Origin of the sequence: Stenotrophomonas sp. SPM, assembly GCF_003105135.1 — a bacterium.
In the GTDB taxonomy this organism is placed as follows: Bacteria; Pseudomonadota; Gammaproteobacteria; order Xanthomonadales; family Xanthomonadaceae; genus Stenotrophomonas.
Map to the genome: position 1 here is coordinate 1 of NZ_QETL01000008.1, position 57,671 is coordinate 57,671.

Consider the following 57,671-nt stretch of genomic DNA (forward strand, 5'->3'; position numbering starts at 1 on the left):
GTGAGCGGCATGGATGGCGCGACCGAGGCTACATGGACGTATTCACGCCGTCCCCTGCCACCGGACCCACCCCGCCAACTCACGGATAGCCGGCTTCTGACGTTGACGTTGCCTCTGCGGGTGCAGGGCTGCAAGCCCTGCAACAAAACCCTCCTTGACCGTAGCCCGTCCGCCCCCGGAGAATTACCGGATTAATTCTCATTTGCTGTTACGCAGGATGCGGGCGGCAGCCTCGACGGCCTCTCTCCCCGATGTTCAAGAACGTCCTGTTCCAACTGCACTGGCTGCTGGGCATCACGGCCGGCACCATTCTGGCCATCATGGGCCTCAGCGGCGCCACGTTGTCTTTCGAGGACGAGCTGCTGCGTGCCGCCAACCCTGGCTTCGCCGCCATCGCCGAACACTACGACGACGGTCAGCAGCCTCTCGCGCTGAGCGAACTGGTGCCGCTGCTGCAGGCCGGCAGCGAGCGCCCGCTGCAACGCCTGCGCGTGGACGCCACCGGCCAGCGCCCCTCGGTGGCGCGCTTTGCTGGCGGCAAGGACCACTGGGTCTACTTCAACCCCTACAACGGCGAACGCTTCAGCCACCTGCGGGGCCAGGCGTTATTCGATTTCGTCGAAGACCTGCACCGGCACCTCGCGGCCGGTGAACGCGGCAAGGTCGTGGTCGGCAGCTGCGCCATCGCCCTGCTGTTCTTCGCCCTGTCCGGCCTGTATCTGCGCTGGCCCCGCCGCTGGTGGCACTGGCGCAGCTGGCTGGCAGTGGAATGGAAGCGCAGCGGCCGCGGGTTCCTGTGGAGCCTGCACTCGGTGATCGGCACCTGGGTGCTGCTGATCTACCTGATGAGTGCGCTGACCGGCCTCTGGTGGTCGTTCGACTGGTACCGCAGTGCAGCCAATTCGGTGCTGGGCGTAACCCCGCCGGCCAAGCACAAGGTCGCGCCCGACGCCGTGCTCGACCTGCAGCATGTCGAGGACACGCTGTATGCGCAGCCCGGCGTGCGCAGCGGTTACATCGACCTGCGCCTGCCGGAAAAGCCGGGCCAGGTACTGAACGTGCGGGTGATGTCTGGCGACCCGGCCCTGCGCGGCGGCCACCACGACCGCGCGCATGACCTGCTGCAGCTGGACCCGGCCAGCGGCGCGCTGCTGGATGCGCGCCCCTACGAGCGCCAGGGCACCGGCGGCAAGCTGGCCACCAGCGTGTTCGCGCTGCATTCGGGCAGCTACTTCGGCCTGACCGGCCGCGTGGTGGTGATGCTCAGCAGCCTGGCGATGTGCCTGTTCTTCATCACCGGCTGGATGCTGTATCTGGACCGCCGGCGCAGCCAGCGCGCGGCACGTGCGCTGCGGCAGACCCTGCCTGCGGCGCAGGAAAGCGGCGGCGAAGGCACGCCTTGGCGGGTGATCCACGCCAGCCAGAGCGGCCTGGCCGAACAGCTGGCCTGGCGCGCGGCGGCACAGCTGCAGGCCGCCGGCCACCCGGTGCAGGTGCTGCCACTGGCGCGGGTAACGGCTGCGCTGCTGCAGGACAGCCCGCAGGTCCTGTTCGTGCTCAGCACCTTTGGCGATGGCGAGCCGCCGGACAACGCCCGTCGTGCCGCACGCCAGCTGCTCGCCCAGCGCATGGATCTTTCGAACCTGCGCCACGGCCTACTGGCGCTGGGCGATCGGCAGTATCCGCATTACTGCGCGTTCGGCGCCGCGGTCGACACGTGGCTGGCCGGCAACGGTGCGCAGCCGCTGTTCCCGCGCATCGACGTCGACGCCGCCTCGGTGGTGGCACTGCGCCAGTGGCAACGCGAGCTGGGTGCGCTGACCGGCATCGTCACCGATGACAGCGTGCTGCCGCCGGCCACGCAGATGCATGACTGGCAGCTGCTCGCACGCGAAGAACTGAACCCGGGCAGCCTGGGTGGCGCGATCTGGAAGATCCGCCTGGCGCCGCCGGCCGGCACGACCTGGCAGGCCGGCGACATCCTGCACATCGCACCGCGCAACAGCGCGCAGCACGCCGCGGCGGTGCTGCAGGCGTACGGGCTGGACCCGCTGCAGCCGCTGCTACTCGACGGCACCACCCGCACGCTGCTGGAACTGGCAGGCGAACGCGTGCTGCCCGACGAAGGGGCCGCGCTGCCGGTACAGGACGCCGCGCTGTGGCTGGCCGGGCTGCCGGAGCTGCCAGGGCGCGAATACTCCATCGCCTCCTGCGCCGCCGATGGTGCCGTGGAACTGGTGGTGCGCCTGGTGCACGACGCCGCAGGCCGCGCGGGCCGGGGCTCAGGCTGGCTGTCGCTGCATGCGCCGCTGGGCAGCCGCATCGCCGCGCGCGTGCACCGCAACCCGGGCTTCCACCGCCAGGCCGGCGCACCGATGGTGCTGGTCGGCAACGGCACCGGCATCGCCGGCCTGCGCAGTTTGCTGCGCGAAGCCGCGCAGCACGACCAGCATGGCCATTGGCTGCTGTTTGGCGAACGCCAACGTGCGCACGACCAGTTGTTCGCCGAGGAGATCGCGCAATGGCAGGCCGAGGGCCATCTGGCCCGCGTGGAGCTGGCCTTCTCGCGTGATGCCGACGGCGGTGGCTACGTGCAGCACCGCCTGCAGGCCGCTGCGGCGGAACTGCAGGCGTGGCTGGAGCGCGGCGCGGTCATCCACGTGTGTGGCTCGCTGCAGGGCATGGCCGAGGGTGTTGACCAGGTCCTGCGTGCTGCACTGGGCGATGACGAAGTGGAGACGCTGCTGGAGAACGGGCGCTACCGCCGCGACGTGTATTGAGTTCGCTCGCCGGGCATGGTCCGGCGAAGGCGATCAAGCCATCACGCGGCAACGCGCGGGCGCCGCTCCGGCTGCAGGCGGAACGCCGACACCGCTTCGGCCAGCGCCTGCACCTGGGCCTGCATGTGCGCAGTGGATGCACCGGCTTCCTCCACCAGGCTGGCATTGCGCTGCGTGCTCGATTCCATCTGCACGATGGTCTGGTTCACCTGCGCGATGCCGGCGTGCTGGTCCTGCGATGCACTGCGGATGGCGGTGAGCAGTTCCGCCAGCTGCTGCACGCTGCCAACGATCTCGCCCATGGTGGTGCCGGCCTGTTCGGCCTGCACATTGCCCTGGCCGACGCGGGTGACCGAATCCTCGATCAGCCCCTTGATCTGCTTGGCCGCCTCCGCGCTGCGCTGGGCCAGCAGGCGCACTTCGGACGCCACCACGGCGAAGCTGCGGCCCTGCTCGCCGGCACGCGCGGCTTCCACGGCAGCGTTCAGCGCCAGGATGTTGGTCTGGAAGGCGATGCCGTCGATCAGCTGGGTAATGTCGCCGATGCGGCGCGAGGCTTCGCTGATGCCATGCATGGTAGCCACCACCTGGCCCACGGCCTGGCCGCCACGCGCGGCCACCGCCGCCGCGCCCTGCACCAGCGCATCGGCACGGCCGGCGGCATCGGCGTTGCGGCCGACGGTGTCGGTCAGTTCGTGCATCGACGCGGCGGTCTCTTCGAGGTTGGCCGCCTGCTGTTCGGTACGCTGCGAGAGATCATGGTGGCCGGCGACGATCTCACCCACGCCCACATCCAGCCGCGACGTGGCCTGCTGGATGCGGGTGACGATGCGGCCGAGCTGGCCGACGGTGGCATTGGCATCGTCGCGCATGCGCGCGAACACGCCCTGCAGGTCGCCTTCCATGCGCACGCTCAGGTCACCGCGGGCCAGTGCCGCCAGCAGCGCCTGCAGATCGCCCAGATTGGTTTCGAACGTGGCCAGCAGATGGTTGATGCTGGTGGACAGCGTACGCACGAAGCCCTGCTTGCCTTCCAGCGCGATGCGACCCTGCAGTTCACCGTGTGCGGCCGCATCGACCAGCGCGGCCACTTCGGTTTCCAGCAGGGTTTCCAGCGCGCGGCTGCGCCATTCCACCGCCACGCCGAGGAAGTGGCTCTCATCGACGATCGCGTTGGCGATCAGCTGGTAGCGGACGCCGAGGTGATTGATCTCGCGCTCCTCGCGGCGGCGCACGCCGGCCAGGCTGGTCATGGCCGGGTGCAGGCGCACCGCATCGCTGCCAACCAGTGCGTCGGCCGGCATGCCCAGCAGCTGCAGCAGGGCGGGATTGGCGTAGGCCACCTGCCCTTCCGCATCGATCACCATCAGCCCGGTCTGTGCGCTGTCCAGCGCCTGGCGCACGCGGGTGTTGCCACGGGCCACCGCGCGTTCTTCCTCGATGCGCGCACGCAGGCGCTGCTGCATGTCGATCAGGCGCTGCGCCAGCTGGCCGATTTCATCGTTGGCGTTGTGCACGCGCAGGGTGGTGTCGAGGCGATCATCGGCGATGTCACTGGCGAAGCGCAGGGTGTCCTGGATCGGACGGCGTACCGCGCGCAGCACCAGCACCAGGCTGGTGATCAGCACACCGGCCACCAGCACGAGCGTGGCGGCGAACAGCACGCTCATGGTGCGTGCACCGGCCTGCTGGCGTGTCTGTGCCTGGGCCAGCGCCTGCACCTGGGCCTTCTGGAAGGCGGCCAGTGCAGGCGCCACGCCGGCGGCCGTATCCAGCAGCGACTGCGCTTCCACATCCAGGCCGACGCGGGCGGCGGTGTAGCCCAGCAGCGCGGCCTGGTAGGCATCCATGTCGGTGCGCAGGCTTTCCTGCGCCTCGATCGGCAACCCTGCCAGGGCCAGATCGAAGGGCAGCTTCTCTTCGCTGGCGCGGTCGGCATGGGTGGAGTCGCCATCGAGCAGCAGCAACGCCTCCTGCCGGCGCATCTTCTGCACATGCAGTTCCAGCACCGGACGCTGCAGCGCGGTCACGTTCGCCTGCAGCGTGTCGGCGGCCTGCTGCAGCTGCGCGGCCAGGCCCGCGTCGCCGCGACCCATCTCATCCACGCGCTCGAACAGCGCGGCGATGCCCTGCGAGAAGCCGTCAACCGCTTCGGCCAGGGACTGCAGCGTCTTGCGCCGGCCGGCATCCATCGGCATCGCGCGCAACGCCTGCAGATCCTGCTTCAGCTCCTGCTGGGTGGCCAGCAGCTGGCTGCGGTCGGCATCATCGAAACTGCGCGCATACTGTGTCTGCAGGCGCCGTGCTTCGGCCACGCGGGTGGCCAGCGCCGCCGCCAGATCGCTGCCGTGCTGGTAGCTGGCCTGGGTGCGGGCCGCCTGTGCGCTGGCGTGGCCGGTCCAGGCGTAGACGCCGGCGATGGCGACCAGGCCCAGGCCGCAGACCCACAAGGTGGCCTTCAGCTTGTCGGCCACGCTGAGCCGGTGCGGCTGCAGCCAGCGCAACAGGCCGGGAAACGCCGAGCGCAGCCCATCGAAGTGGGTGCGCAGGGACCGAAGGCGAACAACCGCGGTCGACATGACAGACTCCAGGCAAAAGGACGCACCTGTATCGACCTGGATCAGCGGGACTTTAGAATTGTTTTCGAGAACTGCCCCCCGGGGGCGCACTTACGGTCTTTGTACCGGCCGCAGGCGACGGGGCGATGACATCGGCGCCCTGCCCTTGACCTCAACCCCGGTTGCGGTTGCACAGTAGGTGTCCCTGCCCCGCCTGGTGCCGTCATGACCACGCTCGATATCCCCCGTTACCTGCAGCGCCTGCAGCTGCCGGCCGCGCCGCCGGCCACCCTGGCCGGGCTGACCCTGCTGCAGCAGCGCCACAACGCCCATGTGCCGTTCGAGACCCTCACCTGCCTGCTGCGCGATGCGGTGCCGATCGACCTGGACAGCGTGCAGCGCAAGCTGCTGGACGCGCAGCGCGGGGGCTACTGCTTCGAGCTCAATGGCGCCTTCCTCGTGCTGCTGCAGGCGCTGGGCTTCGATGCCCATGCACTGAGCGCGCGCGTGCTGCTGTCAGCCGCCGAAGGCGAACTGACCCCACGTACCCACCTGTTGATCCGGGTGCGGCTGGACGGCGAGGACTGGCTGGTGGATACCGGCTTCGGCAGCCTGACCCCGACCGTGCCGCTGCGCCTGCGGGAAACAGCCGCACAGGACACGCCGCATGAACGCTACCGGCTACAGTGCCTGGATGATGGCGATTACCTGCTGGCGGCCAGCAGCGGTGACGACTGGCGGTCGCTGTACCGGTTCGACCTGACGTCGCCGGCGGCGGCCGACAATGAGGTGGGCAACTGGTATGTGTGCACGCACCCGCACTCGAGTTTCCCCGGGGAACTGCGTGCTTCACTGACCTGGCCGGAGGGGCGGCGCACGCTGGGCAGTGGCAACTACACCGAATACCGCCCGGACCAGGCGCCGGAGAAGCGGGCGTTGCGCGATGTGGCGGATGTGCGGCAGGTGCTGCAGGAGGGCTTTGGCGTGCGGCTGCCGGACGATGCGCGGCTGGACCCGGCCATTGCCGGGTGGCTGCAGCGGTGGCAGGCGACAGCCGGGTAGAGTCGAGCAAGCTCGACTCTACGGGCCAACAGCAGCCGAGCGTGGGCTCGGCTCTACAGATGGGCGTCAGGCTGTTGTCGGGGCCTGCACGGCGATGCGGTTGCCTTCACTGTCGGCGATCTCCGCCACGCGCCAGGCCCCTGCCTCGGCGGGGCCGAATCGCAGCGCGGCACCCGCCTGCAGCGCACGGGCAAGGCTGGCATCGAGATCCTGCACACCGGCATAGATGCGCGTGCCCCGCTCGGACGGCAGGTAATCCGCGCCGTGGACCAGCGCCATGCTGGCACCGCCTGCATCGTCGTCGAACGGCAGTTACGCCATCGTGCAGTCGTGCACTTCCACCGGGGCATCGATCTCCACCTGCAGCCACCGCTGGTAGAACGCGATGGCGCGGGCCAGGTCGACCACCGGAATCTCGACGTGCATGACGGGGTTCATCGTCGCACCATACCGCTTCAGATGATGCGCAGGGTAATCGCCTTCAGCACCGCGCGGGTGCGGTCGCGGGTGCCCAGCTTGTCGAGGATGCTGGACACGTAGTTCTTCACCGTGCCTTCGGCCAGGAACAGGCTGCGCGCGATTTCCTTGTTGCTGTAGCCACCGGCCAGCAGGCGCAGGATGGCCACTTCGCGTTCGCCGAAGGTATCGCTTGGTGGCGCCTCGTCGTGGAAGCGGTAGCGAGAGCGCACCGGTTCGGTACTGACCGGCAGCAGCAGGGTTTCGCCGGCGGCGACGCGCTCGATGGCTTCGCGCAGGTCGGCCGGCGCTGCGTCCTTCAGCAGGAAGCCCTGCGCACCCGCTTCGCTGGCGCGCAGCAGCAGGTTGCTTTCATCGAAGGTGGTCAGCAGCAGGCAGGGCGTGGTGTCGCCACGCGCTCGCAGCTGGCGCAGTGCCTCGATGCCATCCAGGCCGGGCATGCGGATATCACTGAGCACCACGTCCACTTGCTGCGTGGCCAGTGCATCCAGCAGCGCCTGGCCATCCTCGGCTTCCAGCACCACCTGCACGCCCAGGCCCTGCAGCAGCGCGCGCAGGCCGGCGCGGACCAGGGCCTGGTCATCGGCCAGGGCGACGCGGATCGGTGCGCCGCTCATGCCGACAACCGCGCGATCAGGTGCATGCCGCCCTGCTCGGTACGGGCCAGCTCCAGGTGCCCCTGCACATCGGCCAAGCGCTCACGCATGCCGGAAATGCCATTGCCCTCGCGGATGCGCTCGGCGCGCTGGCCGTCATCGCGGATATCGATACGCAACCGGGAATCCTCTTCGCTCATCGTCAGCCATACGTTATCGGCTTCGCCATGCCGTGCGGCGTTGGTCAGGGCTTCCTGCACAAGGCGCAGCACCGTCTCGGCCGTGCGTGGATCGGTGACCCGCACGCCCTCGGCAATCCGCAGCTGCAGGCGCGGGCGCGGAAACGGCGCGGCCAGCGCATGCAGGGCGGTGTCCAGGTCCAGGCCGCGATCATCGCGCATGGACTGCACGACCTGGCGGATGTCGGCCAGCAGTTCGCCGGACAGCTGCTCTGCGGTCTGCAGGCCCTCGCGTCCGGCCAGCACCGGATCGGCGGCCAGCGCACGCAGGTTGAGGCGCATGGCGGTGAGCTTGTGCCCGGCCACGTCGTGCAGTTCGCGCGCCAGGCGCAGGCGCTCGGCATCGCGGGCGCTGTCGGCCAGCAGGGCACGGGTGGCCAGCAGATCGGCATTGACCCGCGCCAGCTCGTCGCGGGCCAGCGCCGTGCTGCGCGCGTAGTGCGCGGTCAGCGCGGCGAAGGCCTGGAAGCCGCCGTACAGCAGCACCACCAGCAGCGGCTGGGTGAAACCACTGTGGCGCAGCACGGCGTACTCGGCCAGGTTGGCCAGCAGCGCAACCACCAGCACGAAGCGCGGCGGCCAGTGCTCGGCCAGCTGCGCAACCAGCACCACCAGCAGCACCGGTGCCGTGCCGGTGCGTGGCTGCAGGGCGATGAGGGCGACCGCCAGCAGCGCCTGCAGCACGGCAACGACCGCGCGGAGGCGTGTCGGCAGCCCGACCCAGCCGTGCACCGTGAACAGCAGCAGGAAGGCGCCGAGCAGCAGCAGGCTTGATCCGGCCCCGCTGCGCTGCACGCCGAATGACAGGCCGACTACCAGCACGGTGATCACGCCGGCAAGGCTGAGGGGACGCAGGAGATGGCGGAGCAGGCTGGGCATGGCGGCATGCTGACCGGCCCGGGCCCCTGCCGGCAATGGGTCCAGCGCAGAAAGTGACTTCTGGCACGTCGGATCGATGACCACTGGCCCTGAACCCGGGCCAGGCCCCGGCGCAGACTGGCCCCACACCTCCAGACGGAACTGCCGCCATGATCCGCACCGCCCTGACCTGCTCCCTGCTCGCTGGCCTGCTGCTTGCCGGTGGCACCCATGCCGCCGAACTGACCGTGAACGTGCACGATGTCCGCGCCCAGACCGGCACCCTGCGCGCCGCTCTGGTGTCCTCCGACAATGCCTGGAACGGCAAGGCCGCACCGGTGCAGGCGCAGCATGCACACCCGCAGGGCGGCACCCTGCAGTTCACCTTCAAGGATCTGCCGGCCGGCAACTACGCCGTGCTGCTGACCCACGACGAGAATGACAACGGCAAGCTCGACACCAACCTGGTGGGCATGCCGATCGAAGGCTACGGCTTCAGCAACAACCCGCAGGTGATGCGCAAGCCGACCTTCGAGGAAGCACGCTTCGCGGTGCCCGCCGCCGGCACCGCCATCGACATCACCCTGCGCTGATTCTCCCTACCGCACCGAGGCCCGCCATGGATCGTCGCCGCTTCCTCCGCACCCTGATCAGCAGCACCGCTGGCCTGGCCCTGGGCGCCACCGCCCTGCGCAGCGCCCCGGCCTTCGCCAACGACCCGGCTCAGTTCGCCCAAGGCCTGCAGGAACATCCATGGCTGCTGGGCTGGCGCGGGGTGAGCAGCGAGACGCTGGGCCCGGCCACGGTGCAGCTGCAGGGCCGGCTGCCCGCCGGCCTGGCCGGCACGCTGTACCGCAACGGCCCGGCGTGGAGCGAGCGCGGCACCCTGCGCTACGACCACTGGTTCGATGGCGACGGCATGGTCCACGGCTGGCACTTCAACGGCGACGGTAGCCTGACCCACCGAGCACGCATGGTGGCCACGCCCAAGTTCACCCGCGAGCAGAAGGCCGGTCGCTTCCTCTACCCCGCCGCCGGTACCAGCGTCCCCAACGCACAGGCCGTGCGCAACAACGACGATGCCAACGTGGCCAACACGTCGGTGATGGCGCTCAATGGCCGCGTGTTCGCCCTGTGCGAATCCGGCTCGGCGTTCGAGGTGCATCCCGACTCGCTGGAGACGATCGGCCCGGTGACCTGGCGCCCCGACCTGGCGGCCCTGCCGTTCTCGGCGCACCCGCTGGTGGACCGCGATGGCAGCGTCTGGAACTTCGGCTCGATCAGCCTGATGGGCGGCGCCGGCCTGCTGGTGTGGCACATCGGCAAGGATGGCCAGCTGATCAGCGCCGATGTGATCGCCACGCCGGGCCGTGGCTACCTGCATGCCTTCACCATGACCGACCAGCACCTGGTCTTCGTGCTGGCGCCGTTCGACTTCAATGAGAGCGGCGGCAGCTTCTTCGAACGCATGCAGTTCGCCCCGCAGCGCGCGGCCACTATTGCGGTGGTATCCAAGGACGCGCCGGACAAGGCGCAGTTGTTTGAAGCACCGTTCGCGGCGATCTACCACTTCGGCGATGCACACCGCAGCAAGGACGGCATCGTGGTGCGCGCCGTGCGCCGCGACAACATGGAAGAAGCCCGTTCGCCGATGAAGGAAGCGATGGCCGGTGACGGCGCCCACGCCACCAACGGCCACAGCACCCTGGTGGAACTGCACCTGGACCTGCGCCGTGGCCAGGCGCGCTGGCAGGACACCGGCATCAGCACGGTGGAATTCCCGCTGTTCGACCCGCGCACGCCCGACAGCCGCGCGGCCCGCCTGTACGCACCGACCGTCGATGGCGCCAGCAGTACGCCCTATTTCAACGCGGTGGCCGCCTTCGACGTGGAGCGTGGCCGCCGCCAGGTGTGGCGCTATGGCAGCGACATCATGGCGGAGGAACATGTGTTCGTGCCCCGCCCCGGCAGCCGCAACCCGGATGATGGCTGGCTGGTCGGAACGCTGCTGGATCCGGTGAACAAGCGCAGCGGTATTGCCGTGCTGGATGCGCGCCATGTGCAGGACGGCCCGCTGGCGCAGGCCTGGCTGCCGTACGCGGTGCCGCTGGGCTTCCACGGTACGTTTGCCGCGCGGGCGTAACCGCAGGCGCACGCCGCACGCACGCGGCCGCTGGCATGCTGGGGCTCCCCGTTTTCCCCGAAGTGCCCCCATGCCGCTGTCCGACCATCGCGCTGTGCTTGCTCCACACGGTCACCTGCGCGTGGCGATCAATCTGAGCAACCCGGTGCTCGCCCAGGGCGATGCGCGTTCGCCGCGCGGACCGTCCGTGGAGCTGGCTACGACGCTGGCGCAACGGCTGGGCGTGCAGGCGCGTTTCACCTGCCACGATGCGGCCGCCCCGGTCGTGGCCGCTGCCGCCGACGATGGCTGGGACCTGGCGTTCCTGGCGGTGGATCCGGCGCGTGCCGACCGGATCGCGTTCAGTGCGCCCTATGTGGAGATCGAAGGCACGTATCTGGTGCGGGAAGCCAGCCCGGCGCACACGGTGGAAGATCTCGATCGCGAAAGCGTTCGCATCGCGGTGGGTCGCGGCGCTGCCTACGACCTGTACCTGGGCCGCGAGCTGAAGCACGCGCGGATTGAACGCGCGCCCACGTCGGCCGCAGCGATCGAGCTGTTCGACCAGCAGCAGCTGGATGCGGCGGCCGGTGTGCGGCAACCGCTGCAGGCCTGGGCGCAGGCGCATCCCGGACATCGGGTGCTGGTCGATCGCTTCACAGCGATCCAGCAGGCGGTGGCCGCCCCGGCCGCGCGCCCGGCGGATGCACTGCAGGCGTTGTTTGCCGAGGTGGAAGCGATCAAGCAGGGGCCGTTGCTGGGGGAGGCGTTCGCGCGGGCGGGGCAGGCGGTGACGCTGATGCGGTGAGGGCTTCGGTTTTTCTGCAGCGCCGAGCCCATGCTCGGCTGCCGTGTGCAGGTTCCCGCGAAGAGCAGCCGAGCGTGGGCTCGGCTCTACAGGGGGCGGTCAGCGCTGCAGGGCGTCCTGCACGGCCTTGGCCACGTCGGTGTTGTCGATGTAGCTGCCGTCGTTCCAGCGCACATGCTGGCGGTAGCCGGCATCGACGCCGCGCACGCGCTGGCCCAGCAGTTCGGCACCGTTGCCCTTGGCCCACAGCGGCACCAGGCCGTTGGAGTGGTTGCCGGTGGGGCGGAAGCTCATGCCCGGCATCTGCCCGCGGCCGTTGTTGCGCACCGGATCGAAGGCCACCTTCTGCGCGTCCGGGCCCATCGGCATGCTGTTGTCGTGGTCGGTGGTGACAATCAGCAGGTTGCGTTCCCAGCCACCGTTCTGCTCGATCCACGCCACCACTGCCGATACCGCATCGTTGAACTCGGCGGTTTCCTCGATCAGGCGGCCGTACTGCGGCTGGTCGGTGCAGGCACCGTAGTGCCACTCGGTACCGCAGGCGCTGGTGTGCGCGGCCCAGTCGGTGGCACCGCCTTCAACCATCAGGAACAGGCCCTTGGGCGAACGCTGCTGCAGGAAGCGCAGCGCGCCGCGGGTCATCGTGGCCAGGTCAGGCACGCTGTCGATCTTCTTCACCCCCGACGGTGTGGCGGCATCGCGCCCGACCACCGGCAGCTGGCGCGCCTGCTGCAGGGTGTTGGCTACGCGCGGCACGCCGATCAGCGGGCGGTCGACCGGCAGGCGGCCTTCGGCCAGCGCGGCGAAGTCGTCCTTGCTGCGGATCAGGCGCCACGCGCCGGACGGATTGCCGGCAATCGGCGTGCCCGCTTCCAGCTGCTGCCAATCCTGCTGCGACACCCATTCCCACGGGTTCTGGCAGCCTTCGGCGGCGACCTTGTCCATGCCGTCCACGCAGGGTGTGCCGTCGACGCTGTAGCCGGGGCCGCCGGTGCCCATCACCAGATCCATGTGGCCCTGGGCCAGCATCTGGTGGGCGATCTGGTGGTAGCTGTTACGCGATTCGCTCTGCGCCGCGAACGCCGCCGGCGTGGCGTGCGGGAACGGCACCGAGGTGACCACGCCGGTGGCCATGCCCAGCGCCTTGGCGCGCAGGGTGTTGAACTCCACCGGCTGGCCATCGTTGTTGTAGTTGATGGCGTTGTTGTAGGTCTTCACCCCCGACGACAACGCGGTACCCGCAGCGGCGCTGTCGGTGGCGACCGCGGCCAGGTACTGGTAGGCGACGAACGGCAGATCGGGCGCCGGCACCTCGGTGGTGTCCCAGGCCAGCACGGGGTCGTAGCCGATGCGCTGCGAATCATCGCGGGTGGGCTGGCCACTGGCGTTGAGCGGGAACGTGGTGACCGCCAGGCGCTGCGGGAACGCCGCGTACGGCGCGCCTTCGCGGCTGCCGTACTGCCAGTAGGCCGCCGCATCCCAGGTACCCCAACCGGCGCCGTCGTTGATCATCACGATGACGTTGTGCGGACGCGCCTCGGCGGTCGTCGCGGTGGCCGCCTGCGCATCGGGACGCGCATTGGGCTGGCAGGCAGTGAGCGCGGCAAGCGCCGCCAGGATCGACGGGCACAGCCAGCGTCGCGCGAGGGGTCGGGTCATGGAGATTCCTGCAGTACGAAAGGCGGCGACACCGCCCACAGCGGCACGTTATATCATTGCAATGTTGCAGATTCGTGCGGCTTTTCGCCCTGCGTGCTGCGCGCTATCGTGTTGATGATGTCACTGCCTGCTTCGCCGATACCGGCACTTTCTTCGATCACCGTGGATGCGGCCACGCTGCGCATCCTGCAGCAGTACGATGCCAGGCTGCCGCGTGCGCCCGCCTCGCTGACCAAGCTGATGACCGCGCATGTGGCCTATGAGGCCATCGCACGCGAGGCTCACGCGTGGACGGACAGCACCGTGATCGATGCGTGTGACGTGCATGCGGTGGCCGCCGATGAAACGCGGATGGGCCTGGTGCCGGGCGAGACCGTCACCCTGGGCCACCTGCTGGAAGGCCTGATGGTGGTATCCGGCAACGATGCCGCGTTGGCGCTGGCCCGCCACCTGGCAGGTTCGGAGGCTGCCTACGTGCAGCACATGAATGACACCGCCGCACGCATGGGCCTGCGCGATACGCACTTCGTCTCGGTCTCGGGCATCACCACGCCGGGCCATGTGTCGACCGCGCATGACATGGCGATGCTCGCCGCGCGGCTGCTGGCCGATCATCCGCAGGTGCTGGCCATCACTGCCCAGCGCCACTTCAGCCACGGCACGTTCTGCAAGGACAACCAGAACACGCTGCTGGGCAGTGAGGGCATCGATGGGCTGAAGACCGGCTATACCCGCGCGGCGGGCTTCTGCCTGGCGGCGACCGCGTGCCGCGACAGCGAAGAAGCAACGCACCGGCTGATCAACATCACCCTTGGCGCGCCCACACGGGAAGCGCGGAACGCGTGGGTGCAGCAATGCCTGCAGGAGGGTTTCGCGCAGCTGCAGCGCGGCGTGGCGATCAGCGCGCGCGGCTGACGGTCTCGACGATCAGCCGTTGCAGTTCTGTTTCCGCATCCGGCTGCAGCAGCGCGCCGGCCGCAACCGCTTCGGACAGGGCCTCGGCGGCACCGAGAATCGCCCAGCGCCCAGCCACGGGCACGGCGCCGTCGGCCGCGAACGGACCCAGCCACTGCGCACACTGCTCGACGAAATCCTGCTGGTAGCGGTGGCGCACGTCGCGCAGCTCGGGCGAACCGGCCAATGCGGCGAGGATCGCCTGGATGTCGCTGCCCTGCGAGAGCACGCAGTCGATGTAGCCCGACGCGATGGCCTGCGCACGCTCGTGCAGGCGCGCCGGTGCCGCGCCGATGCGTGCATCGAACACGGCGGTCTGGCGCTGGTCGTAGTCCGCATACAACGCGGCCAGCAGGCCATTGCGGGTGATGAAGTGATCGTAGGCCACCGGCTTGGTCACGCCGGCCGCCTCGGCCAGGCGCCCCAGGCTGAGCGCGTCGGTGCCCTCGCCGCCCACCAGTGTCCAGGCCACATCCAGCAGCTGGCGGCCACGCTGTTCGCGTGACATCCGGCGACGGGTGGGCGTGGCGGCGGTGGACATGCAGCGGCTCTACATCATCAGGCAGGTGTGCCTATGGTACGGCCGATGTCGGTGGCGGTCTGCAGATGCGCCGCGGCCTGGCCACTGTCGGCATCCAGCAGCAGCGTGGACGAGTGCACGGTGGCACCGCAGTAATCGAAGATGCCCATGTCGATCTGTGTCTTCATTGCCGCACCGTAACCGCGGCGTTCGATCATCTCCGCGCCCGCGCCACCGATGCCGACCAGATGCACCTGCAGGCGCTGCAGTTTCTTTTCCACCTTGCCGTCGGCACCGTCGGCGTAGGCCCAGCCCTGGGTGAACACCCGGTCGATCCAGCCCTTCAGCAGCGCGGGGAACGACCACCAGTACAGCGGATAGACCAGCACCAGCGTATCGGCGGCATCCAGCCGCGCGTGCTCGGCGGCCACGTCGTCCGGCACCGCCGCGCCCTGCTTGAACAGGCCAATGTCGGCAGCGTTGAAGCGGGGATCAAAGCCCTCGGCGGCGAGATCGGCCAGGGTCACGCTGTTGCGCGCATCGGCACCGGTGATGGCCTGCCGGATGCGCGCGGCAACGGCATGGGTAAGCGAAGCGGAATCAGGATGGGCGACGACGATGAGGCTGTGCATGGGAAGGACCTGCGGGCTGATTAGTTACCAATGGTAACTAGCAGGTGGAATTCTACCAGTACGCCCCGCAGGACGCTGATTTCGACTCGCTGGCCCTCCCTGGCATGCCGCCCACGCGGAAATGGATATGTCATCACACGTCAAATGCGAATGATTCGTGATACGATTGTTAAAGAATTCTGAAACCCCCACACACGGACGTCCCAGCCATCGCCAGTGGACCCTCAACAGGAGTACTGCGCGATGTCGCACGCCGTTCTGAAATCCCGTCGTTCCGTTGCCGCCCTGACCGCCGCGATTGGTCTTGCACTGGCCAGCACCGCCCACGCTGATGCCGCCGCCGACGCCTCGTCGGCCAAGCAGATGGACACCGTGGTGGTCACCGCCACTGGCGCCCAGCAGTGGATCAAGGATGCGCCGGCCAGCATCAGCGTCATCACCCGCGAGGAGATCGAGCGCAAGCCGGTCACCAGCATCGGCCAGCTGCTGAGCACCGTACCGGGCGTGACCGGCGGCTACGCACTGTCCGGTACGCAGTCGAAGATCCGTCTGCGCGGCCTGCCCGAGCAGTACACGCTGATCCTCATCGACGGCCGCCGCCAGGGCAATTCCTCCGGCGTGAACTACCGCGACGATCTCGGCCCGCAGGATCTGAACTGGCTGTCGCCGGACATGATCGAGCGCATCGAAGTGGTGCGTGGCCCGATGTCCTCGCTGTACGGTTCGGATGCGATGGGCGGCGTGATCAACATCATCACCCGCAAGATCGCCGACCACTGGGGTGGATCGGTGACCTACAACTACAGCAAGCCGGATTCGGATTCGCGCGGTGACACCACGCAGATGGGAGCGCTGTTCAGCGGCCCGCTCACCGACAACCTCGGCGTGCGCATCGGCGCCAACGTCACCGACCGCGAGTCTGATCGGCTTGAAGACCAGACCCCCGGCAGCAAGGCGGAAAATGCCAACCTGCAGTTCCACTGGCGCCTCAACGACGATCACGCGCTGACGATCGAAGGTTCGCGCGGCGTGCAGCGCAACAGCGGTGCGGGCGATGTCTACGCCTGGGGCCTGTCCAAGCTGGTGCAGACCGGTTACGTGCTCAACCACGATGGCCGCTACGGCGACAGCACCACGTCCAAGAGCACGCTGGTGCAGAACGATTACAAGGACAAGGGCAGTGCGGTGGGCAACCACTCGAAGGAAACGGTGTTCGACACCGCCTTCACCACCGGCTTCAACTGGGGCTTCGAGCACAGCCTCAATGTCGGCGGCCAGTGGAAGCGCGAGGAGCTGGAGAACAGCGACACCATCGGCACCGTGCCGGTGACCTGGACCGGCAGCAGCCGCATCAGCCCGACCAGCGAAGCCGATTCGTGGGCGCTGTTCGCCGAGGACCACATCACCCTGCACGAGCGCTTCGTGCTGACCCTGGGCGTGCGCTGGGACAACACCGACAACTATGACGACAACCTCAGCCCGCGCATCTACGGCGTATGGCACCCGGCTGACGCGTGGACCGTGCGCGGCGGCGTGTCCAAGGGCTTCCGCGCGCCCAACCTGAAGCAGGGAACGGCCGGTGCCGCCACCCAGTCCGGTGGCCGTGGCTGCGGCAGCCTGACCCCGGAAGGCTGGAACAGCCGCCTGGTCAGCGCCGACGGCACCACCGGCTGCTACATGGCCGGCAACCCGAACCTGGAGCCGGAAACCAGCACCAACTACGAGTTGGGCGTGGGCTTTGACCAGGGCGGCTGGTCGGCGTCGGCCACCTACTTCCTGACCAACTTCGACGACAAGATCGAACAGGTGCCGCTGCGCGACATCCCCGGCCAGACCACCAGCTTCGTCAACGGTTTCTGGTGGACGGTGGCGCAGAACATCCAGAAGGCCCGCACGCGCGGCGTGGAAGCCAGCGTGACCGTGCCGCTGCACGAGCGTGTCAGCTGGACCACCAACGCCACGCGCATGCTGGAATCGAAGAACCGCACCACCGGTGCCAGCCTGCTGGTGGTGCCGAAGATCACCGCCAACACGTCGTTGAACTGGGACGTCACCGATGCGTGGTCGCTCAACCTGAGCGCGCAGCACATCGGCAAGCAGCTGGTGGCCTCGTCCAGTGCGAGCTTCGCCAAGGCGTACACCACGGTGGACCTGGTGACCGCCTATGACGTGAACGAGAACCTGACCCTGCGTGCAGGCGTGCTGAACCTGGACGACACGTCCACGCTGGAAGACGGCAACGACTATGACGGTGGCGCGCGCACGTTCTTCGTCGGTCTGACCGCGCGGTTCTGAGGAAGCAACGGGGTCGGAGCCCTTCGAAGAAGCGCTCCGACCCCAGTCGCGGGCAACCCTCCACGCATGGCGTGGATCTACTGCAGCGGTACCACCATCGTTTCCTGCAGGTGCTGGTGGTTCCAGGTGCTGGCGCCGCGCGCGTGGCCCTCCAGCCGCAGCGCCGTGTGTCCGGCATCCTGCCAGCGCACGCGGATCTCCAGCTCCAGCCGTCCCTCGTCGCGCTCCAGCACGCGTACAAGCGCCGGACCATCGACGCGGGCCAGCAGCCCCGGCGCCTGGCGCAACGCCTCCATCTCCCTCACCAGCGCCGCGTAGGCGGTTACGTTGTCCATGGCCTCAGCGGAACAGGTCGTTCAGTGCCGCGCCCGTGGCGGCCTGCTGCAGGCCGTCGAAACGGCCGTCGCGCAGGATCGGATCGGTGGCCTGCATCAGCCCGCCCCATGCCGCACGCGCCAGGGCCCCGCCCAGGCTGACCCGGCGCACGCCCAGCGCAGCGATGTCCTGCAAGGTGAGCGGCGTGGGCCCACCGACCAGCAGGTTCACCGGCTTCGATCCTGCCGCCGCAACGACGGCCATGATCTGCTCGTGCGTGGTGATGCCCGGTGCGTACAGCACGTCGGCACCCGCCGCGGCGTAGGCACGCAGCCGCTGCAGGGTGTCTTCAAGATCAGGCACGCCGACGAAGAAGTTTTCCGCGCGCCCCACCAGCAGGACGTCTGCGCCGACGCGATCAATCGCCGCCCGTGCGGCGGCCAGGCGCTGCACGGCTTCCTCCAGCGGCCGCAGCGGTGCCCCCACTACGCCGCTGGCATCTTCTATGGACAGCGCGGCGATGCCGGTATCCAAGGCGGCGGTGACCGCTGCGCCGACCTCGTCCGGCGTCGCACCAAAACCATCACCGAAGTCCGCGTTCAACGGCAGCGACGTCGCACCCGCCATCAGGCGCAGGTGTTCCAGCGTGGCTTCCAGCGAGACGGCACCATCGGGCCTGCCCTCGCTCCACGCGCAGCCGGCACTGGTGGTGGCCAGCGCCTGGAAGCCCTGCCGCTGCAGATAGCGCGCACTGCCCACGTCCCACGGGTTGGGAAGCACGAAGCAGCCCTGAGTGTGCAGTTGGCGGAAGGCGGCGCGCCGGCGGGCGGTGTCGGTGTCAACGGCGGTCATGGCGAATGTCCGGTGTGTGGCCCGGCCACCCTAGCCCGGCCACGGGCACGACTCAACGTGGTGGCAGCGGCGCGGCATCACCCGATGCCCGCTGCTTATTGGACGGCGCGGCCACCATCGCCGAGCGTGTCGGCTCCGCCACCAGCACGCTGGCCATGCCGCCGCATACCTCTGCTACACCTTTTGATGCGGCCGAAGACGCCGGATGGGCCGACCTGCTCTCACCCGTGCGCCGGCGCCTGATCGCCTCGGCGGGTGTGGCCATGGGCGGGCTTGCCGCTGCCAGCACGGCCAGCGCTGCCAGCGCGCCCAACACCACCGAACCCGGCCGCCCCGGTTTCCGCCCGATCGTGACGCCGCCCGCACAGGGCCACAGCCCCTGGGGCCAGGACACGGCCACCGAAGCGACACCGCGCCCGGCCAGCGTGCGTCCGGGCGAATCGCCGCTGCCCAGCCGGCCGCGTGCCTATACCGATATCAAGAGCTACCACGCACACATCTATTTCGACGAAGACAGCTACCAGAAGGCGGCCCTGCTGCGGCGCTGGGCGGCCGAGCGCTTCCCGGTGGAACGGGGCAACTGGAACCTGGAACCGCGCGGCCCGCATGTCACGCCGTCGTTCTACTTCGGCTTCAGCAACGACCTGCTGCCGGTGCTGGTGCCGTGGCTGCAGCTCAACAGCCTGGGCCTGACCATCCTCATCCACCCCAATACCGGCGATGGCCGTGCCGACCATCTGTATTACGCGCTGTGGGTGAACCGCGCGCAGCCGGTGAACGCCTACAACTGGCCGGCGCCGAAACCCGGCGAGACCGAGGCGCTGGAAGAGGTGTTCCCGAACGTGGTGCCGACGGTGCCGCTGGAGACCTGAGTCCGATAGCGGTCATCCACGCATGGCGTGGATCTACCGGGCGTGGCCATCAACGCATGGCGCTGATTTACGCCATCGTCGGCCTTCGTGCGGGCATCCCCGCCGCCATGGCGTTCAGCGGGCCTTGATCCGGCGCCACCCATACGGCCGCAAGCGCTTTCACGATTTTCAAACGATTGCTTTAAACACCTGCAATTTCGCCGAACTGGACAGCATCCACAGGTTCCGCCAGACTGCCGCCCTTTCCTGTTGATCGGATTCCATGGCGAAGCTGCTGGTCCTGCATGGCCCCAACCTCAACCTGCTCGGCACCCGCGAGCCGGAGGTCTATGGGCACACCAGCCTGGCCGACATCGACCAGGCGCTGGCCGCCCAGGCGGCTGCGGCCGGGCATGCGCTGGAAAGCCTGCAGTCCAACGCCGAACACGTGCTGGTGGACCGCGTGCAGGCCGCGCGCACCGACGGTACCACGTTCATCCTGATCAACCCGGCCGCCTTCACCCACACCTCCGTCGCCCTGCGCGATGCGCTGGCGGCGGTGGCCGTGCCGTTCATCGAGATCCACCTGTCCAACCCGCACACCCGCGAACCGTTCCGCCAGCACAGCTATTTCAGCGACAAGGCGGTGGGCGTGGTGTGTGGCTTCGGCGCCGACAGCTACCGCTACGCGATGGACGCGGCGCTGCTGCGGGTGTCCGCCACCTGATTGTCGACCCGGGCGCCAGCCGGCGCTCTACCTCACCTAGATAGAAACCAAAGAGGCCCTCATGGATCTGCGCAAAATCAAGAAGCTGATCGACCTGCTGGAAGAGTCGAACCTGGCTGAAATCGAAATCAAGGAAGGCGAAGAGTCCGTGCGCCTGTCGCGCGCCCCGGTGGCCGGCTACGCCGCGCCGATGCCCGCCCCGGTGTACGCCGCGCCGGCCGCCCCGGCTGCGCAGGCCATGCCGATGCAGTCGCCGACCGAAGCCTCCACCGGCGGCACCGCCAAGCCGGGCCCGGCCCTGCCGGAAGGCCACGTGCTGCGTTCGCCGATGGTCGGCACCTTCTACGCGTCGGCCGCTCCGGACAAGCCGGCCTTCGTCACCGTTGGCCAGCAGGTCAAGGAAGGCGAGACCCTGGCCATCATCGAAGCGATGAAGATGTTCAACCCGATCGAAGCCGACAAGTCCGGCACCATCGTCGCCATCCTGGGCGAGAACGGCCAGCCGGTGGAGTTCGACCAGCCGCTGTTCGTGATCGGCTGAGGGGCACGCCATGCTCGACAAAGTCGTCATTGCCAACCGAGGGGAGATCGCGCTGCGCATCCTGCGCGCGTGCCACACCCTGGGCATCCGCACGGTGGCCGTGCACTCCACGGTCGACCGCAACCTCAAGCACGTGGCCATGGCCGACGAGTCGGTCTGCATCGGCCCGGCACCGTCGCCGCAGAGCTACCTCAACATCCCGGCACTGATCGCCGCGGCGGAAGTCACCGACGCCCAGGCCATCCACCCGGGCTACGGCTTCCTGTCGGAAAACGCCGACTTCGCCGAGCGCGTGGAGGAGTCCGGCTTCATCTTCATCGGCCCCAAGGCCGATACCATCCGCATGATGGGTGACAAGGTCGAAGCCATCCGCGCCATGAAGTCCGCCGGCGTGCCGTGCGTGCCCGGCTCGGGCGGCCCGCTGGGCGAGGACATCGTTGCCAACACCAAGATCGCCCGTGAGATCGGCTACCCGGTCATCATCAAGGCGGCCGGTGGCGGCGGAGGCCGCGGCATGCGCGTGGTGCACGCCGAAGCCTCGCTGAAGACCTCGATCGAAACCACCAAGAGCGAGGCCAAGGCCGCGTTCGGCAATGGCGAGGTCTACATGGAGAAGTTCCTGGAGAACCCGCGCCACGTGGAGATCCAGGTGCTGGCCGACGGCCAGGGCAACGCCATCCACCTGGGTGAGCGCGACTGCTCGATGCAGCGCCGCCACCAGAAGGTGGTGGAAGAAGCACCGGCACCGGGCATCAGCGCCGAACAGCGCGAAGAGATCGGCAAGGTCTGCACCGAAGCCTGCGTGCGCATCGGCTACCGCGGCGCCGGCACCTTCGAGTTCCTGTACGAAGACGGCCGCTTCTACTTCATCGAAATGAACACCCGCATCCAGGTGGAACATCCGGTCACCGAAATGGTCACCGGCATCGACCTGGTGGCCGAGCAGCTGAAGATCGCCGCCGGCCAGAAGCTGTCGATCAAGCAGAGCGACGTGGTGCTCAGCGGCCATGCCATCGAGTGCCGCATCAACGCCGAAGATGCTGAAACCTTCGTGCCGAGCCCGGGCACCATCACCGGCTTCCATCCGCCGGGCGGCCCCGGCGTGCGCGTGGACACCCACATCTACAGTGGCTACCGCGTGCCGTCGAACTATGACTCGATGATCGGCAAGCTGATCGTGCACGGCCCGGACCGCGAGACCGCCATCGCCCGCATGCGGGTGGCGCTGAGCGAGATGGTGGTGGACGGCATCAAGACCAACGTGGCCCTGCAGCAGCGCATCATGCGCGACAAGGGCTTCCAGAGCGGTGGGCAGAACATCCACTACCTGGAAAAGCGCCTGGCCGAACGCAAGAACAAGCCGATCGCACTGACCTGATCAGCGCCAGCGGCTGGACACGAAAAGGGCGGGGATGTCCCCGCCCTTTTCTGTTGCCTGTTTCCTGTAGAGCCGAGCCCACGCCCGGCTTGCTGCAAGGGCAGCCGAGCGTCGGCTCGGCTCTACAGAATCGCGTCAGCGCTTGTCGGCGACTTCGGCCGGAATCTGCGTCTCGGCCAGCGGGCGCACACCATTGGGCGAGGTCGGGTCGACGATCACCATGGTTTCGGTGGAGCCATCGGGCCAGACAACCTGGAAAGTGCTGCCGGCCGGCAGCGAGGCAAACGGCGCGCCACTCTGCGCGCGATACACCGCGGCCACCTGGCTGGCACCGGCGCGGCGCACGTCTTCCTGCGCCTTCACCGAAGTCAGTTCAACCTTGGAAAGGTGCCGGTAGCGATCCTCGTAGGTGTCGATCATCAGCAGGCCAACCGCGCCGGCCGAATACGCGACAAACAACGCCACCCAGAACCAGAACTTGGCCCCGTGCAGGAATCGACGGTAATTCATTGCCCGTTCCTCTTTCCAATCAATTGCTTGATCCATTCGTTCATCGTCCCCGCACCTTGCCGCGATACAGCAGCGTCATACACGAAATCCTGGAAATCCTGCGTCCCATCCTGCGAACAGATCCCTCCGTTCGCGCAGTAACTGTTCATCAGCACGCTGTCGGCGCCACACGGTAGACCGAGCTGGCAGGCAGCCACCCGCCACGCCATCTCACTGAGCTGTTCGCCGGCCACCATGTTGGCCAGCGCCTTGTCGCCAGCAGCGCGCACGCCCATGCCCGGCGCCAGGGCCATGTAGGCCTCCGGGTCGCGCGAGGTACGCACGCGCTCCACCAGGTCGCGGCGGTACTGGTCATTGCTGTGCAGCGGCTCGCCCTCGGCGAACAGCGCGGCTTCGGCGGCCAGGTTGCCCTGCAGGGCCGCACGGCGGCGTTCGTTGAACACCAGCGACGGGCCCAGCTTGTCGCCCGGCACGAAACCACCGCACCGCTGCGCCACGCGCTCGCGCGCATGCACCATCGCCGGCGCCGCGCTCAGGCCGAGGCCGGCCAGCACGTTGTTGTCCAGGCGGTAGCCACCGGGATCGACCGCGTACTGCGCGCAGTAGTCGTAGACCCGGCTGAGCATCCAGCGCGCTTCATGATTGCCCTGCTCTGCCTGCGCCTTCAGACGCTGCGCGTAGGCGAACAGATCGGTCTCGCCTTCGATGTCGGCGCGGATGTCCAACGGCAGGCCCGACGGCAGCGCGCTGCTGCGCTCGAAGCCAGCCAGACGGCGGGCCAGCGCTTCGGGCATCACCGGTTCCAGCGCGTCCTGCACGCTGGCGGTGGACACCGCCAGCGGCGCGCCCACGTCCACCTGCGCCGCGTGGCCATGGCCACTGGCCCGATAACCGGCCACGCCCAGCACGGCCACGGCCGGCAGCACGAGCAACCAGGTTTTAAGGGTCGGGGCGAGAGCCATCGGCGGTCGGTTACGGCACGTCGGGCAGGAAAGCGCCAAGTTTAGCAAGGCCCGTGAGACCTGTCTGAATCGGCCTCGTTCAGCCCCGGCCAGCATCTCAGGGGATACGGAGACGGCCGGATGGTCTAGCATGGCCCCCTTTCCCGCGATTGCCCCCACCGCCATGCCGTTCCTGGAACTGACCCTGCGCTGCACCGAAGCCACCCAGCCCCGCTATGAGAACGCGCTGGAGGACGTGGGCGCGCTGGCGGTCACCCTGCTCGATGCCGAGGCCGACACCAGCAACGAACAGGCCATCCTCGAGCCGGGCGTGGGCGAGACCCCGCTGTGGGACACCCTTGTACTGAGCGCGCTGTTCCCGGCCGACAGCAACGCGTTGTTGCTGCTGGCGGCGCTGGAGGCCTTCGACCCGGAGCTGGACTGGACCGGCGGCAGCTTCCGCGCGGTCGAGGACGAAGACTGGGAACGCGCCTGGCTGGACCAGTTCCAGCCGATGGACTTCGGCAGCCGTACCTGGATCGTGCCGTGGAACCATGAGCTGCCGGAGGCCGCGCAGGCTGCCGACGCCGCCATCGTGCGCCTGGACCCGGGCCTGGCGTTCGGCTCGGGCACCCACCCGACCACCGCGCTGTGCCTGCGCTGGCTGGACCAGCTGGCCGTGGATGGCCTGCTGCAGGGCCAGCGCGTGCTCGACTTCGGCTGTGGCTCGGGCATTCTCGCCCTGGCCGCGCTGAAGCTCGGTGCCGCCCAGGCCATCGGCGTGGACAACGACCCGCAGGCGCTGATCGCCACCGCCGACAACGCCGAGCGCAATGGCGAGCAGGCCCGCATGCACGTGTACCTGCCGCAGGACGAACCGGTGGCCACCTACCCGATCGTGGTCGCCAACATCCTCGCCTCGGCACTCGATGCACTGGCCGAACTGCTGGCCGCACGCGTCGCTGCCGGTGGCCGCATCGCCCTGTCGGGCATCCTGCATGGCCAGGAAGGCGAACTGCTGCAGCGTTACGCGGCGTGGTTCGACGACCTGCAGGCCACCCAGGACGGCGACTGGATGCGCATCACCGGCGTACGCCGCGCCTGATCGTGGTTGAATGACCGCTGGATCCGAGCCCGCGCCCTGAGCATGTCCGAGCCGAACCCGCCGCGTCGTCCGCTTGCCACCTTCCTGCGTTCCGCGCCGGGAACCGATGCGCCGCCCGACACCGGGCAGGCGCAGGAACCCGCTGACGACACGACGGATGCCACCCTCGATCAGACGGCACCGTTGGAACTGCCGGCCGAACCGGTGGTGGACACACCGACACCGCCGCAGACGCGACAGTCCGATGACACTGTCATCGAACCGTCCTCCCGCATCGACGCGCCTGCGTCGGTCGCACCCGCCAGCGATGCACCCAGCTTTCTCGGCGCCCGCCCGCGTGCCCTGCCGACGCCGCGCTGGCACTGGGCAATGGTAGCCGTGCTGGCACTGCTGCTGGTGCTGCAGAGCGTGCTGGCCGATCGCGCGCGACTGGCTGCTGATGCCGCGCACCGCCCGTGGGTCAGTGCGCTGTGCGGTGTCCTGCGCTGCAGCCTGCCGGCGTGGCGCGAACCGACCGCACTGACCATGACCAGCCGCGAGATCCGTCCGCTGCCCGGGCAGGCCGGTGTGCTGCAGGTCCAGGCCAGCATCCGCAACGATGCGCGCTGGGCGCAGGCATGGCCCGACCTGCGCCTGTCACTGGCTGATGCCGATGGCCGGGTGATCGGCACCGGTGTGTTCCCGCCCGCGCAGTACCTGGGCGAGAACCCCGGCGCGGCCCTGCTGGAACCGGGGCAGAGCGCACGCATCGCCTTCCGCGTACAGGAGCCTGCGGCCTCCACGGTCGCATTCACCTTCGAGTTCCTTTGAGCGGGACGAAGGCGTCCAGCCGTGGCAGGTCGGGCACGCTCGCGCTAGACTGGCCGCCACCACCTCGTCCGGCCGCGCGCTCCGCGCGCACGGGCCACCGAATCGGGAACCCCCTTGAACGCTGTCCTTTCTCGTCCTGACAACAGTCGTGGCGGTGCCCGGCCACCGCTGCGTGAACACGTCGCCCAGTCCGTGCGCCGCTACCTTCGTGACCTCGATGGCTGCGACGCGGACGATGTCTACGAGATCGTGCTGCGCGAGATGGAGATTCCGCTGTTCGTGGAAGTGCTCAACCACTGCGAAGGCAACCAGAGCCGCGCCGCGGCGATGCTGGGCATCCACCGCGCCACGCTGCGCAAGAAGCTGAAGGAATACGGCATCAGCGCGTAAACGCGGCCCGCCGGGCATGGCCCGGCGCTACCGATGCCGGCAGTAGATCCACGCCATGCGTGGATGAGAACCCGACGGAATCGAAATAGGGGTCAGAGCCCTTCGCCGTGCGAAGGGATCCGACCCCGGGTTGATCACCCCACCCCGCCCGCCTTCCAGTAATACCGCACCACATGGAAGAACACCGGCGCGGCGAAGCACACTGAATCCAGCCGGTCGAGCATGCCGCCATGGCCCTCGATCATGTGGCCCCAGTCCTTGATGCCGCGGTCGCGCTTGATCGCCGACATCACCAGGCCACCCCAGAATCCCATCAGGTTGATCAGCAGCGACAGGCCGAATGCCTGCAGCGGCGTGAACGGAGTGATCCACCACAGCGCCGCACCCAGCGCGCTGGCACTGAGCACGCCGCCGACGAAGCCTTCCACCGTCTTCGACGGCGACAGCTTAGGAGCGATCAGGCGCTTGCCCAGCAGCTTGCCCCAGATGTACTGCAGCACGTCCGAGGACTGCACCACGATCACCAGGAAGGCGAACAGCAGCACGTTGCGCGACGGGTCGTGGCCGGGCACGTGCAGGTTCAGCAGCAGCGGCACGTGCGAAATGCAGAACACGCAGATCATCAGCCCCCACTGCACCTTGGCCGTGCGTTCCAGGTAGTGCGTGGTGTCGCCGCCGATGGTCGACAGGATCGGCAGGAACAGGAACGCATAGACCGGAATCAGCAGCGTGTACATGCCGTACCAGTCGATCCACACCAGGTAATACTGCCATGGCAGCACGATGTAGAACGCGGCCAGCAGCGCGTAGTAATCACCCGAACGCGTGGGCGCAAGGGTGATGAACTCGCGCAGCGCGAACAGCGAGATGATCGCGAACAGCACGATCACCCCGGCGCGGCCGAACAGCAGCGCACCGCCCACCACGATGGCCATCACCCACCACGCGCGGATGCGCGAGACGAGGTTGGCGATGACCGCGCTGGGGCTCTCGCGCTGGCGCCAGCGCAGCGTCTCCGATACCAGCGTGGCCAGCACCAGCACCGCACCGACACCAGCAAACAACAGGCCGGTCTGCTGGCCCACGCTCTGCGTGGCCAGGTCGCCGGATACATCCAGCAGGAAACTCATGCGCGGCCTCCGTTCGGTGCCAGGTCGAGCAGCGCCTGGCGGCTGCGCGCGAGGAACGCGGCCTTGTCCTCATCGGCCTGCAGGCGCAGCGGCGTGCCGAAGGTCGCCGTGCACAGCAGCGGCAGTGGCAGGAAACGCCCCTTGGGCATCACCCGTTTCAGGTTGTCGATCCACACCGGTACGAACTCCAGTTCCGGGCGCTGCCGCGCCAGATGATAGATGCCACTCTTGAACGGCAGCAGCGGTTCCTCGCCGATATTGCGCGTGCCTTCCGGGAACAGGATCAACGAACATCCCTCGTCCACCGCATCGCGCAGCCCCTGCAGCGGATCCTGCTGGCGCCGCGCGGCGTCGCGCTCGACCAGCACGCCGTTGAACACCGCATCGATCAGGTAACGGCGCAGCGCATCGCCCTGCCAGTACTCGGCGGCGGCGACGGGCCGCACCTGGCGACGCAGTGCCGGCGGCATCGACGACCAGATCAGCACGAAGTCACCATGGCTGGCATGGTTGCCGTAGTACACGCGGTGTTCGCTGGACGGCGCACAGCCGATCCACAGCGCGCGCGCACCGGTCACCCCATGGATCGCGCCACTGCAGGCGCGGGCGATCAGCTCAGCAAACATCGATACCTCCGCTCAGGTCTGCGGCCACAGCACGGCCAGCAGGAGCACCGAAAACTGCAGCAGCGTGGCCACGTACTGGTGCACCAGCAGGCGGCGCATGCCGATCCAGCGTGCGTCCCAGCCGCGCACCGGCGCCTGCGCATCGCGGCGGCGCAGGCCGACGGTGTGCAGGGCCGCGTCCACCCGCTCGGCCGCGGCATCGCCCTGCAGGTCTTCGCGCAGCAGCAGCTGCAGCAGGCTGGCATCCAGCTGCACCCGAACCGCGTAGTACGCCTGCACCACACCCACGGCCACGCTCAGCAACAGCAGGCCGGCGGCGAACATCGCCAGGCCGGGCTCGATGCCCAGCAGCAACAGCGCCACCAGCAGAAGGCCCAGTGACAGCGCGGCAGGCAACCGGCCCTGGCGCAGCAGCAGGTGCATCATCGGCAGATCGGCAGCGGTACTCATGCGTTGCTCTCCCGTGTGGCGGCGGCCGCGATGGTCTGTAGGTGAACGTCATGCAGGACAATGGACGGCCGCGCGGCACGCACCCGCGCCACTGCCTCGGCGGCGCTGCGCACCCGGCCGGTACGCAGCAGCCAGGTAGCGACGCTGGCCGCACTGCGCGAATAGCCCAGCGCGCAGCACACCAGCAGCGGCCCCTGCGCACGCAGCGCTTCGATGGCATCGGCGGCCTCGGCCAGCTGCGCCGGCGTGGGCACCACCAGATCCAGCATCGGCACGCTGGCATAGGCCGCACCCGGCGCCTTGCAGGACAGCTCGGCACAGGCATCGACCACGCCACGCAACGGCGCTGGCAGCGCGGCGCAGGGAATGCGGCCCAGCCACACCCCGCCTGCCACCTCGACCGGCTGCGGCGCACTGCGCGTCCACAACCGCGAATTGATCCAGGCCGCGGCCAGGTACGGCGCCAGCAGCCAGCGCGCGGCCATGGTCAGTCGCCCATCGGCGCGCTTCTGGAACACCGCCGTGCCCAGCCCGGCATAGGCCAGCGCCACCAGCAGCAGCGACACCACCGGCCACAGCAGCCACAGTGCCGCGCCGCCCAGCATCACCACCGGCACCAGCAGCACGGCCGCGCCCAGCAGATAGGACGAGGCCAGACGCCAGCGCTTTGGATCGCGCGCCGTGCGCCACGCCCGCAGCGGCGGCGTGCCCTGCTCCGGCCACAGCCACACGCACAGCCAGCCGGCCAGCAGCCCGGTGGGCACATCGATGAAGTGGTGCTGGAAGGTGGTCAGCACCGAAACGCCGATCAGCAGCGCCCAGCCGTGCAGCAGCCAGCGCCACGCGCCCTGCAGGTACTGCGCGTACTTCACCCACAGCACGATCAGCAGCACGATGTGCAGCGACGGCGCTTGGTTGAACGGCTTGTCGAAACCCAGCAGCACATCGAACAGCCAGCCGAACACGCCGCCGATGTCCGGCCGTTCAAAGCTGAAGCGCAGCGGCCACAGCAGGAAGCAGGCCACCGCGATCAGCTGCGCACTGAACAGCCGCAGCGCGTGCCGGTCCAGCTCGAGGCGCTGCCGGCACAGGAAGAACGAGATCGCATAGAACAGGTCGATCGACCAGTACGGCACGATCGTCCACGGCACGAACGGAATGTGCGCTTCCCAGGCGAACGCCATCACCGGCAGCGTGGCGTGGCGCCCGGCCATCCAATTGGCGAAGCCATAGCTGGCGAAGAAGAACGGACCCAGCAGCACCAGCCACAGCAGCGCGCGCCGCCAGGGGCGCCCTGCCACGGCCAGCGGGGTGGCGGCCAGCGTCGCCATCACGCGGTCCGGCGCGCCAGCGACACGGTGAAGATGCCGAACTCGTCGATGCGCTGCGCCACCTTCTCGAAGCCGGCCAGGCGCACCAGCTCATCCATTTCCTGCTGGGTACGACGGCGCATCACCCACGCCGCACCACCGCGGTGGCTGGTCAGCGCGCGGGCGATGAATTCCAGCTGCGGGTGCCAGGGCTGGCCGGTATAGGCCAGGTAGCCGCCCACCGGCACGGTCGCGGCGATGCCCTGCAGCGAACGCAGCACCGCATCGTTGTCGGGGAACAGTTCGTACAGGCCCGACACCACCGCCAGCGTCGGCGCCGGGTCGACCTGCGCCAGCTGCGCCGGGTCGAATGCATCGCCCTGTTCGAAGCGGGCGATGTCGGTCGCCCCCAGGCGTTCGATCAAGGCCTGGCCCTGGGTCACGTTCAGTTCGCTGAAATCGCGCAGCACGATGCGCTCGGCGCGCTGTTCGCCCTGCCCCAGTGCTTCCAGCACGTAGCGCCCGTGGCCTGCGGCCACGTCCAGCACGCGTACCGGCGTGCCCTGCCCGCGCAGGCGCTGGGCGGCGTCGCGCAGCAGTTCCTGCAGGTGCTGGCCACGGATGCGGATGCCGCGCCAGCCGATCGCGTCGAGGTAGTTGCGGTCGACCATGCGGCCCAGCGGGCCCTTGCCGCGCGCTTCGTCGCGGTAGATGTAGTCCAGCGTGCTGCCCGAATCGAAGCCGGTCTGCAGGCCCAGGGCGATGCCTTCAGAGAGCGTGCCGCCGACGCGCAGGCCGCCACGCACCACGCGCCAGCGCAGGTCGGCCAGGCTGTTGCGCTCCGGCGGCCAGGCCAGTATTTCCGATTCTTCGAAGGTCGGGCCATGGCGGTGCGCATCGCGCCGCGACAGTTCGCGCAGCGGCTCGGCGAAGCGTGCCTGGATGAAGCTGCGGATGCGCGCCAGCGCCGGCGCGCGGTCACGTTCGCCGAGGGTATCGTGGAAGAAGCCCGGCAGGTGCACACGTTCCTTGATCGGGCTGGACAGGCGCTCGTAGAAGCGGTCCTGCGGGCCACGGTGCACCACGAAATCCGAACCGGATACCAGCAGCTGCACCGGCACACTGATCGCCTGCGCATCTGCCACGATGCGGTCGGCAGCCTCGTACAGACCCAGCAGCACGCGCACCGAGATCGGCCGGGTGATCAGCGGATCGGTGCGGTAGCTTTCCACACGTGCCGGATCGTGGGTCAGCCACTGCGGCTTGACGTAGCTGTTGACGAAGAAGTTGCCGCGCAGCTTCTGCATCAGGGTCAGGCCAGCGCGCGCGAACGGCACGTACAGCTTCACCTTGAACGCCGGCGAAGCCATGACCAGCGCGCGCAGGCGCGGCGCGTAGTCGTGCACCCAGGTGGCGGCCACCACGGCACCCACGCTCTGCGCGATCACCACGATGTCCTCCACCGCAATGCCGTGCTCGGCACCGATGTGGGCGATGAAGCTGTCCAGGTCGCGCACCAGCGCCGGGAAACCCGGTGCATCACCGCGCGCGCCCGGCGAACGGCCGTTGCCGCGCGCATCCCAGGCGAAGAACGCGGTGTCGGGCAGGTCCAGCTCATCGACCAGGTGGGTGACCCGGCCGGAATGCTCGTGGCCGCGGTGCAGCAGCACGATGGCCTTGGCCGGCGTGGTCGTCGTGGTGCTCGCCCAGTACCGGTAGAACAGCGGTACCTGGTCGAAGCTTTGGAATTCCTGTTCCTGCGCCTGACGCATGCAATCTCCAGATTGTCTTGTTGTTTGTCGTTGATTACTGCGGCGGAGTCGCCGCTTCCTGCAGCCCGCGGCGGACGCGGTTGATCATCGTCAGCACGCACAGTGCGGCCATGGCCGCAGCCACGCCAGTGACCGTCATCGCGCCAATCCACCCGAACGCCAGCAGCAGGCCCAGCGCCCCGATCACGAAGGCGCGGTCGCTCTTGCCCATCGGGCCGTCGTAGCGGCGGCTGGCACCAACCATCAGCCCCAGTACGCCGGCGTATTCGCTCAGCGCCGCGGTCCAGGCCAGCAGCCACAACGCCTCGGGCCGTACGCCCGGCACGCCGAGCAGAGCGAGGTAGAGCGCGGCGTCGGCGATCACATCGCACAACTCGTTCAGGTAGGCACCCAGCTTCGACTGCTGGCCGAACTCGCGGGCCAGCATGCCGTCCACGGCGTTGAGGGCCATGCGCAGCAGCATCCACAGCGGCAGCAGCAGGTACAGCAGCGGCTGCGTGGGCGCGCAGCACCATACGGCGGCGGCCACCAGCAGCGAGACCACGGCGGCAGCCACGGTCACCGTGTTGGCGGTGATGCCGAGGCGGTAGAGCCCGCGCACGGCCGGACGCAAGAGGTCCTGGAAACGTCCTTTCAAAGCATAGATCGACACGATCTGAACCCGCTGATCCCTGGCAGTTCCGGCATAGCCTACCCCATGGCGTGTTCAGCCCGGCATGCCGATGCAGGCCGTTTTCCCCTGCCGGGGCCAGCAAAGCGCGCCGGCAGCGCCCGCCACCGCCCCCCACGAACTACAATATCGGCCCCGCTCCGCTGCCGATTGCCCTGTCCCCATGACTGCTGATCTGTTGCCCGTCCGTCGGGCCCTCCTTTCCGTTTCCGACAAGACCGGCCTGGTCGAGCTGGCCACCGCGCTGGCCGCCCGCGGCGTCGAGCTGCTGTCCACCGGCGGCACCGCCAAGGCGATCCGCGATGCGGGCCTGGCCGTGAAGGACGTGGCCGACGTCACCGGTTTCCCGGAAATGATGGACGGCCGGGTCAAGACCCTGCACCCAATGGTGCACGGCGGCCTGCTGGGCCGTTCGGGCCTGGATGACGCGGTGATGGCCGAGCACGGCATCGGCGCCATCGACCTGCTGGTACTGAACCTGTACCCGTTCGAATCGGTCACCGCCAAGGCCGACTGCACCCTGGCCGACGCGGTGGAGAACATCGACATCGGCGGCCCGGCCATGCTGCGCTCGGCGGCCAAGAACTTCGCCCGCGTGGCGGTGGCCACCGACCCGTCGCAGTACGCCGAACTGCTGGCCTCGCTGGACGCCAACGACGGCCAGCTGAGCGCGGGCACCCGCTTCGCCTTCTCGGTGGCCGCGTTCAACCGCGTCGCCCAGTACGACGCGGCCATCAGCAACTACCTGTCGGCGGTCACCGCCACCGATGCTGCCGTGCCGGCGCGTGCCGAGTACCCGGCGCAGATGAATTCCACTTTCGTGAAGGTGATGGACCTGCGCTATGGCGAGAACCCGCACCAGAGCGGCGCGTTCTACCGCGACCTGTACCCGGTGCCGGGCACCCTGGCCACGTTCCAGCAGCTGCAGGGCAAGGAACTGAGCTACAACAACCTGGCCGATGCCGATGCGGCGTGGGAATGCGTGCGCCAGTTCGATGCGCCGGCCTGCGTCATCGTCAAGCACGCCAACCCGTGCGGCGTGGCCGTCGGTGCCGGCAACGGCGATGCCTACGAGCTGGCCTACGCCACCGACCCGACCAGCGCCTTCGGCGGCATCATCGCCTTCAACAAGCCGCTCGATGCGGCCACTGCGAAGGTCATCCTCGACCGCCAGTTCGTCGAAGTGCTGATCGCCCCCGACTACGAGCCGGCCGCGCTGGAATACGCGCTGAAGAAGGCCAACGTTCGCGTGCTGCGCATCCCGCACGGTGATGGCCTGAACAACTTCGACAGCAAGCGCGTGGGCTCGGGCCTGCTGCTGCAGTCGTCGGACAACCGCGGCATGACCCGCGACGAACTGAAGGTGGTCAGCAAGCTGGCGCCGACCGACAAGCAGTTCACCGACCTGCTGTTCGCCTGGAACGTGGCCAAGTTCGTGAAGTCCAACGCGATTGTGTACGCCAAGGACAACCGCACGATTGGCGTCGGCGCCGGCCAGATGAGCCGCGTCTATTCCGCGCGCATCGCCGGCATCAAGGCGGCCGACGCGAACCTGGTGGTGGAAGGTTCGGTGATGGCCTCCGATGCGTTCTTCCCGTTCCGCGATGGCATCGACGCCGCAGCGGCCGCCGGCATCAAGGCCGTCATCCAGCCGGGCGGTTCGATGCGCGATGCTGAAGTGATCGCCGCCGCCGACGAACATGGCCTGGCCATGGTGTTCACCGGCGTTCGCCACTTCCGCCACTGATCCTGGAGCGACACGGATGTCCGCAGTTTCGATCAAGCCCCTGGTCCTGCCTGCCCTGATGGGCGCGGCCCTGCTGGCCGGCTGCAAGCCGGCCGCCGAGCCGGCACCCGCCTCTGGCCCCCAGGCAGATGCGCTTCCAGCGGCCAGCACCGCAGCGGCCGGGCATGTCAGCCGCACCGCGCGTCTGCAGGCCTTCCTGACCGCGCGTTACGGCAAGGACGCGCAGCTGTCCGACGGCTGGCGCGGCAACTGGACGCAGGACGGCGACACCCGCCCGGTCGACTGGGCGGTCTGCGCCGAACAGCCGGTGGTCAGCGGTGACAGCTGGCAGCAGCTGCTGGCGGTGTGCGGCGAAGTGGTCGACGCCGGCCATGCCGACGCGGGCACCATCGATTACTACGTGCTGCGCCCGTCTGGCGATGGCTTCGAGGTGGCGGCCGAGCTGACCGGCGGCACCTATGGCAGCAGCGGCCGCCCGGGCAGCGTCCAGGTCCTGCGCTTCGGCAGCGATTTCTACGGCTTCCGCAACGTCAGCGGCTGGTACGGCCAGGGCTATTCGCTGCAGACGCAGAGCTTCATCCTGCCCGGCCCGAACGGTCTGGTGGATGCCGGCAGCGTGCGCAGCCACATCGACAACACCGCGGCCTACGACTGCGACGACGCCGAGCAGGCCGAAGACTGCCGCACCCGCATGTTCGACTTTGATTTCGAACTGCGCATGGACGACAGCAACCGCAGCGCGCGCATCTGGCCGCTGCTGATCGAGGAATCCGGCAGCAGCTGTGGCGGCAGCAACGTGCGCCGCACGCACCGCTTCAGGCTGGATCCGAAGACCTGGACCTATTCCTTCCCCGACGCGCTGCAACGCGAGGGCTGCGAGTGAACCACGCGCGCCGCCGGGGGCATCGCCCTTCCCTTCCCACGCAATCTGGAATCTCGTGATGAACGTACTTGTCATCGGCTCTGGCGGCCGCGAACACGCCCTGGCATGGAAGCTGGCCCAGTCCTCCCGTGTCGCCGAAGTGATCGTGGCGCCCGGCAATGCCGGCACCGCCAACGAAGACAAGTGCCGCAACGTGGCGGTGAAGGTGACCGACATCGACGGCCTGCTGGCGCTGGCCCAGGCCGAAGGCGTGGCGCTGACCGTGGTCGGCCCGGAAGTGCCGCTTGTGGCCGGCGTGGTCGACCGCTTCCGCGCCGCCGGCCTGCGCATCTTCGGGCCGACCGCCGCCGCCGCGCAGCTGGAAGGCAGCAAGGCCTACGCCAAGGATTTCCTGGCCCGCCACAACATCCCCACCGCGTTCTACGCCGTGCACACCGAGGTAGACGCCGCGCTGGCCTACATCCGCGAGAAGGGTGCACCGATCGTAGTCAAGGCCGATGGCCTGGCTGCCGGCAAGGGCGTGATCGTGGCGATGAACCAGGCCGAGGCCGAGGATGCGGTACGTGACATGCTCTCGGGCAACGCCTTCGGCGATGCCGGCGCGCGCGTGGTCATCGAGGAGTTTCTTGATGGCGAGGAAGCCAGCTTCATTTCGATGGTCGACGGCGTGCACGCGCTGCCGATGGCCACCTCGCAGGACCACAAGCGCGTCGGCGACGGCGACACCGGCCCGAACACCGGTGGCATGGGCGCCTACTCGCCCGCGCCAGTGGTGACGCCCGAGGTGCACGCGCGGGTGATGCGCGAGGTGGTGAACCCGACCGTGCAGGGCATGATCGCCGACGGCATCCCGTTCACCGGCTTCCTCTATGCCGGCCTGATGATCGATGCCAGCGGCGCGCCGAAGGTGATCGAGTTCAACGTGCGCTTCGGCGACCCGGAAACCCAGCCGGTGATGCTGCGCCTGCAGTCGGACCTGGTGGACCTGGTGGAAGCGGCCATCGATGGTCGTCTGGGCCAGGTGGACGCGCAGTGGGATCCGCGCCCGTCGCTGGGCGTGGTGCTGGCCGCCAAGCCTTATCCGGAAGCGCCGATCACCGGCGACGTGATCTCCGGCCTGGACGACGTGCCCGCCAACGCCAAGGTGTTCCATGCCGGCACCGCGCTGGATGCACAGGGCCAGGTGCTCAGCGCCGGCGGCCGCGTGCTGTGCGTGGCCGCGCTGGGCGACAGCGTGCGCGAGGCGCAGGCCAACGCGTATGCCGGCGTGGCCAAGGTGACGTGGGCCAACGAGTTCCACCGCACCGACATCGGCTGGCGCGCGATCGCACGCGAGGGGTGAGGCAGGCGCAGCATCAGGGCATCCACGCATGGCGTGGATCTACCACTGATGTCGTTCATGCTTGGCGTGGATTGAACACCACGGAAAAGCAAGGGCCCGGCATAACCGGGCCTTTGCTTTACAGGACTGCTTCGAGCCCCTTCCGATCAATCAGGTTGAGCAACTTCAGTGATGGTCCGCTGGGCTTCTTCTCGCCTTGTTCCCAGCTGCGTACGGTGGAAACGCTGGTATTGAGAACGCCTGCAAAGACCGGCTGACTGAGCCTCAGCGAGGTACGCAGCGCTCGGATCTGGGCACTGCTGTAGTCGGGAACAGGCTCAAGACAGAGCGCCTCGTAGCTGCTCAACCGGCGTTTGTCGATGAAGCCATGCGTGTGCAGGCTCACAGCAGCATCGTGCACCGCCTCAGGAAGCGCACTTCTCGCGCGCCTTCGCTCAAGGGCCTTCGCCATGGCAGATCTCCTGTAAATCCCCGTACTCCACGGCACGCTTCAACTGTGCCCCGCTCATTTTCAGAAATTCCGATGCGTACAACTGCAGCGCATCTCGTTCCACATTTTTTGAAGAGGCCTCCGCCAGGATCTGCATCCACCAGACCCGCTTCCATTTCCATTACCGCCCGGCACAAGGCTGCGTCGGACAGCATGGTCCTGCGTATGCTGCGATTGAAAGCTCGAGTACGGAATACGCGCGACATGATCATGCCGTGCCACCGAGTGGTACGGCGTGAACATCAGCATCCAGCGCATGACGCGGTCGGCACAGTCCCCGTCCCGCCCTCAGAGCAAATCCACGCCATGCGTGGATACGCCCCACAAACAAAAAGGCCCGGCATTGCCGGGCCTTTCTTCATTCCAACGCCTTCCCGCTTACGCGGTGAACAGCGCCTTCATCTTCTTCAGCGCGTTCGCTTCGACCTGGCGGATGCGCTCGGCGGACACGCCATACTCATCGGCCAGTTCCTGCAGCGTCACCTTGCTGTCGGCATCCAGCCAGCGGCGGCGGATGATGTCGCGCGAGCGGGCATCCAGCTCGGCCAGGCCTTCGCGCAGCAGTTGCATCTGGTTGTCTTCGCTGTCCTCGCGCTCGTAGGCCATCGACGGATCTTCGTCGTTGGACACCAGGAACGCAGCCGGCGACGGCGGCGCATGATCGTTGTCCTCGTCGGTCGGCGCATCGAAACCGATATCGCGACCGGACAGGCGCGATTCCATTTCCATGACCTCGCGCTCGGACACGTTCAGGTCCTTGGCGACGGCGCTGACTTCGGCCGCGTTCATCCAGCCCAGCCGCGTCTTCGACTTGCGCAGGTTGAAGAACAGCTTGCGCTGCGCCTTGGTCGTGGCGACCTTGACGATGCGCCAGTTCTTGAGGATGAACTCGTGCATTTCCGCACGGATCCAATGCACGGCGAAGGACACCAGGCGCACGCCCATGTCGGGGTCGAAGCGCTTGACCGCCTTCATCAGGCCGATGTTGCCTTCCTGGATCAGGTCGCCCAGCGCAAGGCCGTAGCCGTTGTAACCGCGGGCCACGTGCACCACGAAGCGCAGGTGCGAATGCACCAGCTCACGTGCGGCGTCCAGATCGTCACCGTCGCGGAAACGACGGGCCAGGTCCTGTTCGTCATCGACCGACAGCACCGGAATCTGGTGCACGGCACCGATGTAGGCGTCCAGCGAACCGAGCGCACTGGGAATCGGGAGATTGTTTGCCACAAGGGCAGTATAGGTATTCTGGCTCATAGGGCTCATCTTAGCAGTCCGGCTTTTGGACTGCTAAAGCGGGAGGAAGTTCCAGTGTTCCGTGAACAGAACACTGGGCGATTCAACATCCCTACCCTATCGCGAATTGATGACAATGGCGAGCGGGCTCGACCGTGGTCGAATTCTTTAAAAATCAACCACTTGAAGAGAATCAGGTGCATGAATGGTCGTTTTGGGCCGCAAAATCCCACGGCGCCACCCCATTCAGCCCGGCGATGTTGCCGGTCGTTCAGCCCAGGGCCGCAGGACCGCCCTCGGGCGGCCTCAATAATATCCGGCCATGTTCAGGAAGAAGCCCTTCTGGTCGTACTTCAGCTCGGTCATGTCGTCGCTGAACTCGGTGAAGTTGTAGCCCACGCCGACCTTGAAGTTCTCGCCCACCCGCCGGTCCACGCCCAGCAGCCAGCCCTTGCGGACGCCACCGTCGCGCACCTTCAGCCAGCGGTGCTCGGCCAGCCCTTCCCACTCCGCGAACAGGCGGTAGCGCAGCTGCAGGGCGGCGAAGTCGGCGCGGCTGTCCAGCCAGGCGCCCTCGCCACGGCCGGTGCGGTAGTCGCCCCAGCGCGAGGCCAGCTTGGCCGCCATCTCCCAGCGCTCGCCGATCTGGCGGATGCCTTCCAGCGACAGCACCTGCGAACGCTGGTCGTACAGGTTGCCGCCTTCCTGGCCCAGCGACGCCACGTCATAGAGGTAGGTGAACTTGCCGAAGCCGGCCCAGCGCGTGTTGTCGTGCGGGCGCCAGGCGAAGCCAACATTGGTTTCCACCAGCTTGGCATCGGCCACCGGATTGATCCGGTCCTGGGTGTCGGCGTAGTTCGCGCGCAGGGCGAAGCGCCAGTCTTCGTTGAGCTTGTACAGCAGGCGGTTGGTGGTCACCCACTGCTCGCGCTGCTCGGCGCCGCTGTCGCGGCGGTATTCCAGCTTGCTGCTCCATTGCGCCACCGCATCGGTACGGCCGCCGCTGACGCTGTACGCACGGCGGTTGATGCGGCCCACGGTGGATTCCAGCTCGCCGTCCATCAGGGTGAAGCCCAGGTTCCAGCCCTGAGCCGGGTAGAAGTCCATGCCGAAGGTGTGCACCAGGCCCGCGCTGTCCTGGCGGCGGTCCTTCAGGTACTGGCTTTCGTTGTAGACGTTCACCTGGTTGCTCAGGCGCCAGCGCTGGCCGACCGTCCAGCCGCTCTGCAGGCCGCTGTCGAACAACGGATCGGTGCCGGTGCGGTCGGTGCTGTAGCTGTAGCTGCCGTACAGGCTGTGGTCGGGCGCCATGCGGTACTCGGCATCGACCTTGCCGCCGTGGCCGCGGCTGCCGCTGCTCAGTTCGGCACCGACGCTGCTGCGGTCGCCGAACAGGTAGCGCGCGCCCAGGGTCAGCAGATCGTTCTTCTCGTAGGCACCGCCGTCATCGTCCAAGGTCACCTGGCCGGTGCCGTACAGCTCCCACGAGGAGCCGAAGCGCTGGCGGTAACCGATCGCCGCCAGCAGCGCGGAGACATCCTGCAGCTCCTGCTCCTCGCGCACCCGGCGCAGTTCGCCGGTCAGCTGGCCATCGTTGCCCAGCCGCCATTCGGCGGTCAGCTGGCTCTGCTCCAGCGCCAGTTCGCCCTGCTCGGTGCGGGTGTGGCGGCCGTACAGGCTGAAATCATCGGTGAGGTAGCCGAGGAACTCCGCGCCGTATTCCTGGATCGGCAGGCCGGTGTCCTGGCGTGCCACCGAGAAGCCAGCGTCGACGTCGCGCCACCACGCGCCCAGGCTCCAGTCCTGGGTGGTCCAGCCGAGCTCGCGCAGGTTGGCGCGCGCTTCCACTGCCGAGGCCTTGCCCGAACGGCGGCCTTCATACGGATTTCGGCGGATGAAGCTGAGGCCGCCGTTGTCCGAATAGAACACCGGCGCCGCAGTCGCATCGGTGCGGGTCTGCTCCATCTTCAGGTAGGTGCCGCGGCCGGCCTGCAGGGTCAGGTCGGCGCCCTTCAGGCTGTAGTTCTCGCCGCTGCGGTTTTCTTCCACCCAAGTGCCACCCACCGCCACGTGGTCGCCGATCCACTGGCGGCCGCGCGCGCCGTAGGTCACGTCGTTGCTGCTGAAGCCCAGCGGCACGTATTCGTAGTCCACCAGCAGCAGCTGGTCGTAGCCGTCCAGCGGCATGTCGCGGGTGATGCTGCGCACGTTCTCGCGGGTCAACTGCGCCAGCGGCCGGGTCAGGATCAGCCGGCCCTGCAGATCGTCGATCTCGTAGTCCACACCTTCCTGCAGGGTGGCGCGGGTTTCGGTGCGGCCGGTGGTGCGGTCGCGCACTTCCAGCACCACCTGTTCCGAGCCCGGCAGCAGGTCGGTATGACGCAGGTAGTACAGGCTGCCGCCGGTGCCGAGGAATTCGCTGTGGCCCGGCGCCGACTGCGCTTCCGACCCGAACACCTTCAGCTGCGAACGCGCTTCACCCAGCGGCGTGGCCGACAGCGAGCGCCAGTTCAACGCGCCGCCGTACAGCGAACGCACGTACTGGCCGTACTCGGTGCCGGTGATGCCGGTGGCGAAGTTGCCCCACAGGGCCTGGCTCTGGTCCCAGTCCACGCGCAGGTACAGGCGGCCCTGGGTGTCGACGTCGCGGTAGGTGGTGGAATCGTCGCCGTACACCGGGTAGTACAGGTCCGGGTCGAGGCGACGGAACACATCCTGCGCATCGGCGCGGCTGAAATCGCGGAACAGGTACTTCAGCTCGCGGTCCTGGGTGTCGGCCTGCGCGGTCACCAGATACTTGCCGCGCATCTTGCCCTTCAGGTAGAACGCCAGCCGGCCTTCGCTGAGGAAGCCATCGGTGTCGCGGTCATCGGCGGCCAGTGGCTGCACGTTGCCACTGGCACTGTTCTTTGACAGGGTCACATCGGCGATGGCGACCAGGAACAGGTAGCGGCCGGTCACGTCCACGTCCAGCTGGCGCTGCGCCGACGGTGCATCGCGCGATTCCACCCGCACGTCATAGCGGTGCTGGCCGACCGGCTCGAGGAACTCGGCGGCGAACTTCTGTTCCAGGTCGACCGGGAAATCCTGGCCGTTGATGCGCACGCGGCTGTTCGGCTCCAGGTTGCGGCCGTACAGGCGCACGCGCGAGCCGTGGATGGGAATGTTCTGCAGGCGCAGCATGCTCTGCCCGTAGATGCTGTTGCTGACCTGCAGGTCCTGCGCGTTGGCCCCGTCCAGCGCCTGGCCCAGGGTCTTCTGCACGTTGTCGCGGGTCACCTGCAGGCCACGGTCGAAGTCGGCCGGAGTGACCAGCTGGATGCGCTGGATCTGCGTTTCATCGAACGCACCGCCGGCACCGTACGCACGCGCTACGTAGATCAGTTCATCACCGGTGCGCAGCTTGAACTGCTCCGGCACGCTGCCATCCCATTCGGCATCGCCCACGTAGTCGGACGGCAGCTCGATGCGCGCCAGCGGGGTCACCAGGTCGGTGTCGGTGCCGCGGTACAGGGTGACTTCCAGCTTGTCGATGAAGGAGGCGTAGTTGTTGTAGCTGTGGAAGCGCAGCGGGCGGATCACCCGGCCGTTTTCGAACGGCACGGTGGCCGCGGCCTGCACGCTCAGGCTGGGCGGCACCATGCTCGGATCTTCAGTGGCCCAGACCACGCCGCCGTTGGGCAGCTCGGCCATGAACTGGCCGCCACGCGCGGACACGTCGGGGGTGACCGCCGGTGCCAGCGGCACACTACCGGTGGCCGATGGATCACTGTGGCCTGGCAGGGGCAGCAGCGGCGCATCGGCGTCATCACCGATCCGCAGCAGCTCACCGTCATTGCTGCGGCAGGTATCACCCTCGCAGCGCACATCGTTGGCCGGTACCGGCACGCTCTGCTGGGCCAGCACCGGGGGAGTGGCCAGCAGCAGGGCGAACACGCTGCAGGACATCGCATGGGGAAGCAGGGCGCGCACGATCAGGGCAGGACTCCGGTGGTTGGTCTTCATCTCAGCGCCCCTCCCCGCTGCGGGAACCGGCCGGCGGTAGCACCCCGCCGGCCGGCTCGATCGCCAGCTGCTGCAGCACGCGGCCATTGCTGCCGTGCACTTCGATACGTGTGGCGGCCGCGACCCCGGCCGGCAGGCGGCTGGCCAGTGCATCGCGCACCGTCTGCGCACGCTGCCCGGCCAGGGCCTCCTCGCCCGCCGCAGCGACCAGCAGCACGCGGCCCCCGCCGCGCGCCACCAGTGCCTGGGCGGCCTTGTCCAGCACGCCCGCACGGTCGGCTGCCAGCGTGGCGCTGCCGCTGGCGAACAGTGCCTGGCCAAGTTCCACCCGGGCCGGACGCGGCACGACGGCGGCGGGCGCGCTTTCGCTGCTCAGGGCACCGTCCGGCATGCGCACGCCGAAATCGAAGCGCACCGGCAGTCCGGGAGTGATGCGCCGTACCAGCGGGTTGGGCGTGGTGAAGCGCGCACCGGCCGGCAGCGTCGACGGATCGACCTTGAGGATGAAGTTGCGGCCGCGTGCTTCGCCGCCCGGAATGCCGACCAGGTGGTAGCGACCGAAGGCATCGGTTTCCATCACCAGGCCTTCCACCGCCGCCACGCGCACGCCGGGGATGCCGCGCTCGCCATCGTCCTGGATGCCGTTGCCGTTGCGGTCGTCGAACACGCTGCCGACGATCAGGCTTTCATCCAGCAGCGGATCGACGCTGACATCGACGTCGGCCGTGGCCACGTTGGCGATGCTGCGGTTCTGCCCGTCGATGGCGGTGATGCGGTTGGTGTGCACCCCGGTGCCGGTACCCGCGCCGACGCGCAGGTAGTAGACCACCGTGGCGCGCTCGCCCACCGGCACGTCGATGCCGTCGATGCGCAGCGGCTGCACGCCGCTGGTGCGTGCATCGTTGTCGGCATCCTGCACCGCGAAGGCACCGCTGACGAAGGTGAAGCCCGGCGGCAGCGTATCCAGCAGCGTGGCGCCGTTGGCATCGACCTCACCCACGTTGTCGATGGTGACGGTATAGCGCACCAGGTCGCCGATCTGCGCCGTGCGCTTGGCGGCCACCTTGGTCAGGCGCAGCACGGCCTGCTGGCCGGCCACCGTCACCGCCACGCTGGCTTCGGCGCACAGCGGGATCGGCACGCTCAGGTCGCACACGCGGTAGCGGAAGCTGTCGGTACCGCTGAAGTCCGCGGCCGGGGTGTAGGTGCACACCCCGTTGGCGCACTGCACGCTGCCGTGCGCGGCGGCTGCGGCCACCTGCAGCGAGGCCGGGTCCAGCGGCGCGCTGCGGGCGCTGTCGTTGGCCAGCACGTTGATCAGCAGCGGGCCACTGGTCTCCGCAGTCACCGCATCGTCGGCCAGAGTCAGCACGTTCGGCTCCACCGCGATGGTCACCGATGCACTGGCACACATCGACGGATCGGCGACATCGCAGACCTGGTAATCGAAACTCTGGATACCGGCGAAGTTGGCCAGCACCGCAAAGCGGATGCGCCTGTTCGGCAGCACCGTGGCATCGCCGTACGGCGGCGGCGCGGTGATGGTGACGGTGACCGTGGCCGGATCCACCGGCGTGCCATCCACGCGGTCGTTGCCGAGCACGTCGATGTCCACCACGCCGTTCTGTGGCATGTCGATCCGGTCATCCTCGGCCACCACGCCCGGCTCGGCGGCGATGACGGTCACGGTGACGGTACCCACATCGCAGACGGTGGGCTGGCTGACCAGGCACAGCGTGTAGGTGGTGCTGTAGCTGCCCGGCGCCAGGCCCGCGGCCACGTCCACCCAGCCATCGGTGCCGAAGGTCAGTGCGTTGGTGGCCACCGGCACGAAGTTGACCTGGGCCGGATCCAGCGCGGCACTGTTGAAGGTGTCGTTGGCGAACACGTTGAGCAGGCGGGTGCGGCCTTCCGGCCCGACCGGGCCACCCGTGTCGTCCACCGCCAGCAGCGCGCCCACCGGGCCCTGCACCAGCACGGTGGCGATGGCGGTGGTGCAGTTGGTCGGCACGCCGTTCTCGCACAGCTGGTAGGCCAGCTGCACCTGCCCGGCCTGCACGCCCGGGGCCACCATGATCTGGCCCTGGTTGTTCATGGTGTAGCCCGGCGTGCTGCCGGTCAGGCTGGCCACCACGCTGCCGACCGGCGGCGGCGAGACGGTGTTGAAGCTGTCGTTGTCCAGCACCGAGCGGGCGATGGTGCCGCCCACCGACGGATCGACCGGCGTGCTGCTGAAGTCATCGTTGACCGCCAGCACCACGTTGGCCGCGCCGCCCACGTTGAAGGTGACGGTGGCCGTGCTGCACAAGGCCGCGTTCGGCGCCGGCAGGCAGACCTGGTAGGTGAAGCTGACCGGCCCGCTGGTGCCCACCGGCGGGGTGTAGGTGAAGCTGCCATCGGCGTTGAACTGCAGGCCGGCCGGGGTCGCGCCCTGCACGCTCCACACCGAACCCGCCGGCATGTTGTCGTTGCCGGCCACGCTGTTGGCCAGGGTCTGCCCGGCCTGCACGCTGAAGGCATCCGGCTGCGGCGCGGGGCTGACCACCGCGGTCACGCTGGCGGTGGCGCAGTTGCCGGGCGCGGCCACTTCGCAGACCTGGTAGGTGACCGTGGTCGGCCCGGAGGTGACACCGGTACCGATGCTGATCGTGCCATCCGGGTTGATGCCGAAACCGGCCGGTGCGCCGACCAGGGTCAGGGCGACGGTACCGGCCGCCGGCGGCGAGACGCCGTTGAGCGAATCGTTGGCCAGCACGCTGGGCGTGGTACCGCCCGGGGCGATGCCGCTGAAGGTGTCATCGCCCGCCACCAGGGTGCCGGTGTTGACGTTGAGGGTGACCGACGCGGTACCGCACTGCGCGGCATTGGGCGCCGGCAGGCACACCTGGTAGGTGAAGGTGACTGCGCCGAGGGTGCCGGCCGGTGGCGTGTAGGTGAAGCTGCCATCGGCGTTGAACACCAGGCCCGGCGGCGTTGCGCCCTGCACGCTCCAGGTCGAACCGGCCGGCATGTTGTCGTTGCCGGCCACCGTGTTCGACAGCACCTGGCCCGCACGCACGCTGAAGGCATCCGGCTGCGGCGCCGGGCTGACCACCACGCTCACCAACGCGTTGGCGCAGTTGCTGGGCGCGGCCACTTCGCACACCTGGTAGGTGATGCTGGTCGGGCCGGACGGCACCCCGCTGCCGATGCTGATCGTGCCATCGGGGTTGATGCTGATGCCGGCCGGTGCGCCGACCAAGCCCAGGGTCACCGTGTTCGCCGGCGGCGGGGTGACGCCATTGAGGGAGTCGTTGCCTAGCACGCTGGGCGTGGTGCCGCCCGGAGCGATGCCGGTGAAGCTGTCATCGCCGGCCACCAGGGTGCCGGTGTTGACGTTGAGGGTGACCGTGGCGGTGCCGCACAGCGCCGCATCCGGTGCCGGCAGGCAGGCCTGGTAAGTAAAGGTGACTGCTCCGGTGGTGCCCACCGGCGGCGTGTAGGTGAAGCTGCCATCGGTGTTGAACACCAGGCCCGGCGGCGTGGTGCCCTGCACGCTCCAGCCGGAGCCGGCCGGCAGGTTGTCGTTGCCGGCCACCGAGTTGGACAGCACCTGGCCGGCCTGCACGCTGAAGGCATCCGCCTGCGGCACGGGGCTGACCACCACGGCCACCGTGGCGGTGGCGCAGTTGCTGGGCGCGGCCGCTTCGCACACGCGGTAGGTCAGCGTGGTGGCACCCGAGGTGACACCGCCGCCGATGCTGATCGTGCCGTCGGCATTGATCGCGAAGCCGGCCGGTGCACCGACCAGGGCCAGGGTGACCGTACCGGCCGCCGGCGGCGACACGCCATTGAGCGCATCATTAGCCAGCACGCTGGGCGTGGTACCCCCCGGGGCGATGCCGCTGAAGCTGTCGTTGCCCGCCAGCAGGGTGCCGGTGCCGATGTTGAAGCTGACCGTGGCGGTGTTGCACAGCGCCGCATTCGGTGCGGGCAGGCAGGCCTGGTAGATGAAGTCGACCACGCCGGTGGTACCGGCCGGCGGCGTATAGGTGAAGCTGCCATCGGTGTTGAACACCAGGCCCGGCGGGGGCGCGCCCTGCACGCTGAAGCTGGCGCCGGCGGGCAGGTTGTCGTTGCCCGCCACCGTGTTGGACAGCACCTGGCCGGCCTGCACGCTGAAGGCATCGGCCTGCGGTACCGGGCTGACCACTAGGTTGACCGTGGCGGTGGCGCAGTTGCTCGAGGCTGCCGCTTCGCAGACCTGGTAGGTCAGCGTGGTGGTGCCGGAGGTGACGCCGGTGCCGACGCTGACCGTGCCGTCGGCAGCGATGGTGAAGCCGGCCGGCGCACCCACCAGACTGACGGTGACGCTGCCAGCGGCCGGCGGCGACACGCCATTGAGCGAATCATTGGCCAGCACGCTGGGCGTGGTAGCGCCCGGCGCGATGCCAGTGAAGCTGTCGTTGCCGGCCACCAGAGTGCCGCTGTTGACGTTGAGGGTGACCGTGGCGGTGCCACACAGCGCCGCGTTCGGTGCCGGCAGGCAGGTCTGGTAGGTGAAGCTGACCGGGCCGGTGGTGCCCGCCGGCGGCGTGTAGCTGAAGCTGCCATCGCTGTTGAACAGCAGGCCCGCCGGCGTCGCACCCTGCACGCTCCAGGTCGAACCGGCCGACATGTTGTCGTTGCCGGCCACGTTGTTGTTCACCGACTGCCCCGCCTGCACGCTGAAGGCATCGGCTTGCGGCGCCGGGCTCACCACCATGTTGACGCTGGCGGTGGCGCAGTTGCTGGAGGCCGCCACTTCGCAGATCTGGTAGGTCAGCGTCGTGCTGCCCGACACCACGCCGCTGCCGACGCTGATCGTGCCATCCGGGTTGATGCCGAAGCCGGTGGGCGCACCCACCAGGCTCAGCGACACCGAGGCGGCCGGCGGCGGCGTCACGCCGTTGAGCGAATCGTTGGCCAGCACGCTGGGCGTAGCCGTGCCCGGGGCGATGTTGCTGAAGCTGTCATCGCCGGCCACCAGAGTGCCGGTGTTGACGTTGAGGGTGACCGTGGCGGTGCCGCAGACGCTGCCGTTCGGTGCCGGCAGGCAGGCCTGGTAGGTGAAGCTGACCGCACCGAGGGTGCCGACCGGCGGCGTGTAGGTGAAGCTGCCATCTGCGTTGAACACCAGGCCGGTGGGCGCGGTGCCCTGCACGTTCCAGCTCGAACCGGCCGGCATGCTGTCGTTGCCGGCCACGCTGTTGGCCAGCTGCTGCCCGGCCTGCACCGAGAAGGCATCGGCCTGCGGCGTCGGGGTCACCACGATGGTCACGCTGGCGGTGTCGCAGTTGTTGGCCGCCGCCGCTTCACACAGCTGGTAGGTCAGCGTGGTGGAACCGGCCAGCACGCCGCTGCCGACGGTGATCGTGCCATCCGGGTTCAGGGTGAAGCCGGCCGGCGCGCCCACCAGCGACAGCCGCACCCCGGCCGCCGGGGCCGGGCTGGCGCCGTTGAGGCGGTCATTGGCCAGCACGCTGGCCGCCGACGTGCCACCGGCAACCACGCCGGTGATGACGTCATCGCCAGCCACCAGGTCGCCGTTGTTGATGTTGAGGGTGAAGGTGGTGGTGCCGCACAGCGCCGCATTCGGGGCCGGCAGACAGGCCTGGTAGGTCACCGTGATCGGACCGGCGGTGCCGGCCGGCGGTGCATAGGTGAAGCTGCCATCGGTGTTGAAGGTCAGCCCGGCCGGTGCCGTGCCCTGCACGCTCCAGCTCGAACCCACCGGCATGTTGTCGTTGCCGGCGACGCTGCTGGCCAGCGTCTGCCCGGCCTGCACGGCGAAGGCATCCGGCTGCGGCGCCGGGCTGATCACGACCAGCACGCTGGCGGTGTCGCAGTTGGCCGGCGAGGCCGCCTCGCAGATGCGGTAGGTCAGCGTGGTCGCACCGGACTGCACGCCGGTACCCACGGTGATCAGGCCATCGGCGCTGATCGAGAAGCCGGCCGGTGCACCCACCAGGGCCAGCGTCACCGTACCGGCCGCCGGCGGCGACACGCCGTTGAGCGAATCGTTGGCCAGCAGGCTGGTGCCCACGGTGCTGCCCGGCGCGATGTTGCTGAAGCTGTCGTCGCCGGCGACCAGGGTGCCGTTGTTGATGGTGATCGTGGCAGTGGTGACGCCACAGACCGCCGCATTCGGCGCAGGCAGGCAGACCTGGTAGTCGAAGGTGACCACGCCCAGGCGGCCCGGCGGCGGCGTGTAGGTGAAGGCGCCGGTGGCGGTCATCACCAGGCCATCCGGCGCGGTGCCCTGCACGTTGTACAGCGCGCCCGGCGGCACGTTGTCGTTGCCGGCCACGCTGGCCGACAGCGTCTGCCCGACCTGCACGGCGAAGGCATCCGGCTGCGGCGACGGGCTGACCACCACGGTGACGCTGGCGGTATCGCAGTTGTTGGCCGCTGCGGCTTCGCAGATCTGGTAGATCAGGGTGACCGGACCGGAGACCGCGGTGGACGGCACGCTGATCGTGCCCTGCGCGGTGATCGCGTAACCGGCCGGCGCGCCGACCAGGCTCAGCACCACCGAGGAACCGGCCGGCGGCGAGTTGCCATTGAGCGAGTCGTTGGCCAGCACGCTGGCGCTGGAGGTGGTGCCGGCGGCGACACCGGTCAGGATGTCATCAGCAGCGACCAGCGCGCCGTTGTTGATGTTGAGGGTGAGCGTGGCGGTGCCACACAGGTTGGCATTGGGCGCCGGCAGGCAGACCTGGTAGGCCACCACCACCGGACCGCTGGTTCCGGCCGGTGGCGCATAGGTGTAGCTGCCATCGGTGTTGAAGCTGAAACCGGCCGGCGGCGTGCCCGGCAGGCTCCAGCTGGAACCGGCCGGCATGTTGTCGTTGCCGGCCACGGTGGCGCTGAGGCTCTGCCCCACCTGCACGGCGGCGGCATCGTCCTGCGGCGCCGGGTTGACCACCACGGTCACGCTGGCATTGGCGCAGTTGCCCGGCGCCACCGCTTCGCAGATCTGGTAGGTCAGCGTGGTCGGGCCGGACATCGCACCGCTGCCGGCGGTGATGGTGCCGTTCGGGTTGAGGGTGAACGCGGCCGGTGCACCGACCAGGCTCAGCACCACGTCGCCCGGCGCCGGCGGGCTGACGCCGTTGAGCGAGTCGTTGGCCAGCACGCTGGCAGCGGAGGTACCGCCCGGGGCGATGCCGGCCAGCGTGTCGTCACCGGCCAGCAGGGTGCCGTTGCTGACGTTCAGCGTAGCCTGCGCGGTGGCGCAGTCCGTGGCATTCGGTGCCGCCAGGCAGACCTGGTAGAGGAAGGTGACCGCGCCGGTGACGCCGGTCGGCGGCGTGTAGCTGAAGCTGCCATCGGTGTTGAACACCAGGCCGGCCGGCGGGGCGCCCTGCACGGTCCAGCTGGAACCGGCCGGCATCTTGTCGTTGCCGGCCACGCTGGCCGACAGCACCTGCCCGGCCTGCACGCTGAACACATCGGCCTGCGGTGCCGGCAGGACCACCAGCGCGATGCTGGCGGTGTCGCAGTTGCCGGTCACCGCTGCTTCGCAGGCCTGGTAGGTCAGGGTCAGCGGGCCGGACACGATGCCGGCAGGCACGGTCAGCACGCCATCGGCAGCGAGCGCGAAGCCGGCCGGTGCGCCGACCAGGCTGACCAGCACCGTACCGGCGGCAGGCGGCGAGACGCTGTTGAGCGAATCGTTGCCCAGCACGCTGGTCGCAGCGCTGCCGCCCGGCGCGATGGTGAAGCTGTCATCGACCGCAACCAGGTTGCCGTTGTTGATGTTGAGCGTCACCGTGGCGGTACCGCACAGCGCCGCATCCGGCGCGGGCAGGCAGGCCTGGTAGGTGAACGTCACCGGGCTGGGCGTATTGGCCGGCGCGGTGTAGGTGAAGCTGCCATCGGTGGTGAAGTCCAGGCCGTTGGGCACGGTGCCCTGCACCGAGAACTGCGAACCGGTCGGCAGGTTGTCGTTGGCGGCCACGTTGCCGTTGCTGATCGTGCCTGCGGCCTGCAGCGAATACGCATCGGCCTGCGGCGACGGCGCGATGACCAGGGCCACGGTGGCGGTATCGCAGTTGCTGGGCACGGCGGTTTCGCAGATCTGGTAGGTCAGCGTGGTCGCGCCGGAGAGCACGCCACCGGGCACCACGATGGTGCCGTCGGGGTTGATGGCGAAGCCGGCCGGGGCGCCGACCAGGCTGAGCTGCACGCTGGCCGGTGCCGGCGGCGTGGTGCCGTTGAGGCTGTCGTTGGCCAGCACGCTGGCGGTGGTGCCCCCGGCCGCGATGCCGCTGAAGCTGTCGTCCGCTGCAACCAGGGTGCCGGTGTTGACGTTGAGGGTGGCCGTGGCGGTACCGCACACCGCGATGTTGGGTGATGGCAGGCAGGCCTGGTAGGTGAAGGTGACCGCACCGGTGGTGCCCACCGGCGGCGTGTAGCTGAAGCTGCCATCGGCGTTGAACGCCAGCCCGGCCGGTGGGGTGCCCTGCACTGCCCAGCTGGAGCCGGCCGGCAGGTTGTCGTTGGTTGCCACGCTGGCACCGGTCAGGCTGGCACCGGCCTGCACGGCGAAGGCATCGGCCTGCGGCGCCGGGGTCACCACGAAGGTGATGGCCGCAGTGGCGCAGTTGGTCGGCGACGCGGTCTCGCACAGCTGGTAGGTCAGCGTGGTGGCACCGGCCACGGCACTGGCCGGAATCTGCACGCTGCCATCGTTGTTGATGACGAAGCCGGCCGGCGGTGCCACCAGCAGCAGCTGCACGGCGGCCGACGGCGGCGGGGTGACGCCGTTGAGGACGTCATTGGCCAGCACGCTGGGCGTGACCGAGCCGGCGGTCAGCGGCGCGGCGAAGGCATCGTCGTTGGCGACGATGGCACTGACCGCGATGGTGAGCGTGACGGTGGCGGTGCCGCACACCGCGGCATCCGGCGCGGGCAGGCAGGCCTGGTAGCTGAAGGTGACCGGGCCGAGGGTGCCGGCCGGCGGCGTATAGGTGAAGCTGCCATTGGCGTTGAACACCAGGCCCTGCGGCGGCGACGGCACGTTCCAGGTGGAACCGGCGGGCATCGCGTCATTGCCGGCAACATTGCCGGTGTTGGCCTGGCCGGCCTGCACGCTGAGGGTGTCGTTCACCGGCGTCGGCCGCACCACCAGGGCGATGCTGGCGGTGGCGCAGTTATTGGCTGCCGCCGTCTCGCACACCTGGTAGGTGAGCGTGGTGGCGCCACTGGCCGCATCAGCCGGCACCGACACGGTGCCGCTGGGGTTGATGCTGAAGCCAGCCGGTGCACCCACCAGCGACAGCGCCACGTTGGCCGGAGCCGGCGGACTGACGCCATTGAGGGTGTCATTGCCCAGCACGCTGGCCGTGGTGCCCCCCGGCGCGATCGCACCGAAGCTGTCGTTGTTGGCCAGCAGTGCACCGTTGTTGATGTTCAACGTCACCGTGGCGGTCCCGCACACGGTGGTGTTCGGCGCAGGCAGGCAGGCCTGGTAGACGAAGCTGGTCGGGCTGATGGTACCGGCCGGCGGCGCATAGGTGAAGCTGCCATCGGCGTTGAAGGTGACGCCGGCCGGCGGCGTGCCCTGCAGAGTGAAGATCGAGCCTACCGGCATGCCGTCGTTGGTCGCCACGTTGGCGGTGATCGACAGGCCCGCCTGCACGGCAAACGCATCGTTGGCCGGTGCCGGTGCGACCACCAGGGCCACGTTGGCGGTGGCGCAGTTGGTCGTGGCAGCGGCTTCGCAGACTTGGTAGGTCAGCGAGACCGCACCCGCGGCCGTGCCGGCGGCCACGGCGATCGTGCCATCGGCGGCGATCGAGAAACCGGACGGCGCACCGACCAGGCTGAGCACCACGTCGGTCGCGGCCGGCGTCGTACCGTTGAGCGTGTCGTTGCCCAGCACGCTGGACGTGCTACTGCCGGCGGCGACCGGTGCGGTGATGGTGTCATCCACCGCGACCAGGGTGCCGCTGTTGACGTTGAGGGTGGCCATGGCCTGGGCGCAGATGCCGTTGTCGGGCGCCGCCAGGCACACCTGGTAGCTGAAGGTGACCGCGCCACTGAAGCCGGCTGCCGGGGTGTAGACGAAGCGGCCATCGGCATTGAACGACAACCCGGCCGGTGCGGTACCGACCACGCTGAACTGCGCACCGCTGCCGACGTTGTCGTTGCCCGCCACCGAACTGGTCAGCGCCACGCCGGCCGGGGTGGACAGGGCATCGTCGATGGCCGACGGTGCGACCACCAGGCGCAGCGTGGCGTTGGCGCAGTTGCCCGGCGCCGCCGCTTCACATAGCTGGTAGGTCAGCGTCCGGCCGCCCGCCGGCACGCCCGCGGCAACCGCCACCGTGCCATCCGGGTTGAGGCTGATGCCGGCTGGTGCACCGGTCAGGCTCAGCAGTACATCTGCGGCGGCCGGCGGGGTGCTGCCATTCAACGCATCGTTGAGCAGCACCGACGGCGTACTGCCACCGGTGACCGGATTGATCGGCGCAGCGCTGAAGTTGTCGTCATTGGCGGCCAGGCTGCCGACGGTGATGTTGATGCTGGCCGTGGCGGTGGCGCACAGCGCGGTGTTCGGCGCCGGCAGGCAGGCCTGGTAGGTGAAGGTGACCGGACTGACCACGTTGACCGGCGGCAGGTAGGTGAAGCTGCCACCACCGCCGAAGCTCAGGCCGGCCGGCGTGGCGCCGACGACGGTGAACACGGCACCGGCCGGCACGTTGTCGTTGTCACCGACGCTGCCGTTCAACGGCTGGCCGGCGGCGGTGGAATAGCTGTCGTTCTGCGCCGACGGCGTCACCACCAGGCGGATGCTGGCACTGGCGCAGTTGCTGGGCGCGGCGGTTTCGCAGATCTGGTAGTTCAGCACCGTGGCACCGGCGGCGGCGCTGGCGGGCACCTGCAGCAGGCCCGCGGTGGTGAGCGCATAGCCCGACGGGGCACCGACCAGGGTCAGGGTGACGCTGCCGGCCGGCGGCGGCACGCTGCCATTGAGACTGTCGTTGACCAGCACGCTGGTGCTGCTGCTCGCGCCCGGCGCCAGCGGCGTCGCACTGAAGTCGTCGTCCATCGCCATCAGGGTGCCGGCGTTGACGTTGATGGTCGCGCCGGCCGTGCTGCACAGCGCGCTGTCCGGCGCCGGCAGGCAGGCCTGGTAGCTGAAGCTGACCGGCCCGGTCAAACCGGCCGGCGGGGTGTACTGGAAGGTGCCGTCGCGGCCCAGCTGCAGGCCATCCGGTGCGGTACCGGACACGGTGAACACCGCGCCCACCGGCGCATTGTCATTGCTGGCCACGCTGCCCGAGAGCAGCTGCCCGGCCGGCGTGGAGAACACATCGGCCACGGCCGTGGGCGCGACCACCAGGCGGATCTGCGCCGAATCGCAGTTGCTCGGCAGCGCGGTCTCGCACAGCTGGTAGGTCAGCGTAAGCGCCCCGGACGGCACGCCCGCATCGACGTTCAGTACGCCATTGGCATCCAGGGTGAAGCCCGACGGCGCACCGACCAGGCTCAGCAGCACATCGGCCGATGCCGGCGGCTGGGTACCGTTGAGGCTGTCATTGAGCAGCACCGACAACGTGCTGCCACCACCGGCACCGATCGGCGTGGCACGGAAGTCATCATCACCGGCGACCAGGGTGCCGGCGTTGACGTTGAGGGTGACCGTCGCGCCCGCGCACACCGTGCCGTTCGGCGCCGGCAGGCAGGCCTGGTAGGCGAAGGTGACGATGCCCTGGGTGCCGGCCGGCGGCGTGTAGGTAAACGCGCCGTTGGCAGCCAGCACCAGGCCCGCCGGTGCGGTACCGGTGACGCTGAAGGTGGCACCGGCCGGGACGTTGTCATTGCTGGCGACATTGCCGCTGACCGGCACGCCCACCGCAGTGCTGACGTTGTCGTTCACCGGCACCGGCGCCAGCAGCAGCTGCACCGCACCGTCATCGCAGTTGGTCGGCAGCGCGGCCTCGCACATGCGGTAACCGAAGTTGACCGCACCCGCGGCCGCGCCACCGGGCACCGAGAGGGTGCCGTTGGGATTGAGCACGTAGCCGCTGGGCGCACCCAGAAGGCTCAGGATCACTTCGGCCGGTGCCGGCGGAATCGCACCGTTGATGGTGTCGTTGGCCAGCACGCTGATGGTGGTGCCACCGGTGGCGGGATTCAGCAGGCTGCCGCGGAAGTCGTCGTCGTTGGCGACCAGGGTACCGGCATTGACGTTGAGGGTTGCCGTGGCCGTGCTGCAGACGGTGGTATACGGCGCCGCCAGGCAGGCCTGGTAGCTGAAGGTCGTGGTACCGGTGAACTGCGCCGGCGGGGTGTAGGTGAAGCTGCCATCGGCGTTGAACGCCAGCCCCTGCGGCGCGGTACCGGTGACCGCGTAGGTACTGCCGGCGGCGACGCGATCGTTCACCGACACGTTGCCGCTGACCGGACGCCCGACCTGGGTGGTGAAGCTGTCGGCCACGGCCTGCGGCGCGATCACCACGGCGATGGTGGCGGTGGCGCAGTTGCTGGTGCCGGCCTGGCACAGCTGGTAGGTCAGGCTCAGCGGGCCGGCGGCAGCACCGGCCGGCACCTGCAGTTCGCCGGTGGGCGCCAGCGTGAAGCCGGCCGGCGGGGCGTTGATCAGCGACAAGGTGGCCTGCGCCGGGTCGATCGCCACACCGTTGAGGGTGTCATTGGCCAGCACGCTGGCCGTGGTGCCACCGGTGCCGGGCACCGGCGCAGCAGTGAAGTCGTCGTTGCCGGCCACGACGGCGGCGACGGCCACGTTCACCGTCACCGTGGCGGCATCGCAGACGCCGCCATTGGGCGCCGGCAGGCAGACCTGGTAGCGGAAGCTGTCCGTACCCGCGTACGTGCCCTGCGCGGTGTAGCTGAAGCTGCCGTCGGCATTGACGCTGACCGTACCGTGGGCGGCACCGGCCAGCAGGCTGAACTGCGAACCCGCCGGCACGTTGTCATTGCCGGCCACGCTGCCGCCCAGCGCGACACCCGCGGTCGCGGCAAAGCTGTCGTCCACCGCATCCGGGGCGATGACCAGCTGCACGTTGGCGGTGGCGCAGTTGGTTGCGCCTGGCAGTTCGCAGATCTGGTACGTGAAGTTGAAGGCACCCGACGCCGCGCCGGCCGCCACCTGCAGCTGGCCAGCGGCGTTGGCGGTGATGCTGGCCGGTGCGCCGTTCAGTGCCAGGCTGACGCCCGCCGGTGTCACCGCCGTGCCGTTGAGGGTGTCGTTGCCGAGCAGGCTGATGGCGGTGGTGGTCCCCGGCTGCAAAGGCGTTGCAAACAGATCGTCGGCCGCCGCCAGCTGGTTGGCGCCCACGCTCACAGTCACCGTTGCGGTATCGCAGACGCTGCCGTTCGGTGCCGGCAGGCACAGCTGGTAGGTGAAGGTATCCGGCCCGGTATTGGCGTTGGCCGGGGTGTAGGTAAAGGTGCCATCGGCGTTGACCACGGCCGTGCCGCGGGTGGCCTGGGTGCCCAGAGTGAAGACCGAGCCACTGGCGAAGTTGTCGTTGCCGGCCAGGGTGCCGGTTACCGGTCGACCACCGCCCGGGGTGCTCACCGTATCGTTCACCGCATCGGGGCTGACCACCAGGTTGGCGGTGGCCGTCGCGCAGTTGGTCGGCGCGGCGTTGTCGCAGAACCGGTACAACAACGACAGCGGACCGGCTGCCGCAGTCCCCGGCACGACGATGGTACCGTCGGGGTTGATCGAGAAGCCGCTGGGCGCGCCGACCAGGCTCAGCGTCACGCCGGCCTGAGGCACCGTGTTGCCGGCGAAGGTGTCGTTGACCAACACGCTGGGCGTGGTGCCGCCCGCACCCGGCGGCAGCGGCGTGGCGAAGGTATCGTCGTTGGCCACAAGCACGTTGGCGTTGACCAGCACCGATGCCGTGGCGATCGAGCAGACGCTGCCATTGGGCGCAGGCAGGCAGACCTGGTAGGCGATCGATGCCGGCTGGGTGATGCCGCCCGCGGGTGCGTAGGTCAGCGTGCCGGTGCTGCTGATGGTGGCGCCCGCAACCGGCGTACCCGACGCGCTGTAGGTGGCGCCGGCCGGTGCGTTGTCGTTGTCGGCCAGGTTGGCGGCAACTGTCGTGGCACCCGCCTGCGCGTTGATGCTGTCGTCCACCGCCGTGGGTGCGATGACCAGGTTCGCCGTGGCGATAGCGCAGTTGGTCGGCGAGGCGTTTTCGCAGATCTGGTAGCCGATCGAGGTCGCGCCTGCCGCCGCACCTGCGGGCACCGCGATGACGCCGGCGCTGTTGATGGTGAAGCCCGCCGGCGCGTTCTGCAGCGAAATGATCAGGTTGCCGCCGACCACCGGCTGGCCGTTCAGGGTGTCGTTGCCCAGCACAGTCGGCGTGCTGCCGCCGGTGGTTGAGGAAATCGGCGTGGTGAAGCTGTCGTTGGCCGCGACCAGCGCATTGGCCTGCACCGGCACGGCCGGGGTGGTGGCGGTGTTGTCGCCCGGGGTCGGGTCGGTGGTGCCCGACGGCAGCACCAGCGACACGCTGTTGGCCGGCACCGTGGCCGGGGTCGCGGCCGGCGCCGTGCCGTTCACCAGCAGCACCACGCTGTCGCCCACGCCCACGTTGACCAGCACGTTCACCGCATTGCCGCTGCCACTGGGCTGCGCACAGGACGACGCAGCCGTGGTCGCCTGGCAGGTCCAGGTCACGTTGGTCAGCAGCGAGGACACCGTATCGACCACGCCGACGCCACTGGCCGCCGACGGCCCTGCATTGTTCACCTGGATGCGGTACTGCACCGGGCCGCCTGCAGCCACGGGGCTGGCGCTGACCAGGCTCTTGCTCACGCTCAGCTGCGCCTGCAGCGCCAGTGCGTTGGTATCGGTGGCGCTGTTGTTGCTTGGCGTCGGGTCGGCCACATCGGTCGGTGCGGTCACCGTAGCGGTGTTGTTCAGCGGATTCGGGTAACTCTGCGCCAGCAGCGGCGGCGGCAGCAGCAACGCCAGCACGGCCATGGCATGCGCGATGCCGGCCGATGCCCTGCCTGCCCTGCCCTGCCTGCCCACTGCTGCCATGCGTCCGTCCTCGAATGCACGCCGTCGCCTGCTGCAGGCATCCGGCATCGGTGGTCCTGTCCTTCCCCCGCGCAGGGCATTCCCCGCGCGCACTGCACCGCACCGCGCGCTAGTAGGCGCCCGGGTTGTTGCTGAAGCTCACTGGCACGCTGATCGTTGCCTGGCCACCGTTGACCAGGTTCACGCCCACGTTCACTGCATTGCCGCCCACCCCGCCGCCGCTGGCCGCCGCGCACGTGCTTCCGCTGGTCGCGCTGCAGGTCCAGGCGCCACGCAGGGTGGTGCCGTTGGGCAGGGTGTCGGTGACCGTCGCATTGGTCACCGCATCGGGCCCGTTGTTGACCACCTGCAGCGTGTAGGTCGCCGTGCCACCCGGCGTGTAGGTGCCGCTGCCATCACTCTTGGTGATCGACAGATCGGCCTGCCGCGTCCGGTTGGTGATGCGGCACACCAGGGTAGTGGCGGTGGCGGTCATCGCCGGCGCCTGCAGGGTGAAACTGCCGCCGCTGCCGGACGAGACCACGGTGTTGTTCTGGTCGGTGCACTGCCAGGTGCTGGCATAGCGGGTCAGAGTGGTACCGGCTGCCGCCGCTTCGGCCAGTGCATAGCTGCCACCGGGTACGGTGACGATCGCCGCCGTGGCACCGTTGTTGCCGACGTTGCTGGCCGAGCCCACCGTGCTGCCGTTGTAGGTGATGGACAGGTTGAAGCGGCCGGTATCGCTGGTCGGCTGCAGGTCCTTCACCAGCTGCAGGGTGGCGGCGCAAGCCTGGGTCACACCTTCCACGGTGAATACCGCCTGGCCGATACGGATGCCGAGCAGGCCCAGAATATTGTCGACCACGCCGCCAAGCACCGCGGTCAGTACCGGCGTCACCACTGCATTGACCTGCGTGCGTACCGGCGTCAGCAGCGCATTGACGATGCCGTTGACCAGGTCGGCCACGGGCAACGGCAGCGGCAACGAGCCCAGCA

General features: G+C 68.7%; 41 protein-coding genes and 1 pseudogene (1 of these 42 running past the window's edge). 17 read left to right on the forward strand and 25 right to left on the reverse strand.

The features are described 5' to 3' along the window. Positions 1-251: 251 nt before the first annotated feature. Positions 252-2,780: a sulfite reductase flavoprotein subunit alpha gene (locus DCO49_RS03655; protein WP_116862859.1), complete on the forward strand. Its 2,529-nt coding sequence runs from the start codon at positions 252-254 to the stop codon at positions 2,778-2,780. A gap of 41 nt (positions 2,781-2,821) precedes the next feature. Here DCO49_RS03655 and DCO49_RS03660 read toward each other — a convergent pair whose 3' ends face one another. Beyond that, positions 2,822-5,359, reverse strand: a complete 2,538-nt coding sequence (locus tag DCO49_RS03660) for a methyl-accepting chemotaxis protein (RefSeq protein WP_116862860.1) — start codon at positions 5,357-5,359, stop codon at positions 2,822-2,824. Between the two features lie 204 nt (positions 5,360-5,563). On the opposite strand from DCO49_RS03660, the gene DCO49_RS03665 reads away from it, so the two are divergent. Further along, on the forward strand, positions 5,564-6,400 hold the full coding sequence (locus tag DCO49_RS03665) for an arylamine N-acetyltransferase (protein ID WP_116862861.1): 837 nt from the start codon (positions 5,564-5,566) through the stop codon (positions 6,398-6,400). Between the two features lie 66 nt (positions 6,401-6,466). On the opposite strand, the gene DCO49_RS20450 is transcribed toward DCO49_RS03665, so the two are convergent. From DCO49_RS20450 to DCO49_RS03680, 4 genes are read right to left on the reverse strand one after another with little or no spacing between them, the layout of a single operon-like run. Beyond that, the gene (locus DCO49_RS20450) at positions 6,467-6,679 is read right to left on the reverse strand and encodes a hypothetical protein (protein WP_243402645.1); all 213 of its coding nucleotides are present in this window, start codon (positions 6,677-6,679) and stop codon (positions 6,467-6,469) included. A gap of 33 nt (positions 6,680-6,712) precedes the next feature. Further along, on the reverse strand, positions 6,713-6,838 hold the full coding sequence (locus DCO49_RS20625) for a hypothetical protein (RefSeq protein WP_256643239.1): 126 nt from the start codon (positions 6,836-6,838) through the stop codon (positions 6,713-6,715). A gap of 17 nt (positions 6,839-6,855) precedes the next feature. Then, positions 6,856-7,494, reverse strand: a complete 639-nt coding sequence (locus DCO49_RS03675; RefSeq protein ID WP_116862862.1) for a response regulator transcription factor — start codon at positions 7,492-7,494, stop codon at positions 6,856-6,858. Then, complete coding sequence (locus DCO49_RS03680) at positions 7,491-8,591, reverse strand: histidine kinase (protein ID WP_116862863.1); 1,101 nt, start codon at positions 8,589-8,591, stop codon at positions 7,491-7,493. Before DCO49_RS03680 ends, DCO49_RS03675 begins: the two co-directional genes overlap by 4 nt. Positions 8,592-8,740: 149 nt before the next feature. Here DCO49_RS03680 and DCO49_RS03685 point away from each other — a divergent pair, with 149 nt between their 5' ends. From DCO49_RS03685 to DCO49_RS03695, 3 genes are all read left to right on the forward strand, one after another. Next, entirely contained in the window at positions 8,741-9,163 is a 423-nt protein-coding gene (locus DCO49_RS03685; protein ID WP_116862864.1) for a DUF2141 domain-containing protein, read from the forward strand. Positions 9,164-9,189: 26 nt separating this feature from the next. Then, positions 9,190-10,713: a carotenoid oxygenase family protein gene (locus DCO49_RS03690; RefSeq protein WP_116862865.1), complete on the forward strand. Its 1,524-nt coding sequence runs from the start codon at positions 9,190-9,192 to the stop codon at positions 10,711-10,713. 70 nt (positions 10,714-10,783) lie between these two features. Further along, complete coding sequence (locus tag DCO49_RS03695; RefSeq protein ID WP_116862866.1) at positions 10,784-11,500, forward strand: transporter substrate-binding domain-containing protein; 717 nt, start codon at positions 10,784-10,786, stop codon at positions 11,498-11,500. 99 nt (positions 11,501-11,599) lie between these two features. Here DCO49_RS03695 and DCO49_RS03700 read toward each other — a convergent pair whose 3' ends face one another. Beyond that, positions 11,600-13,159 carry an alkaline phosphatase gene (locus DCO49_RS03700; protein ID WP_116862867.1) on the reverse strand — a complete coding sequence of 520 codons (1,560 nt, stop codon included), beginning with the start codon at positions 13,157-13,159 and terminating at the stop codon, positions 11,600-11,602. Between the two features lie 117 nt (positions 13,160-13,276). On the opposite strand from DCO49_RS03700, the gene DCO49_RS03705 reads away from it, so the two are divergent. Continuing rightward, positions 13,277-14,074, forward strand: a complete 798-nt coding sequence (locus tag DCO49_RS03705) for a serine hydrolase (protein ID WP_116862894.1) — start codon at positions 13,277-13,279, stop codon at positions 14,072-14,074. Here DCO49_RS03705 and DCO49_RS03710 read toward each other — a convergent pair. Both DCO49_RS03710 and DCO49_RS03715 read right to left on the reverse strand, forming a co-directional pair. Further along, entirely contained in the window at positions 14,058-14,621 is a 564-nt protein-coding gene (locus tag DCO49_RS03710; protein ID WP_116862868.1) for a TetR/AcrR family transcriptional regulator, read from the reverse strand. The two genes, DCO49_RS03705 and DCO49_RS03710, sit on opposite strands and share 17 nt — an antisense overlap. A gap of 50 nt (positions 14,622-14,671) precedes the next feature. Next, positions 14,672-15,265 carry an NAD(P)H-dependent oxidoreductase gene (locus DCO49_RS03715; protein ID WP_116862869.1) on the reverse strand — a complete coding sequence of 198 codons (594 nt, stop codon included), beginning with the start codon at positions 15,263-15,265 and terminating at the stop codon, positions 14,672-14,674. A gap of 243 nt (positions 15,266-15,508) precedes the next feature. On the opposite strand from DCO49_RS03715, the gene DCO49_RS03720 reads away from it, so the two are divergent. Further along, on the forward strand, positions 15,509-17,560 hold the full coding sequence (locus DCO49_RS03720; RefSeq protein ID WP_207776456.1) for a TonB-dependent receptor: 2,052 nt from the start codon (positions 15,509-15,511) through the stop codon (positions 17,558-17,560). Between the two features lie 77 nt (positions 17,561-17,637). Here DCO49_RS03720 and DCO49_RS03725 read toward each other — a convergent pair whose 3' ends face one another. Both DCO49_RS03725 and DCO49_RS03730 read right to left on the reverse strand, forming a co-directional pair. Further along, the gene (locus tag DCO49_RS03725; RefSeq protein ID WP_116862870.1) at positions 17,638-17,895 is read right to left on the reverse strand and encodes a hypothetical protein; all 258 of its coding nucleotides are present in this window, start codon (positions 17,893-17,895) and stop codon (positions 17,638-17,640) included. A gap of 4 nt (positions 17,896-17,899) precedes the next feature. Beyond that, on the reverse strand, positions 17,900-18,727 hold the full coding sequence (locus DCO49_RS03730; protein ID WP_116862871.1) for an isocitrate lyase/phosphoenolpyruvate mutase family protein: 828 nt from the start codon (positions 18,725-18,727) through the stop codon (positions 17,900-17,902). A gap of 155 nt (positions 18,728-18,882) precedes the next feature. Here DCO49_RS03730 and DCO49_RS03735 point away from each other — a divergent pair, with 155 nt between their 5' ends. From DCO49_RS03735 to accC, 4 genes are all read left to right on the forward strand, one after another. After that, positions 18,883-19,599 (forward strand): DOPA 4,5-dioxygenase family protein, encoded by a 717-nt coding sequence (locus DCO49_RS03735; RefSeq protein WP_116862896.1) that lies wholly within the window; start codon positions 18,883-18,885, stop codon positions 19,597-19,599. Positions 19,600-19,861: 262 nt separating this feature from the next. Then, positions 19,862-20,305: a type II 3-dehydroquinate dehydratase gene (gene aroQ / locus DCO49_RS03740; RefSeq protein WP_116862872.1), complete on the forward strand. Its 444-nt coding sequence runs from the start codon at positions 19,862-19,864 to the stop codon at positions 20,303-20,305. Positions 20,306-20,366: 61 nt separating this feature from the next. Further along, positions 20,367-20,846 (forward strand): acetyl-CoA carboxylase biotin carboxyl carrier protein, encoded by a 480-nt coding sequence (accB, locus tag DCO49_RS03745; RefSeq protein WP_079223759.1) that lies wholly within the window; start codon positions 20,367-20,369, stop codon positions 20,844-20,846. A gap of 10 nt (positions 20,847-20,856) precedes the next feature. After that, on the forward strand, positions 20,857-22,224 hold the full coding sequence (gene accC, locus DCO49_RS03750) for an acetyl-CoA carboxylase biotin carboxylase subunit (RefSeq protein ID WP_116862873.1): 1,368 nt from the start codon (positions 20,857-20,859) through the stop codon (positions 22,222-22,224). A gap of 135 nt (positions 22,225-22,359) precedes the next feature. Here accC and DCO49_RS03755 read toward each other — a convergent pair whose 3' ends face one another. Then, a complete protein-coding gene (locus DCO49_RS03755; RefSeq protein ID WP_108770185.1) occupies positions 22,360-22,734 on the reverse strand; it encodes a hypothetical protein in 375 nt (124 codons plus the stop codon). Then, positions 22,731-23,696, reverse strand: a complete 966-nt coding sequence (locus DCO49_RS03760) for a hypothetical protein (protein WP_116862874.1) — start codon at positions 23,694-23,696, stop codon at positions 22,731-22,733. Before DCO49_RS03760 ends, DCO49_RS03755 begins: the two co-directional genes overlap by 4 nt. Positions 23,697-23,859: 163 nt before the next feature. Here DCO49_RS03760 and prmA point away from each other — a divergent pair, with 163 nt between their 5' ends. The 3 genes from prmA (at position 23,860) to fis (ending at position 25,980) form a co-directional block, all read left to right on the forward strand. After that, a complete protein-coding gene (gene prmA, locus DCO49_RS03765; RefSeq protein ID WP_116862875.1) occupies positions 23,860-24,780 on the forward strand; it encodes a 50S ribosomal protein L11 methyltransferase in 921 nt (306 codons plus the stop codon). Positions 24,781-24,822: 42 nt separating this feature from the next. Then, positions 24,823-25,590 carry a DUF3426 domain-containing protein gene (locus DCO49_RS03770; RefSeq protein ID WP_116862876.1) on the forward strand — a complete coding sequence of 256 codons (768 nt, stop codon included), beginning with the start codon at positions 24,823-24,825 and terminating at the stop codon, positions 25,588-25,590. Between the two features lie 114 nt (positions 25,591-25,704). After that, positions 25,705-25,980 (forward strand): DNA-binding transcriptional regulator Fis, encoded by a 276-nt coding sequence (gene fis, locus DCO49_RS03775; RefSeq protein ID WP_116862877.1) that lies wholly within the window; start codon positions 25,705-25,707, stop codon positions 25,978-25,980. 134 nt (positions 25,981-26,114) lie between these two features. On the opposite strand, the gene DCO49_RS03780 is transcribed toward fis, so the two are convergent. Genes DCO49_RS03780 through DCO49_RS03805 form a run of 6 tightly spaced genes read right to left on the reverse strand, consistent with a single transcriptional unit; the run spans position 26,115 to position 31,920 of the window. After that, positions 26,115-27,110, reverse strand: coding sequence for a phosphatidate cytidylyltransferase (locus tag DCO49_RS03780; protein WP_116862878.1), 996 nt, complete (start codon positions 27,108-27,110; stop codon positions 26,115-26,117). Beyond that, positions 27,107-27,736 (reverse strand): lysophospholipid acyltransferase family protein, encoded by a 630-nt coding sequence (locus DCO49_RS03785; protein ID WP_116862879.1) that lies wholly within the window; start codon positions 27,734-27,736, stop codon positions 27,107-27,109. The genes DCO49_RS03780 and DCO49_RS03785 overlap by 4 nt, the downstream gene beginning before the upstream one ends. A 12-nt stretch (positions 27,737-27,748) precedes the next feature. Then, positions 27,749-28,186, reverse strand: coding sequence for a hypothetical protein (locus tag DCO49_RS03790; RefSeq protein ID WP_116862880.1), 438 nt, complete (start codon positions 28,184-28,186; stop codon positions 27,749-27,751). Then, complete coding sequence (locus DCO49_RS03795) at positions 28,183-29,517, reverse strand: phosphatase PAP2/dual specificity phosphatase family protein (RefSeq protein WP_116862881.1); 1,335 nt, start codon at positions 29,515-29,517, stop codon at positions 28,183-28,185. Before DCO49_RS03795 ends, DCO49_RS03790 begins: the two co-directional genes overlap by 4 nt. Next, a complete protein-coding gene (locus DCO49_RS03800) occupies positions 29,517-31,268 on the reverse strand; it encodes a bifunctional alpha/beta hydrolase/class I SAM-dependent methyltransferase (protein ID WP_116862882.1) in 1,752 nt (583 codons plus the stop codon). Before DCO49_RS03800 ends, DCO49_RS03795 begins: the two co-directional genes overlap by 1 nt. Positions 31,269-31,302: 34 nt before the next feature. Continuing rightward, on the reverse strand, positions 31,303-31,920 hold the full coding sequence (locus DCO49_RS03805; protein WP_116862883.1) for a CDP-alcohol phosphatidyltransferase family protein: 618 nt from the start codon (positions 31,918-31,920) through the stop codon (positions 31,303-31,305). A gap of 181 nt (positions 31,921-32,101) precedes the next feature. Here DCO49_RS03805 and purH point away from each other — a divergent pair, with 181 nt between their 5' ends. Genes purH through purD form a run of 3 tightly spaced genes read left to right on the forward strand, consistent with a single transcriptional unit; the run spans position 32,102 to position 35,910 of the window. After that, positions 32,102-33,685, forward strand: coding sequence for a bifunctional phosphoribosylaminoimidazolecarboxamide formyltransferase/IMP cyclohydrolase (purH, locus tag DCO49_RS03810; RefSeq protein WP_116862884.1), 1,584 nt, complete (start codon positions 32,102-32,104; stop codon positions 33,683-33,685). Positions 33,686-33,701: 16 nt separating this feature from the next. After that, positions 33,702-34,568 carry a hypothetical protein gene (locus tag DCO49_RS03815; RefSeq protein ID WP_116862885.1) on the forward strand — a complete coding sequence of 289 codons (867 nt, stop codon included), beginning with the start codon at positions 33,702-33,704 and terminating at the stop codon, positions 34,566-34,568. A 58-nt stretch (positions 34,569-34,626) separates the two neighbouring features. Beyond that, positions 34,627-35,910: a phosphoribosylamine--glycine ligase gene (gene purD, locus DCO49_RS03820; RefSeq protein WP_116862886.1), complete on the forward strand. Its 1,284-nt coding sequence runs from the start codon at positions 34,627-34,629 to the stop codon at positions 35,908-35,910. A gap of 118 nt (positions 35,911-36,028) precedes the next feature. Here purD and DCO49_RS03825 read toward each other — a convergent pair whose 3' ends face one another. The 7 genes and pseudogenes from DCO49_RS03825 to DCO49_RS03850 all read right to left on the reverse strand — a co-directional run. Then, the gene (locus tag DCO49_RS03825; RefSeq protein WP_116862887.1) at positions 36,029-36,361 is read right to left on the reverse strand and encodes a DNA-binding transcriptional regulator; all 333 of its coding nucleotides are present in this window, start codon (positions 36,359-36,361) and stop codon (positions 36,029-36,031) included. Next, positions 36,345-36,497, reverse strand: coding sequence for a hypothetical protein (locus tag DCO49_RS20455; protein ID WP_243402648.1), 153 nt, complete (start codon positions 36,495-36,497; stop codon positions 36,345-36,347). Before DCO49_RS20455 ends, DCO49_RS03825 begins: the two co-directional genes overlap by 17 nt. Before the next feature lie 28 nt (positions 36,498-36,525). Beyond that, positions 36,526-36,612, reverse strand: a pseudogene (locus DCO49_RS20675) (type II toxin-antitoxin system RelE/ParE family toxin); the annotation flags it as partial. A 166-nt stretch (positions 36,613-36,778) separates the two neighbouring features. Further along, the gene (rpoH, locus tag DCO49_RS03835) at positions 36,779-37,654 is read right to left on the reverse strand and encodes an RNA polymerase sigma factor RpoH (protein ID WP_116862888.1); all 876 of its coding nucleotides are present in this window, start codon (positions 37,652-37,654) and stop codon (positions 36,779-36,781) included. Positions 37,655-37,939: 285 nt separating this feature from the next. After that, positions 37,940-41,638: a TonB-dependent receptor gene (locus tag DCO49_RS03840; RefSeq protein WP_243402647.1), complete on the reverse strand. Its 3,699-nt coding sequence runs from the start codon at positions 41,636-41,638 to the stop codon at positions 37,940-37,942. Between the two features lies 1 nt (position 41,639). After that, entirely contained in the window at positions 41,640-56,696 is a 15,057-nt protein-coding gene (locus DCO49_RS03845) for an Ig-like domain-containing protein (RefSeq protein ID WP_165835669.1), read from the reverse strand. A 109-nt stretch (positions 56,697-56,805) separates the two neighbouring features. Next, a protein-coding gene (locus tag DCO49_RS03850) for a DUF11 domain-containing protein (protein WP_133249382.1) crosses the window boundary here: on the reverse strand, positions 56,806-57,671 show its final stretch. The gene runs 1,291 nt beyond the window's last position; only the last 866 of its 2,157 coding nucleotides appear in the window; its start codon lies beyond the right edge, outside the window; its stop codon occupies positions 56,806-56,808.

What these genes read in the sequence shown, in the direction of transcription:
- DCO49_RS03655 (WP_116862859.1), top strand. Translation starts at nt 252, where the DNA reads ATGTTCAAGAACGTCCTGTTCCAACTGCACTGGCTGCTGGGCATCACG.
- DCO49_RS03660 (WP_116862860.1), bottom strand. Translation starts at nt 5,359, where the DNA reads ATGTCGACCGCGGTTGTTCGCCTTCGGTCCCTGCGCACCCACTTCGAT.
- DCO49_RS03665 (WP_116862861.1), top strand. Translation starts at nt 5,564, where the DNA reads ATGACCACGCTCGATATCCCCCGTTACCTGCAGCGCCTGCAGCTGCCG.
- DCO49_RS20450 (WP_243402645.1), bottom strand. Translation starts at nt 6,679, where the DNA reads ATGGCGCTGGTCCACGGCGCGGATTACCTGCCGTCCGAGCGGGGCACG.
- DCO49_RS20625 (WP_256643239.1), bottom strand. Translation starts at nt 6,838, where the DNA reads ATGAACCCCGTCATGCACGTCGAGATTCCGGTGGTCGACCTGGCCCGC.
- DCO49_RS03675 (WP_116862862.1), bottom strand. Translation starts at nt 7,494, where the DNA reads ATGAGCGGCGCACCGATCCGCGTCGCCCTGGCCGATGACCAGGCCCTG.
- DCO49_RS03680 (WP_116862863.1), bottom strand. Translation starts at nt 8,591, where the DNA reads ATGCCCAGCCTGCTCCGCCATCTCCTGCGTCCCCTCAGCCTTGCCGGC.
- DCO49_RS03685 (WP_116862864.1), top strand. Translation starts at nt 8,741, where the DNA reads ATGATCCGCACCGCCCTGACCTGCTCCCTGCTCGCTGGCCTGCTGCTT.
- DCO49_RS03690 (WP_116862865.1), top strand. Translation starts at nt 9,190, where the DNA reads ATGGATCGTCGCCGCTTCCTCCGCACCCTGATCAGCAGCACCGCTGGC.
- DCO49_RS03695 (WP_116862866.1), top strand. Translation starts at nt 10,784, where the DNA reads ATGCCGCTGTCCGACCATCGCGCTGTGCTTGCTCCACACGGTCACCTG.
- DCO49_RS03700 (WP_116862867.1), bottom strand. Translation starts at nt 13,159, where the DNA reads ATGACCCGACCCCTCGCGCGACGCTGGCTGTGCCCGTCGATCCTGGCG.
- DCO49_RS03705 (WP_116862894.1), top strand. Translation starts at nt 13,277, where the DNA reads ATGTCACTGCCTGCTTCGCCGATACCGGCACTTTCTTCGATCACCGTG.
- DCO49_RS03710 (WP_116862868.1), bottom strand. Translation starts at nt 14,621, where the DNA reads ATGTCACGCGAACAGCGTGGCCGCCAGCTGCTGGATGTGGCCTGGACA.
- DCO49_RS03715 (WP_116862869.1), bottom strand. Translation starts at nt 15,265, where the DNA reads ATGCACAGCCTCATCGTCGTCGCCCATCCTGATTCCGCTTCGCTTACC.
- DCO49_RS03720 (WP_207776456.1), top strand. Translation starts at nt 15,509, where the DNA reads ATGTCGCACGCCGTTCTGAAATCCCGTCGTTCCGTTGCCGCCCTGACC.
- DCO49_RS03725 (WP_116862870.1), bottom strand. Translation starts at nt 17,895, where the DNA reads ATGGACAACGTAACCGCCTACGCGGCGCTGGTGAGGGAGATGGAGGCG.
- DCO49_RS03730 (WP_116862871.1), bottom strand. Translation starts at nt 18,727, where the DNA reads ATGACCGCCGTTGACACCGACACCGCCCGCCGGCGCGCCGCCTTCCGC.
- DCO49_RS03735 (WP_116862896.1), top strand. Translation starts at nt 18,883, where the DNA reads ATGCCGCCGCATACCTCTGCTACACCTTTTGATGCGGCCGAAGACGCC.
- aroQ (WP_116862872.1), top strand. Translation starts at nt 19,862, where the DNA reads ATGGCGAAGCTGCTGGTCCTGCATGGCCCCAACCTCAACCTGCTCGGC.
- accB (WP_079223759.1), top strand. Translation starts at nt 20,367, where the DNA reads ATGGATCTGCGCAAAATCAAGAAGCTGATCGACCTGCTGGAAGAGTCG.
- accC (WP_116862873.1), top strand. Translation starts at nt 20,857, where the DNA reads ATGCTCGACAAAGTCGTCATTGCCAACCGAGGGGAGATCGCGCTGCGC.
- DCO49_RS03755 (WP_108770185.1), bottom strand. Translation starts at nt 22,734, where the DNA reads ATGAATTACCGTCGATTCCTGCACGGGGCCAAGTTCTGGTTCTGGGTG.
- DCO49_RS03760 (WP_116862874.1), bottom strand. Translation starts at nt 23,696, where the DNA reads ATGGCTCTCGCCCCGACCCTTAAAACCTGGTTGCTCGTGCTGCCGGCC.
- prmA (WP_116862875.1), top strand. Translation starts at nt 23,860, where the DNA reads ATGCCGTTCCTGGAACTGACCCTGCGCTGCACCGAAGCCACCCAGCCC.
- DCO49_RS03770 (WP_116862876.1), top strand. Translation starts at nt 24,823, where the DNA reads ATGTCCGAGCCGAACCCGCCGCGTCGTCCGCTTGCCACCTTCCTGCGT.
- DCO49_RS03780 (WP_116862878.1), bottom strand. Translation starts at nt 27,110, where the DNA reads ATGAGTTTCCTGCTGGATGTATCCGGCGACCTGGCCACGCAGAGCGTG.
- DCO49_RS03785 (WP_116862879.1), bottom strand. Translation starts at nt 27,736, where the DNA reads ATGTTTGCTGAGCTGATCGCCCGCGCCTGCAGTGGCGCGATCCATGGG.
- DCO49_RS03790 (WP_116862880.1), bottom strand. Translation starts at nt 28,186, where the DNA reads ATGAGTACCGCTGCCGATCTGCCGATGATGCACCTGCTGCTGCGCCAG.
- DCO49_RS03795 (WP_116862881.1), bottom strand. Translation starts at nt 29,517, where the DNA reads ATGGCGACGCTGGCCGCCACCCCGCTGGCCGTGGCAGGGCGCCCCTGG.
- DCO49_RS03800 (WP_116862882.1), bottom strand. Translation starts at nt 31,268, where the DNA reads ATGCGTCAGGCGCAGGAACAGGAATTCCAAAGCTTCGACCAGGTACCG.
- purH (WP_116862884.1), top strand. Translation starts at nt 32,102, where the DNA reads ATGACTGCTGATCTGTTGCCCGTCCGTCGGGCCCTCCTTTCCGTTTCC.
- DCO49_RS03815 (WP_116862885.1), top strand. Translation starts at nt 33,702, where the DNA reads ATGTCCGCAGTTTCGATCAAGCCCCTGGTCCTGCCTGCCCTGATGGGC.
- purD (WP_116862886.1), top strand. Translation starts at nt 34,627, where the DNA reads ATGAACGTACTTGTCATCGGCTCTGGCGGCCGCGAACACGCCCTGGCA.
- DCO49_RS03825 (WP_116862887.1), bottom strand. Translation starts at nt 36,361, where the DNA reads ATGGCGAAGGCCCTTGAGCGAAGGCGCGCGAGAAGTGCGCTTCCTGAG.
- DCO49_RS20455 (WP_243402648.1), bottom strand. Translation starts at nt 36,497, where the DNA reads ATGCAGATCCTGGCGGAGGCCTCTTCAAAAAATGTGGAACGAGATGCG.
- rpoH (WP_116862888.1), bottom strand. Translation starts at nt 37,654, where the DNA reads ATGAGCCAGAATACCTATACTGCCCTTGTGGCAAACAATCTCCCGATT.
- DCO49_RS03840 (WP_243402647.1), bottom strand. Translation starts at nt 41,638, where the DNA reads ATGAAGACCAACCACCGGAGTCCTGCCCTGATCGTGCGCGCCCTGCTT.
- DCO49_RS03845 (WP_165835669.1), bottom strand. Translation starts at nt 56,696, where the DNA reads ATGGCAGCAGTGGGCAGGCAGGGCAGGGCAGGCAGGGCATCGGCCGGC.